The sequence below is a fragment of the Stenotrophomonas sp. GD03654 genome, from assembly GCF_029845105.1.
Taxonomy (GTDB): domain Bacteria; phylum Pseudomonadota; class Gammaproteobacteria; order Xanthomonadales; family Xanthomonadaceae; genus Stenotrophomonas; species Stenotrophomonas africana.
The window spans coordinates 1-42,775 of the sequence record NZ_JAOCLC010000045.1 but is presented as its reverse complement, the minus strand read 5'-3'; the positions used below and the strand labels follow the sequence as shown (position 1 = coordinate 42,775).

Genomic DNA, 42,775 nt, shown 5'->3' with positions numbered 1-42,775 from the left:
CATAGATCCGTCCAAGGAAATCCAGCGGCATCGCAAATAACATATATTTGCCATTTATTTTCAATGGCTTACAAGTGACGTCATCCAGCACCGTCCAGCAACACCCATCACCACCCAACGCGAAATGGCATACCAGATGGCATACTGGATGGCATACCAGATGGCATACCAGACACCCATGGCACTGCTTACCGACATCAAAGCCAGAAGCACCACTCCCGGGAGCACAGCACTGCCACACGGCGGAGTCCCCGGCCTAAGCCTGCATCCTTCACGCACAAAGAAGGGGCAAGGTAAGTGGGTCCTACGCTACGTGAGCCCTACCACTGGCAAACGCCGCAATGCAGGCCTCGGCAGCTACCCGCATGTGAGCATCGCCCTTGCCGGCAAGCTGGCTCGCGAAATGCGCGAAGAGATTGCACTTGGGCAAGATCCCCTGGCGACCAAGGCGCCCGCAGTTGCTGCACCCGTGATGCCAACCTTCCAAGAGGCGGCAGAACAGGTACATGCCGAACTCAAGCCAGGGTGGAAGAATGCCAAGCACGCCCAGCAGTGGATCAACACGCTTACCGAGTACGCCTTCCCCAAGATCGGCTCCCTACCGATGGATCAACTTCAGCCTCGTCATATGGCCGATGTCTTGCGCCCGATCTGGCTGGAAAAAGCAGAGACCGCTTCCAGGGTAAAGCAGCGTTTGCATGCCGTGATGGCCTGGGGCTGGGCACACGGGTTCAACCAAGCCAACCCCGTGGATGTAGTCACCCATCTGCTACCGGTACAACCCAGCAAGACGGTCAGACAAGAGCATCAACCGGCCATGCCTTGGGCCGACATCCCGGCGTTTGTCAAAACCAGACTGGCGGATACAAACGAGCTAGATGTCACCAAACGTGCGCTGCTGTTTTTGATCTTGACCGCTGCGCGCTCTGGCGAAGTCAGGGGAATGACTTGGGATGAGTTCAATTTGCGCAACAAAGTCTGGATCATTCCTGCCGATCGCATGAAAGCCAGCCAGACCCATCGTGTCCCACTCTCTGAACAAGCCATCACTTTGCTGCAGGTACAGGCAGGGAAGCACGATCATCTGGTCTTCCCATCGATCCAGTCCCGAACAGTCCTCTCGGACATGACCCTAACTGCGCTATTGCGCCGCCTGAAGGCCCACAGCGATAGCGACAAGCGGACAGCCACCGCGCACGGCTTCCGGTCAAGCTTTCGCGACTGGTGCAGCGAGGAAGGCTATGCTCGGGATCTTGCTGAACGCGCGCTGGCCCACACTGTCCAAAACAAGGTCGAAGCTGCCTATCACCGCACCGATCTGCTGGAGCAACGACGCCCCATGATGCAGGCATGGGCTGATTTCATCCTCCCCAGACCTGCTCCGGACTGCTCCAGTCAGCCCATAGACCGACACGAATAGTGTTCAAGACATCCGGCCTCGACTCAATCTCTGGATCTCCCACGACAAGTTGAACAGGGCTCTACCCCCATCTCACTAGGATGGGGTGGACAGACGGGCAGATGGGAAGTAGTAATATTACTAACACAACTCCCATCGCGCCACAGCTCACGGCTTTGGCCATCGACGCCCATGAAAACCTTGCCTGTGACAGTCTGGCCTGTCCGGGACGCCTCATCGTCCCTACCTCTACCCGTTCTCGGTAGCACTGCCGCCTGCGGCTTCCCCAGTCCTGCTGAAGACTTCTTCCGGGAAGAGGATCGCTTGGATCTCAATGCCAAGCTGGCACCCAACCCACCAGCAACGTTCCTGGTACAGGCCGACTGCGGCGGCGCTGCACCTTCGAACGGCAGGTAACGGAGCTGCAAGTACGGGACGCACTGATCAACCGCTCCAGCCAATTGGGCGGACCGAAGATGCAACAAAGCCTCACGTCGATGCAAAACAGGCATTGAACCGCCCCGACTTTCTTGGAGGCCATTTGGTTTGAGTCAGGCCGCTTTGGCCTGACCGGCTTGCTGCCGATAGTAAGCCGCTTCGGCTTCCGCTGGCGGGATGTTCCCGATCGGCCCCAGCAGTCATTGGTGGTTGTACCAGTACACCCAGTCCAGCGTGGGGCCAGCTCCACCTGATCGCGATTGCGCCACGAATGCCGATGGATCACCTCGGCCTTGTACAGCCCATTGGTCGTCTCGGCCAGCGTGCTGCCATAGCTATCGTGCACGCTGCCCGCCGACAGTTCGACCCCGGCCTCGGCTAGTGTAGCGACCCATCGGTTCCTGCTCAGGTCATGCTACTAACAACCAAGCAGTTGGACAGCGCCGCCAAACGAAGTGGTCACAGCAGCCAGCCAGTTGGACTCTTGGCATGGCACCGATGTCCGCTTTCGGCCAGAAGCGGTCATTCTGAAAAGGCCACTCGACTACTACGATGGCCAAGCACCCGTCCTAGATCATGGGGATCGTTCACGTGTCCCAGCGGGGTATAGGAATAGGATGAACGGAAGGTCTCGTAGAAGAGGACCACGGTCTTCGAGCCATAGAGCATCAGATCGCCGTTCCGGATCGTGCCGGGATGGCTTGCATCGGTGGGCAATGCTTGCGGCAAGTCGACGTGTTTCTCGTTGCCGTTGAGCTCGGCCATCTCAAATGTCAAGGGGAGCCGGGCCGCGAATGCCCGCGCGGCATCGGTATCCGCCAACGTGATAGAGAAGCGATGTTCGCCGATGGTCATCCACATGCGGGCTCTCTCCTGTGTGGCAGGTACTTCGATGACCTCTTGAACATTCCCGACAGGTTCCTTTCGCTCACTGGCATTGCAGCCTCCCAGTATCAACAGGCCGAGCACCAGCAGGCTCGCTTGCCGCAACAGCCGCAATGTGGAACGAGCATCGTTAAACGCGAGGGGCCGCCTATTAACCATTGCTCAAGCGGCCCGTCCGGCCGACGCGCGCGACGTCAGCAACGTCAGGAAGGCACCGAGCAGAAGAACCACTGCGCTCGCCACGAACGTGCTTCGGTAGCCGCTGCCGTCGAACAACATCCCGCCCACGGTGGAGCCCAATGCGATCGCCAACTGGATCACGGCGACCATCAGGCCGCCACCGGCTTCGGCATCCTCCTCCGGCATCGCATCCGCGATCCAGCTCCACCAGCCGACGGGTGCCGCAGTGGCCAGAAGTCCCCACAACGCGAAGAGAACTGCAACTGGCCACATCCAAGCACCCAAGGGGATCAACGCGAGCGCGATTGCCGCCATCAGAACAGGAATGACGATCAGGATGCGATACAGGCCCCCCTTGAGGAAGGTGCCAATCATCGCCGTACCGATGAAGCCGGCGATCCCGATCGCGAGCAGGATCAGGGACAGCGTGGACACATCCACGCGAGTCACCGTTTCCAGGAAGGGCCGCACATACGTGAACAGCGTGAACTGCCCCATGAAGAACGCACCGCAGGCGGCCATCCCAAGCACCACGGTGCGACGCTTGAACAGACGGAATACATTGCCGGAGCCGTCGGCGCGCTCGGCGGCCATGGACGGCAAGCTGATCCACTGCCAGATGAAGGCGACGGCAGCCACCGGGATCAGGCAGAAGAAGGCGCCGCGCCAGCCGACCACCGAACCCAAGTGACTGCCCAGCGGCGCCGCGATCACGGTCGCCAACGCGTTGCCGCCATTGAAGACTGCCAACGCGCGCGGCACCTGCGCGGTCGGCACCAGACGTATCGCGGTGGCGGCCGACATCGACCAGAAACCGCCGATCACCACGCCGATCAGTGCGCGTCCCGCCAGGTAGACGACATAGTTCGGCGCCAGCGCGACCACCGCACCGGACACGGCCATCAGTCCGGTCAGCGCCAGCAGCAGGGTTTTGCGGTTCATGCTGCCGGCCAGCGTGGAAATCGACAGGCTGGTGATCACTGCGAACGCGCCGGAGATGGCGATGCCATAGCCCGCCAGCCCTTCGCTGACGTGCAGGTCGGCGGCCATCGGCGTCAGCAGGCTCACGGGCATGAACTCCGACGCGATCAGCGCGAACACGCACAGCGTCATGGCGAGCACACCGCCCCAGTGGGCGGGGCGCGCCGTGGCCTCGTATTGGCCGGTGACTGCCGGAACGTCCATCAACGTGGTCATTGCGCGGCCAGGTTCTGCCGGAAGAAGGCCGTCAGCTTGTCAAACGGAATCACGTCCACGCGGTCGTACAGGTCCGTGTGGTTCGCGTCCGGGATGATCATCAGCTCCTTCGGCTGCGCCGCGGCCGCGTAGGCGGTATCGCTGAAGTAGCGAGAGTGGGCCTTTTCGCCATGGATGAATAGGATCGGGCGCGGCGCGATCTCGTTGATGTAAGTCAGCAGCGGCATGTTCATGAACGACAGCGGGTTGGTGACGGTCCACGAGCCGTTCGAATTGACGGACCGCGGATGGAAGCCGCGCGGCGTCTTGTAGTAGTCGTGGTAGTCCACCAGAAATTGCGCTTCGCCGCCTTTCAGCTCGTTCATGGCCGGACCATGCGCGGGAGCGCCTTTCTCCGCGTCCTGCCAACGCTGCCGGCTCAGCTGCTCCAGGGTTTGCGTGCGCTGCTCGAGGGTCACGCTGTCGTTGTAGCCCTTGGACATGACGCGCGTCATGTCGTACATGGTGCTGGTCGCGACGGCCTTGACGCGCTTGTCCACGGCGGCGGCATTGAGCGCCATGCCGCCCCAGCCGCAGATGCCGAGGATGCCGATGCGCTCGCGGTCGACGTTGGCTTGCAGTCCGAGGAAATCGATGGCGGCGCTGAAATCTTCGGTATTGATGTCGGGAGAGGCGACATTGCGCGGCTCACCGCCGCTTTCGCCGGTGTAGGACGGATCGAACGCCAGGGTGACGAAACCGCGTTCGGCCATCGTTTGCGCATACAGGCCGGACGACTGTTCCTTCACCGCGCCGAAGGGGCCACCCACCGCGATCGCCGCCAGCTTGCCGCTGGCGTTCTTCGGCTGGTACAGGTCGGCCGCCAGCGTGATGCCGTAGCGGTTCTTGAACGTTACCTTCCGGTGCTCGACCCGGTCGCTCTTTGGGAACACCTTGTCCCAGTCCTGGGTCAGCGCCATCGTCTTTCCTCCTGAGGTCGGGACGTCTTGGGCGCCGGCGGCAAGGGGTGACAAGGCCAACATCAGCGCGGCGGACAGTGCGAATGCTTTCATTTGAGTCTCCTGGCGGTGGTCGGAAGACCACCATTGCCCGGCCAGTCTGGCGCCGCGTCGCTTCAGCGACTAGGTACTGATTACTGAATGCATCCATTAGCTCTGCTAATTGATGTGTGTGGCACACTGGCTTCCATGGCCAGGAGCAACCTCAACGATTTGCTTGCCTTCGTCACCGTCGCGCGCGAGGGCAGCTTCACGCGTGCTGCCGCCCAATTGGGGGTCACCCAATCGGCCGTTAGCCAGGCGATCAGCGGCCTGGAGGCGCGGATGCAGATCCGCCTGCTTACCCGCACCACGCGCAGCGTGGCACCAACGCCTGCCGGCGAGCGCCTGATGCGGGCGATTGGACATCGCTTCGACGAAATCGAGGCCGAGCTCGATGCCATTACCGAACTGCGCGAGAAACCCGCCGGGACGGTACGCATCACCTGCGGCGACCACGTGCTGCGCACCACGTTGCTGCCGAAGCTCGCGCCGCTGATGCATCAGTACCCCGACATCCACATCGAGTTCGATGTCTCCTATGGCTTACGGGACATCGTGGCGGATCGTTTCGATGCCGGCGTGCGGATGGGCGAGGAGATCGACAAGGACATGATCGCCGTGCCGATCGGGCCCAGGTTACGCATGGCGGCAGTCGCATCGCCCGCATACTGGGAAAAGCATCCTCCGCCGAAGACGCCACGGGACCTGGTCGCGCATCGCTGCATCAATATCCGGTTCCCGACGCATGGCGGGCTCTACGTGTGGGAGTTCGAGCGGGCTGGTCGGCAGCAGAACGTGCGCGTGGAAGGGCAAGTCATCTTCAACGCCAGCCACCACATCGTCGCGGCCGCGCTGGGTGGCTTGGGCATCGCCTACCTGCCCGAAGACGAGTTCGCGCCGCACCTCGAATCGGGCGAACTCGTACGGGTGCTTGCGCGGTGGTGCCCGCCATTCCCTGGATACCACCTGTATTACCCCAGTCGGAGGCAGCCATCACCTGCGTTCCGGTTGGTGGTCGATGCGCTGCGTGCCTGAGTCCGCTTTGGGTCGCATCACGCCTTCCTTCTGGGTGTAGGAGAAGCCTGACCAACCCTTCATCAGGAGTTGGGCATGGCAATTCTTCACACATATCAGCACCACGAGCCCTGGAACAAGGGCAAGCTGATCGGGCAGAAGGCACCGCTCAAGCTGAAAGACATCTGGGCTATTCGCATTCGCCTTCAGCTCGGCCACAAGGTCCGTGACCTCGCCCTCTTCAACCTGGCGATCGATTCCAAGCTACGCGCCTGCGACTTGGTGAAGCTGCGGGTATCGGATGTTTCCCATAGCGGTCAAATGGCATCCCGCGCCATCGTGATGCAGCAGAAGACCGGCCGACCCGTCCAGTTCGAGATCACCCAATCGACTCGCGAGGCCGTGCAGGCTTGGATCACCCACGCTGAGCTCAAGCAGTCGGATTTTCTATTTAGAAGCCGTATTTCGGACTCGCCCCACCTGTCGACGAGGCAGTACGCCCGCATCGTCCATCGCTGGGTAGAAGATGCTGGCCTCGAGTCGGGTTCCTACGGCACGCACACGATGCGCAGGACCAAAGCTTCGTTGATCTACCGCCGGACGCGAAACCTCAGGGCGGTTCAGCTATTGCTTGGGCATACGAAGCTAGAGAGCACCGTGCGTTACCTAGGTATAGAGGTCGATGACGCCCTGGAGATCGCCGAGCAGATGGGTTCTACCCCGAAATCACGGACTGTTTGGAAAAGGCTGAAAACTTCTGATCCTGTTTGACCCGGCGCCGTCGCATCCTGGGATTGTGGCGGCGCTCGATGTATTCGAACACATCGGACCTGGCGGCATCGAGTGTTGGATACGTTGTGCGATATATCCGCTCGCGTTTGAGCAGGCCAAAGAAGCCTTCGCAGGCGGCGTTGTCACCACAATGCCCCACCGCACTCATCGAGCAGAGCAGGCCATTGGCGGCCAGGTAATCCTGGTAATCACCGCTACGAAATTGGCTGCCGCGATCGGAGTGCAGGATCAGCGGATGCCGCTCCTGCCGTTGCCAAACCGTCATCTGTACCGCTCTGATCACCATCTGCCGGTCCTGCCGATGATGCATTGACCAGCCCACAATGCGCTGATCAAACAGATCCAGCACGACACACAGATACAGTTTGGCCTGCTGGGTCTTGATCTCGGTAATGTCAGTCACCCACTTGGTTTCCGGCTCCAGGGCGCTGAAATCACGCTCCAGCAGGTTGCGCACGCACGGCGGCGTCAGTGCCGGTTGGGCGCACTGACCACGCCGTTTCGGGCGCGGCCAGCCTTGAAGGCCTGCCAACGCCATCAGCCGGGCAACCCGGTTCCGACTGGCCGTCAGCCCTTCCTCGACCAGATCTTCCTGCATGCGGCCGGCACCCAGCGTGCCCCGGCTGTCCTGATGCAGCGCATGGATACGGCCCAGCAAGCGCTCGTTATCGCATTGACGAGGGCTGGGCAGGCGCTTGCTCCAGTCGTAGTAGCCACTGGTCGATACCCGCAGGCAGCGGCACATCAGGCGAATCGGAAACTCATCGCGGCAACGTTCGATCACCTGATACCTCAGGATGATCCCTTGGCAAAGAACGTCGCCGCTGCGCGCAAAAAATCCCGCTCCTTGGTGATCCTGGCCAACTCGCGCTTGAGCCGGGCAACCTCCTCGTCACGCGGGCTCCCGGTACCCGCAAAGGCGGCTTTCCCCAACGTCTCCGCCTCCCGCTTCCAGCGGGTCAGCAGACTGTCGCGGATGCCCAGCTCACGGGCCACCTGGGCGCAGCTGACACCGGGCCGACTGGCTTGCTCCACCGCGCCACGCTTGAACTCGGCACTGAACTTGCGACGCTTTGACATGAACACTCCTCATGGCCTCGATCGGCCTTCTTGTAAGTGTCCGTGAAAACGGGGGTGAACCCCTACGTAGAAGTCGTTGAGCGCGGTCTGCAACACGTAGGCAGGCGGTGCGTGCTGCACATGCCCGGTCCTGCCAGCCGCGTCCAGCAGCAGCCGATGCACCTGCCGCCACGGCGTGTCATAGCCGATGGTCACGCCGGTTTCCAGCCACATGCCAGCCGCCTGCGGATCACGCGAATAGTTCAGCAGCTTGCCGCTGAGCACATGCATGTTGGGCAGGCTGACCTCCACCCCGGTAAGGGTGCGGATGCGGGTGGTGAACAAACCGATCTGTATCACCTGCCCTTCCACCTCCGCCACTTTGACCAGATCGCCGACCGACATCGTCCTTGAATACAGCAGGGTGAAACCCGCCGCCGCCTGGCCGACGATGCTCGATCCGCCCAGCGAGATCATCACGCCCAGCAGCACCGTCAGGCCCTTGAACGCATCACTGCCCGAGCCGGGCAGATAGGGATAGGCCATCACCAGCGCAAACAGCCAGATGCCCGCGACGATCAGTTTGCGGCTGGGTTCGGCCAACTGGCGGTCGATGCCGAACAACTGGAAACGCCCATGCTGCACGCCGCGGAACAGGATGCCGATGATCTGGCTGGCCAGGCGTGCCAGCAGGAAAATGATCAGCGCCGTCACCAGCCCCGGGATGGCCGCCACCCCCGCCCACAACCAGGCTTTGGCCTGGGCAGCGAGCCACAACGTCATCGTCGTTGCCCACGGCTGGGTGTAGTCGAACTGATGGAATACATAGCGCAGCCATTCCTCGGCCAGCACCAGCACCGCCACCAGCAGCAAGGCGCGCGACAACCAGTCGGCCAGCGCATTGGCCCCATGCAGCATCTGCCGTACCGGCACGCTACGCAACGTCCCGGCTTTTTTACCCACCCAGGCCAGCATCGCCGCCCGCAGCTGACGTGCCAGCCAGGCCATCACCCAGGCCAAGGCGGCGGCCAGTGCGGTGGCGACAAGGCTGTGCAGCACACCGCGAAGCACCCGTCCCGGCGCACGCTCGCGCTCGGCGGCGGCGACCGCCTCGCCAAGCCGGCTGCGCACCTCCTCGCGTACCTGGGCCAGACTCTGGCCCTGCGCGGTATCCACATCGGCAGGCGTGATGAGGGTGACGACTTCCCCGCCGAGCAGCAGGATCACACCGGCGGCGGTATCGTTGAAGGTGACGCCGGGCGTTCCCGGCTCGTCGACGATGCGCTTGATGTTGAATTCGGCAACCTGCGCCCGCTGCAAGGGCGAGCGCCCCATGAACGCACTGCGGAAGGTCAGGATGTCACGGTTGTAATAGCGCACCGTCGCTGGGGCCTGCGCCTGAGCGGTGCTTTCTTCGGTCGCAGCCAGCAGCGGCGCAGGTGCAAGCAGCAGCGAGGCGCACAGCACAAGCAGCAGCCATGCCATCAAGGTGAACCCGCGTGCCAGTGGTGCTGTTTCGAGGCTGCTCCGGAACATCTTTCTGCTTCCCCGCAAGAAGAGATGACTTGCCGCTGGCGTGTTGCGTCGACCCGCTGCCAATCAGCCCCCACAGGCCGCAGGGTACGCCAGCTACGCCCGTGCTCCATCATCGCACCGCGGCAGGCGGATTGCCTGCCATCACGATCTGGCCACTATCGTCCAGGGTGCACCACACTCGCCCGCAGCAACGTAGCCCGGGTAAGCGCAGCGCACCCGGGAAGAGCGGTCCGGGCATCCGTATCCGCGCCAACCGCCCCGGGTGCGCTGCGCTTACCCGGGCTACGGCTTTGGTTAAATCTCGCGATGTGTGCTGTGGCTCGCTCCTGCGTGAGCGCCACGCCGACGGATCTGGGCGTCCCTCCCACTCCGCACCAACTGCCCCGGGTGCGCTGCGCTTACCCGGGCTACGGGCTTTCGTTCAATCTCGCGATGTGTGCTGTGGCTCACTCCTGTGCGAACGCCACGCCGACGGATCTGGGCGTCCCTCCCACTCCGCACCAACCGCCCCGGGTGCGCTGCGCTTACCCGGGCTACGGCCAACCATTGATCTGGCGATGCTTGCCGCGGCTTTCTGCTGATGGCGCCGGCCTTGATATTGGTCAGTCCCGGCGGCGACGAAGGGGCGGATACTCGCTGCGTGGACACTTTCACGACCCGCGTGCAGCTATTCAATGCGCCACACCGGCTGCTGTTCTTCATCGGTGTCTGCAATCTCGGCTTGGCGATGGCTTGGTGGGCGCTCTGGCTGGCCGGGTTGCAGCTGGGCAGCCCCCTGCCCGTGCCCGCCGTGCCGCCGGCCTGGCTGCATGGGCTGTGGATGCAGTACCTAGTGCTGCCCAGTTTCATCTTCGGCTTCCTGTTGACCGTATTCCCACGCTGGATGGGATTGCCGGCACTGCCGCGGTGGCAATACGCAGGCGTTGGTAGCGGACTGTTCGGCGCGCAGATCGCGCTGCTGACCGCCAGCAGCGGTTGGCAACCCGGGATGTGGTTGGCCCTGTTGCTGGCGGCGCTGGGATGGGCATTCGGGCTGGTCGTACTCGGCCGCCTGCTGTTGCAGGAGAAAGGCCGCACCTGGCATGCGTGGTCATGCTGGTCCGGCTTGCTGGTGGGCTGGATCGGCCTGCTCGGTTTCGCCGCCGCTGCCACAGGCGCTGATATCCGCTGGCAGGCACTGAGCGTGTCGCTTGGCACCTTCGGGCTGTTGCTGCCGATCTACGCAAGCGTCGCCCACCGCATGTTTCCGTTCTTCGCCGGCAACGTGGTGCCGGGCTACCAGGCATGGCGGCCACCACAATGGTTGGCGATCCTGTGGGGACTGTGCCTGCTGCATCTGGCCGGGGAACAGCTGCAGCAGCCACTGGCGACGCTGCTGGCCGATGCGGGCCTGCTGCTGTTGTCGCTGTACTCGCTGTGGCGTTGGTGGCCGCGCGGACCCAAGCCGCCGCTGTTGAGCGTGCTTTTTTACGGACTGGCGTGGTGGCCGCTGGCGATGCTGCTGTATCTGCTGCAGGACATCGCCGCGCTTGCCGGCCATACCGGCTGGCTGGAACGCGCGCCACTACATGCCTTGGCGATCGGCCTGTTCGGCAGCCTGTTGGTGGCCATGGTCACGCGTGTGACCCAAGGCCATTCCGGGCGTGCACTGGTGATGCCGGTGGTCGCATGGGTCGCCCTGCTCGGCCTGCAACTGGTTGCGGTGCTGCGCATCCTCGCACCGTTGCTGGACGATCCTTGGCATTGGCATGCCGTCGCCGCCGCCGGCTGGCTGCTGGTGCTTGCACCGTGGTTGCTGCGGTTGGGGTGGATCTACTGGCGCCCACGTGCGGACGGCAAGCCGGACTAATCGTTACGCGGAGAATCAGGCCTGCACGCGGCCATCAGCCAGATGCACCACCTGCTGGCCGAACATGTCCACGTCCTCCGGATCATGGCTGATCAGCAGCAGCGGGATGCCGGTCTGGTCCAGCACCGTTTCAAGCTCCTGGCGCAGATGCGCACGCAGGGCGTGGTCGAGTGCGGCGAACGGCTCATCCAGCAGCAGTGCCTGCGGCTTGGTCACCAGCGCCCGCGCCAAGGCGGTGCGCTGACGTTGGCCGCCGGAGATCTGCGACGGCAGCAGGTCACCGAGGTGATCGATGCGGAAAGCCTGCAGCCATTGTTCCACTGCATCAACGCGGCGGGCGCGCGACGGATTCAACAGACCCTGCTGCAGGCCGAAGCCGACGTTCTGCCGCACCGTAAGGTGCGGGAACAAGGCGTAGTCCTGGAACACATAGCCGATACGGCGCCGCTGCGGCGACAGATTGATACCTGCCGCCGCATCAAACAGTGCCTGCGCGTGCATGCGGATCACTCCTGCATCCGGCTGCAGCAACCCGGCAATGGCTTTCAGCGTCAGACTCTTGCCAGCGCCGGACGGGCCGAACAACACAACGTTCGGCTGTGTGCAACGCAAGGTCGCCTGCAGCTGGAACTGCTGTCCAGCCGCACTCAGTTGGCGCTGAACATCAAGCTCAAGCCACATTGCGCGCTCCTTCCTGCCGCCGCCCGACCAGTCGTGCGGCAAGCAGCAGCACGCTGATGCAGACCAGAGAGGACAGCAGCACCAAGGCGTTGGCGCGACCGTCATTGCCGGCCTGCACCGCCTCATAGATGGCAATGGACAAGGTCTGGGTGCGGCCGGGAATACTGCCGGCGACCATGATGGTGGCGCCGAACTCACCCATCGCGCGGGCGAACGCCAGCAGCAGGCCGGCAAGAATGCCGCGCCATGCCAGCGGCAAGGTCACCCGGAAGAACAGCGCCAGCTCGGACACGCCCAGGGTACGCGCGGCCTGTTCCAGCTGGCCGTCGACATCCTCGAACGCGGCACGCGCCGGCTTGAACACCAGCGGAAACGACGCCACCGCAGCAGCAATCACCGCCGCCTGCCAGGTGAACACCAGGTTGATTCCGAAGCTGCTCTCCAGCCACGCTCCCAGCGGCCCCTTGCTGCCAATCAGCACCAGCAGGTAATAGCCCAGCACCGTTGGCGGCAACACCATCGGCAAGGTGAGTATCGTGTCCAGCAACTCCCGGCCAGGAAAGCGCCGCCGCGCCAGCAAGGCGCCAAATCCAACACCGAGCACAAGGTTGATCGCGGTCGCCCAGCCGGCCACCTTCAGCGACAACCACAACGCGCTCCAGTCCAGATCCACCATCAAGGACTGCCGAAGCCGTGCCTGTGCAGGATGGCCTGGCCCTGCGCCGAGCGCACGAAGGCGATGAAGCGCTTGGCTTCGGCGGCATTGCGGCTGGTCTTGACCATCGCCAGCGGATACGCGATGCCACCAGCAACCGGCACCTGGAATGCACGCTGCACGCGCTCGCTCATCGCCTGCACGTCGGTGGCGTAGACGAAACCAGCATCCACTTCACCGCGCGCCACATAGTCCAATGACTGGCGCACGTTCTGGGTGCTGATCATCTTGGCCTGCATCGCCGGCCACAAACCGGCCTGCTGCAGCGCGCCGCGTGCATAGCGCCCGACCGGCACGCTGTCGGGGTTGCCGATGGCAACGCGCTTCACATCGGCCCTGGCCAGTGCCGCCAACGTGGTCGGCTTGTTGCTGGCCTGCGGCGGCACCACCACCCACAGGCTGTTCTGCGCGAACACGTGCTGGGTTGCCGGATCGATCAGCCCTTCTGTGCTGGCCTGTGCCATCGTGGCCTGGTCGGCCGAGGCCAGCACATCGACCGGTGCGCCACGCGCGATCTGCTGCAGCAAGGTGCCTGAGGCCGCGAAGTTCAGGTCGATCTTCGTGCCCGGGTTGGCCTTCTCATACGCGCTGGATATCTCGCGGAAGCTTTCGGTCAGGCTGGAAGCCGCCGATACCGTCAGATCAGCAGCGCCTGCCGGCAGTGCGGCAGCCAGCAACAACAACGCCCACAGCTTGTTCATGCATGCATCCTCGGTTGGGCATCATTCGCTTGCGTCATCGGTGGCCGCCATCAGCGCCAGGCGCTCCGGTTGCAGCAGGATGATCTCGCGCTGCTTCACCGCGATGACTTCTTCGTCGCTCAAGCGGCGCAGCACCCGGCTGGCGGTTTCCGGGGCCATGCGCAGGTAGTTGGCGATCTCGGTGCGGGTCATGGTCAGGTTGAAGCGGTGTGCGGAAAATCCACGCCGCGCGTAGCGGTTGGAGATATCCAGCAGGAACGCGGCCATGCGCTCCTCGGTGCGGTAGTTGGCCGCCAGCAAGGCGGCCTTGCCGATCTCGGCGCTGAGCAGGCTGAACAGCTTGGCCTGCAAGCCAGGCATGCGACTGGCCAGCATGCTGATGCGCGGAAACGAGATGCGGCACAGATGCACGGTATCCAGCGCCACCGCATTGCAGGGATAGCGCGAACCGTGGATGGCATTCAGACCGATCACTTCGCCCGGCAGCGAAAAACCCAGCACCTGTTCATTGCCCAGGCTGTCGTCGACAAAGGTCTTGACCATGCCCGCACGCACCGCGGCGATTGCATCAAAGGGCTCACCCGCGCGGAAGATGTAATCACCCGCGTGGTAGGGCCCGACGTGGTCGACCATCACGTGCAGCTCGTTCAGCGCGGTCTTGTCATAGCCCTGCGAGCTGCAGGCATCGGAGAACGCACAGGTCGTGCAGAAATGCAGCGCGTCACCGTCGCCGGCAGCGGCTGGATTGGGCGTCGCGGTTCCCAGAGGACCGCGCGGTGGGGGGGGGGGTGACGTCATTCCGTTTTCAAGCAACAGCGGCCAAGGGGCGGAAGCACGCTGCGATCATACGCCACAGCAGCTCACCTTCGTTCTGGATCAACAACATGTCGCCGTCACGACGCAGCCAGCCGCGTTCGATGAACATGGCGACGCGGCTCCAGGCGTGCTCGAAACAGGCATCGAACGGCTGCGCGTTGCGCCATTCGAAGGCGCGCATGTCCAGCGCGTGGTCGCAGGCCAGGCTCTGCACCACCTCATCGGTCATACGTTCATGCTCGGAAAGAATAAGCCCGGACGATATGCCAGGCTGGCCAACCACCAGGCAGGCGCGCCAGTTGCGCGGCTCCGGTGCGATGCGACAGATCACATCGCCGATCTGGCTGCAGGCGCCCACACCAATACCGAGCAGGTCATGGCGCTCGCGGCGGGGGACCCCGAGCAGGTCGCAATGGCGCTGGCCGTCACCGTTGCGCAGCGGCATGGGCAGGTCCGGCCGCTGGTAGTGGTCGCCACCCAACGGGCGGTAGCTGGCTGCCCGCAGCAGCCGCCACGCCTGCAGCCAGTCCGCCGGCAACGGGTATTCGGGCAGCAAGGCAGGCGATGGCAGGATGATGCGTTCGGGTGCCAGCTCCAGCACCCGCTGCAGCCGCTGCAGGAAGGACACATCGGCGTAGCACGGCACGCGCAGCTGGTAGTAACACGCAGTGAACGCGGCCTGCTGGGCCTGAGCCAGCATCGCCGGGCCATCGACGCCGGCGTGATCGATCACCGTCATCCGGGTACAACCGACCTCCCGCAATGACGCCGGTACCACATCGCTGGCTGCATCCAGACGCACTTCGACCTGCGGCCGCGCAATGGTGCACAGCTGCTCCGGCACCGCATCCAACAAGCGGCCCAGCAGGGCGGGCGGCAGGTGCTCGACGATACCCGGCTGCAGCACCATGGCTGCCACTTCGCGGTCGCTGGCCAGCATGTTGGCATGCAGGCGCAGGCATACCAGCAGCGCATCCAGCACGTTTTCGGCCGGCTCCGGGTCATGGGCCGGTGCGCAGAAACCCAGGGTCAACGCACGCGGAATCAGATGCTCGTTGCTGGCCTGCATGGCCGCACGCCAGCCGGCTTCGGCAAAGCCAGGGCTCAGCTCAGCCGGCGTCGGGAACAACACGTGCGCGGGTTGCTGCAGCAGTGCGACATGCAATGTGGCGTCATCCATCCCGGCGGTCTCTACTGACATGCCTGCATCCTCGCGCAGTGACCGCCGGGTTTCCCTGATCTGGATCAAGCCCGACGCTGTTTCTCCACCGCGCCGGCATCGATGGCTTCGGGCAGGTCGGTCTCGCGATCGAGCTGCGGGAAGTTGCGACGCTCCATCCGGCGGATGGCGAAGTGCATCCAGGTCAAGGAAATGCTGACCAGCACGAACAACAGCATGAAGCAGCTGCTCCAGATGCCGAGCGCATCATTCAGGGCGCCAAACACGATGGGCAGGATGAAGCCGCCTAGGCCGCCGATCATGCCGACCACACCACCCACCGAGCCCACGTGCTGCGGGTAGTAGACCGGGATGTGCTTGTAGACCGCGGCCTTGCCCAGCGACATGAAGAAGCCGAGAACGAATACCAGCACGGTGAACAGGGTCACGCTGATCGCCAGGTGGAAGCTGATCTCGCCGTGTATGCCCTGCACGATATAACGCGTATCCGGATAGGCCAGGATGAAGGTACAGATCGACGACACCCCCAGCGTCCAGTACATCACCCGCCGCGCACCGATTTTGTCCGACAGCCAGCCGCCCACCACCCGGAACAGGCTGGCCGGTATCGAGTAACACGCGGCCAGCACGCCGGCCGTGCCGACGTCCATGCCGTAGGCGCCAACCAGATAATGCGGCAGCCACAGTGCCAGCGCGACGAAGCCACCGAACACGAAGAAGTAATACAGCGAGAAGCGCCACACCTGCAGGTTCTTCAGCGGTGCCATCTGCTCGGCGAAGGACATCGGCTTGACGCCACTGCGACGACGATCTTCCAGCGAGGGATCTTCCTTGCTGAACAGGTAGAACAGGATGGCGGTGACCGCCAACCCGACCGCCCACAGCTTGGCCACCATCATCCAGCCCGAGGCCACCATCACCAGCGGCGCCAGCAGCTTGGTTACCGCCGAGCCGATGTTGCCGGCACCGAAGATGCCCAGCGCGGTGCCCTGCTTCTCCGGCGGGAACCACTTGGACACATAGGTGACGCCGACTGAGAAGTTGCCGCCGGCGATGCCGACGAACAGTGCGGCCAACAGGAACTGCGGGTAGGTCTGTGCATAGGTCAGCAGCCAGGTCGCGACCGCGCCGCACAGCATCACCAGGGTCATCACCTTGCGCCCGCCAAACTGATCGGACCAGATGCCGAGAAAGACGCGGATCACCGAGCCGGTCAACACCGGGGTGGCGATCAACAGGCCGAACTGGGTGTCGTTCAAACCCAGCTGCTCGCTGATCTGGATGCCTATGATGGCGAAGATCATCCACACCGCGAAACACACGGTGAAGGCGAAGGTGCTCAGCCATAGCGCACGTTGTTGTTCGCCGTTGCTGATGTTCTGTAGATTCTGGCTCATTGCCGCTCCTGGGGGATTGCGTCTTACTCAGCCTGTGCTTCGATGTCTTCCAGCCCACGCACCGGGTAACGTTCGCGCAGTTCCAGCAGGAACTGCTGCACGTCGCGCTGGCGCACCTGTAGCTCCAGGTAGTCGCTGATCTGCGGCTGCACCTGCTCGAAACTGAGCGCCGTACCGGCTTCCAGCGCATCGATGCTGACCACGTGGTAGCCCCAGCGCGATTCCACCGGGAACCCGGCCAAGCCTTGTCGCAGGCGGAATACCTGGCGATCGAATTCCGGCGTGGTCTGGCCGCGTTGCAGCCAGCCCAGATCGCCGCCTTCGCTGCTGGACGGGCATTGCGAGTGACGCGCGGCCAGATCGGCAAACAGGTGCGGCTGTTCCAGCAGTTCGGCAATCAGCTTCTCGGCCAGGGTGCGGGCTTTCAGCCGGCCGGCGATATCGTCGGCCGGTGCCGCCAGCAGGATGTGGCGTACGCGGATGCGGTCCGGTGAGCGGAAACGCTCGGGGTTCTGCGCAAAGTAACGCTGGCAGTCGTCTTCGCTGGGCACGCGGTCTACCAGCGCCTGTTCGATCAGCTGCTGGATGCGTGCTTCCTCGCTGGTCTCCTGGCCGACGCCGGGGGCGTCAGCCAGACCAAGCCGCTCGGCTTCCAGCCGCAGCAGCTCGCGTACCACCAGCGCACGCGCCGCATCGGCACGTGACTGCTCCGGGCGCATCGCCCGATGGTATTGCATCTCGCGGGCGATATCGGCCTCGCTGATCGGCGTGTCCTGCACGTACAGGCTGCACGGTGCCGGTTGGCCGAGGCTGCGCGGGCCATCGTCGGCATCGTGATGGTGGCCGGCCTCGGCCGGCACCGGTGTTTGCGAGTCGATGACGGTGATGGGGAGAATGCGTGGCAGGCTGCCCATGGCTTACTCCCGCGGACCGTAGCGCAGCGTGGCCTGGCGACGACGTACCACTTGATATGGCCGCCACAGGTAACTGATCGGCACGCTCCACACATGCACCAGGCGGGTGAAGGGTGCGATCAACACCAGCGTCAGGCCGAGGAAGATGTGCGCCTTGTAGACCCAATGCACGCCTTCGACATAATCGGCCGCGCCGGCACGGAAGGTGACGATGTGCTGTGCCCACTCGGCCAGCATCACCATCACCCCGCCGTCCAGGTGCCCGGCGGAGACCTTGATGCTGTACAGGCCAAGACAGAGCTGGGCGAACAGCAGCACCAGCACCAGCGTGTCACCGAAGCTGCCGATTGCACGCACCCGCGCATTGGTCAGCCGCCGCACCAGCAGGATGGTGATGCCGACGAAGCACAGTGCGCCGAAGAAGCCACCCACCACCATCGCCAGCAACTGCTTCTGCGAGGAGGTGATGAAGGGCTCGTACAGCGCATGCGGGGTCAACAGGCCGACGAAGTGGCCGCCGAGGATGGCGATGATGCCGATGTGGAAGCAGTTGCTGCCAAAGCGCATGCCGCGGTCGGACAGCAACTGGGTGGAGCCGGTACGCCAGCTGTACATGGCCTTGTCATAGCGCGCCCAGCTGCCGATCAACAGCACCGCCACCGCGATGTAGGGATAGAACTGGAAGGCGAACTGATTGAGGTAATTCATGGCTGGATCTCCCGCGGCTGCGCGCGTGCCGGTGAACGATGGGGTGGATCGCAATCCTGCGAAGGTGCATCGGTGCCAAAGCGCACCGCTTCCTCTTCCCACAGGCGGTCCATGGCTTCGACGGTGTCGTCGCGCACTTCTTCGCTGGCCCGCTGGCGCAGAACGGCCAGGTTGACCTTGCCCTCGCCCGCCTCGACCAGGATCTCCAGCAGCACCGCATGCGGCAGCTGCCGCTCGGCGGCGCGTGCGGCGAGCATGCCGGCGATGTGGCCGATGTGGTGCAGCCAGTCCTTTGCCTCGGCCTGCGGCCGATGCGAGAGGTATTCCAGCAGCAGCGGCAGGTAGTCCGGCAATTCGCGCGCATCCAGCTCGAAGCCGTTCTTGCGGTAGGCATCGATCAGGTCGACCATGGCCTGGCCGCGATCACGCGACTCGCCATGGATGTGTTCGAACACCAGCAGGCTCATCGAGCGGCCACGGTCGAACGTGGCCAGCCAGCGGTCCTGCGCGTCCAGCGGGTCGGTAGCAAGCAGGTCACGGACGAAGGTCTGCAACTGCCTGCGACGGGCCGGCGACAGTGCCGGATCATCGCAGGCCTCGAGCAGCTCCTCGCCATGCTGCCAGAGCTCGTCACGCGGGTAGTCCAGCAATACGCCAATCAGCTTGAGCACACTCATTTCACCACCTCATGCCGATGTTGGCGGTTGGGATGCACCGCGAAGGTGGTGGTCTTGCGCTGAGTGAACAGGTCAGCCGGGCTGTCGCCGTTGCAACCATTGCCGAAGGTGAAGCCGCAGCCACCACGTTCGCCGAACGCATCGTTGGCGTACTCACGGTGGGCGCTCGGAATGACGAAACGGTCCTCGTAGTTGGCGATGGCCAGGTAGCGGTACATCTCTTCCACCTGCGCCGGGGTCAGCCCCACCTGTTCGAGCACGCGCATGTCTTCCACGCCATCCACGTTCTTGGCGCGGCGCCAGGCACGCATCGCCATCAGCCGCTCCAGGGCACGGATCACCGGCGCTTCGTCACCAGCGGTCAGCAGGTTGGCCAGGTAACGCACCGGGATGCGTAGCGAGGCGATATCCGGCAGTTCGCCACTCATGCCGACATGGCCACGCTCCGCCGCCGACTGGATCGGCGACAACGGCGGCACGTACCAGACCATCGGCAAGGTGCGGTATTCCGGGTGCAGCGGCAGCGCCAGCTTCCAGTCGATGGCCAGCTTGTAGACCGGCGACTGCTTGGCCGATTCCAGCCAGCTGTCGGGGATGCCTTCGGCACGCGCAGCGGCGATCACCGCCGGGTCGAACGGGTCCAGGAAGATATCCAGGTGCGACTGGTACAGGTCCTTCTCCGCCGCCACCGATGCGGCCTCGGCGATACGATCCGCGTCGTACAGCATCACCCCCAGGTAGCGGATGCGGCCCACGCAGGTTTCCGAGCACACGGTGGGCTCGCCCATCTCGATGCGCGGGTAGCAGAAGATGCACTTCTCGGACTTGCCGCTCTTCCAGTTGTAATAGATCTTCTTGTACGGGCAGGCCGACACACACATGCGCCAACCACGGCACTTGTCCTGGTCGATCAGCACGATGCCGTCTTCCTCGCGCTTGTAGATCGCGCCGGACGGGCACGCCGAGACGCAGGCCGGGTTGAGACAGTGCTCGCACAGCCGCGGCAGATACATCATGAAGGTCTTTTCGAAGGCGCCGTAGATCTCCTTCTGCACCTTGTCGAAGTTGTAGTCACGCGAACGCTTGGAGAACTCCGAACCAAGGATTTCCTCCCAGTTCGGGCCCCACTCGATCTTCTCCATGCGCTGGCCGGTCAGCAGCGAGCGTGGCCGTGCGGTCGGCTGATGCTTCAGCTCGGGCGCGTCGTGCAGGTGCTGGTAATCGAAGTCGAACGGCTCGTAGTAGTCGTCGATCTGCGGCAGGTCGGGGTTGGAGAAGATCTTGGCCAGCATGCGCCAGCGGCCACCGGCGCGCGGCACCAGCTTGCCGCTGCCGTTGCGCACCCAACCGCCGTTCCACTTCTCCTGGTTCTCCCATTCTTTGGGATAACCGATACCGGGCTTGGTCTCGACGTTGTTGAACCAGGCGTACTCCACGCCTTCGCGCGAGGTCCACACGTTCTTGCAGGTGATCGAGCAGGTGTGGCAGCCGATGCACTTGTCCAGGTTCAAGACCATCGCAATCTGGGCACGTACTTTCATCACACCACCTCCCGTGCGGCGTCGGTTGCACTCGAATTTGCGTCCTCACCGTCCAGCCAATCGATCTTGTCCATCTTGCGCACGATCACGAACTCATCGCGGTTGGTACCGCAGGTACCGTAGTAATTGAAGCCCCAGGCCAGCTGCGCGTAGCCGCCGATCATGTGGGTGGGCTTGAGCACGATGCGGGTCACCGAGTTGTGGATGCCGCCACGGGTGCCGGAGATCTCCGAACCCGGCACGTTGATGATGCGTTCCTGGGCGTGGTACATCATCGCCATGCCCGGCATCACCCGCTGGCTGACCACCGCACGTGCAGCAATCGCACCGTTGACGTTGAACAGCTCGATCCAGTCGTTGTCCTCGATGCCGGCATTGCGTGCATCGTCCTCGCTCAACCAGACGATGGGGCCGCCACGCGACAAGGTCTGCATGATCAGGTTGTCGCTGTAGGTGCTGTGGATGCCCCACTTCTGGTGCGGGGTGATCCAGTTCAGCACGATCTCCTTGTTGCCGTTCTGGCGCTTGTTGAGCAGCGGCTCCACCGTGCGTGTATTGACCGGCGGACGGTAGCTCATGAAGGCCTCACCGAAGTCGATCATCCACTCGTGGTCCTGGTAGAACTGCTGGCGGCCGGTCACCGTGCGCCACGGAATCAGCTCGTGCACATTGGTGTAGCCGGCGTTGTAGCTGACGTTGTCGTCTTCCAGTCCGGACCAGATCGGCGAGGAGATGATCTTGCGCGGCTGTGCCTGGATGTCACGGAAGCGGATCGCCTCGTGCTCCTTGCCCACCGCCAGATGGGTGTGCTCGCGGCCGGTGAAGGTGCCCAGCGACTCCCAGGCCTTGACTGCGACATGGCCATTGGTTTCCGGGGCCAGGTGCAGGATCACCTCGCAGGCATCGATGGCGGTATCAATCGCCGGCCGACCCTGGCTGATGCCTTCGCCCAGCACGGTGTGGTTGAGCTTGCCAAGGAATTCCACCTCGTGCTTGGTATCCCAGCTCATGCCCTTGCCACCATTGCCGAGCTTGTCCAGCAGCGGGCCCAGCGAGGTGAACTTGCGGTAGAGGTTGGGATAGTCGCGCTCGACCACCGCCATGCTCGGCATGGTCTTGCCCGGGATGGCCTCGCACTGGCCCTTCTTCCAGTCAGTCACGCCGAACGGCATGCCCAGTTCGTTGGGCGTGTCGTGCAGGGTCGGCACCAGCACCAGGTCCTTCTCGACACCGAGCACGCCCGGTGCCATGTCGCTGAGCGTGCGTGCGACGCCCTTGAAGATTTCCCAGTCGCTGCGCGATTCCCAGGCCGGATCCACCGCCTTGGACAGGGGGTGGATGAAGGGATGCATGTCCGAGGTGTTGAGGTCGTCCTTCTCGTACCAGGTGGCGGTCGGCAGCACGATGTCCGAGTACAGCGCGGTGGTGCACATGCGGAAGTCCAGCGTCACCAGCAGGTCGAGCTTGCCTTCCGGTGCTTCGTCACGCCACTTCACGTCCTCGGGCTTGAGCGCGCCCATCTCGCCCAGGTCCTTGCCCTGCAGGCCGTGACGCGTGCCGAGCAGATGCCGCAGCATGTACTCGTGGCCCTTGCCGGAGGAACCGAGCAGGTTGGAGCGCCAGATGAACATCATCCGCGGGTGGTTCTGCGCGGCATCCGGATCGGCGAAGGCGAAGTCCAGCGAACCGTCCTTGAACTTGGACAGCGCGTAGTCGGCCGGTGCGATGCCGGCCTGTTCGGCCTCGCGCACCAGCTGCAGCGGATTGCGGTCCAGCTGCGGCGCGCTCGGCAACCAGCCCATGCGCACCGCGCGCAGGTTGAGGTCGGCCAGGCTGCCGCTGTACTTGGAGGCATCGGCCAGCGGCGACAGCAGTTCGTCCACCTGCAGCTTCTCGTAACGCCACTGCCCGGTGTTGAAGTAGAAGAACGAGGTACCGTTCATCTGCCGCGGCGGGCGGCTCCAGTCCAGGCCGAAGGCCAGCGGCTGCCAGCCGGTCTGCGGGCGCAGCTTTTCCTGGCCCACGTAATGCGCCCAGCCACCACCGGTCTGGCCCACGCAGCCACACATGACCAGCATGTTGATCAGGCCGCGGTAGTTCATGTCGTTGTGGAACCAGTGGTTCATGCCGGCGCCGACGATGATCATGCTGCGACCATGGGTCTTGTCGGCGGTGCGGGCGAACTCACGGGCAATCTCGATCACCTCGGCGCGTGACACGCCGGTGATGCGCTCCTGCCAGGCGGGCGTACCCGGCACGTTGTCATCGAAGCTCTTGGCGACATTGCCGCCGCCGAAGCCGCGATCAACGCCGTACTGCGCCAGCAGCAGGTCGTAGACCGTCGCCACCAGCGCTTCACCGCCATCAGCCAGCTGCAGGCGGCGCAGCGGGATGTTGCGCTCCAGTACGTCCTCGGCCGGTGCGGCGGTCCAGCCGTCGCTCTCGATGCCGCCGAAATACGGGAAGCTCACCGCCTCGATACCGTCGTGGATGTCGGCCAGGCTCAGGCGCAGGCGCGTGTCATGGCCATCGCTGGCCTTTTCCTCGATGTTCCACTTGCCCTTCTCGCCCCAGCGGAAGCCGACCGAGCCATTCGGCACGGTGATCTCGCCGCTGTTCTCGTCGAACGCCAGCGTCTTCCATTCCGGATTGTTGCTTTCGCCCAGCCCGCCCAGCTCACTGGCGCGCAGGAAGTGGCCTGGCACCAGGCGACCATCGGCACGGCGCTCGATGCGCACCAGCATCGGCATGTCCGAGTACTGGCGGCAGTAGTCCTGGAAGTATTGCGAGGGCGTGTCGACGTGGAACTCGCGCAGGATCACGTGGCCGAAGGCGAATGCCAGCGCGGCATCGGTGCCCTGCTTGGGATGCAGCCAATGGTCGGTGAGCTTGGCCAGCTCCGAGTAGTCGGGGCAGATCGCCACCGTCTTGGTGCCGTTGTAACGCGCCTCGGTGAAGAAGTGCGCATCCGGGGTGCGCGTCTGCGGCACGTTCGAGCCCCAGGCGATGATGTAGCGGCTGTTGTACCAGTCGGCCGATTCCGGCACGTCGGTCTGCTCGCCCCACACCTGCGGCGAGGCCGGCGGCAGATCGCAATACCAATCGTAGAAGGACAGACAGGCACCGCCGAGCAGCGACAGATAGCGCGCTCCAGCCGCGTAGGACACCATCGACATCGCCGGAATCGGCGAGAAGCCGACGATGCGGTCGGGGCCGTATTCCTTGGTGGTGTAGAGGTTGGAGGCGGCGATGATCTCGTTGGCCTCGTCCCAGTTCAGGCGCACAAAGCCACCCATGCCGCGGCGACGCTTGTACTCACGCGACTTGGCCGGGTCCTGCACGATGCTGGCCCAGGCTTCGACCGGCGACAGGGTCTTGCGGGCCTGCCGCCACATGCGCAGCAAGGTGCCGCGGATCAGCGGGTACTTGAGCCGGTTGGCGCTGTACAGGTACCAGGAATAGCTGGCGCCGCGTGGGCAGCCGCGTGGTTCGTGATTGGGCAGGTCCGGGCGGGTGCGCGGGTAGTCGGTCTGCTGGGTTTCCCAGGTGACCAGGCCGTTCTTGACGTAGATCTTCCAGCTGCAGGAGCCCGTGCAGTTCACACCGTGGGTGGAACGTACGATCTTGTCGTATTGCCAGCGGGCGCGATAACTGTTTTCCCAGTCCCGCCCTTCGCTCTTGCTGAACCCATGGCCATCGGCGAAGGGTTGTGGATCACGCTTGAAGAACTGCAAGCGATCAAGGAAATAGCTCATGGTGAATCTCCGTTCGCAAACTGCTGCATCGTGGCTAGGGGTGACATCTGGCTGCGGTGCGGGTGTAACTCAGCAGGGTGTTTCGGCGCCCCGCCGGTAGTACCACCACCAGGTCACGGCCAGGCAGGTGGCGTAGAACGCGATGAAGCCGTACAGCGCCATGTCCGGGCCGCCGGTCAAGCTGATCGAAGTGCCGTAGCTCTTCGGGATGAAGAAGCCGCCATAGGCACCGATGGCGCCGGAGAAGCCGACCACGGCTGCCGATTCGATGCTGGCCTGATGCGCAGCGGCCTTCTTGCCTTCAGCGCCTTCATTGGCCGACAGGCGCTCGTGCAGGGTGCGGAAGATCACCGGGATCATCCGGAACGTGGTGCCGTTGCCGATGCCGCTGAGCACGAACAAGGCCATGAACGAGAGCAGGAAACCGTAGAAGTTGCCGCCCTGGCCTTTATTGGGCAGGAAGTGCAGTACGCCGAACACGGCTGCGATCATCAGCGCGAATACCCAGAAGGTCAGCCGTGCGCCGCCCCAGCGGTCGGCCATGCTGCCACCCACCGAGCGCATCAGCGCACCCAGCAGCGGGCCAATGAAGGCATAGGCCAGTGGATTCACGTCCGGGAACTGGCTCTTGACCAGCATCGGGAAACCAGCAGAAAAGCCGATATAGGAGCCGAAGGTGCCGATGTACAACCAGCACATCAGCCAGTTGTGCTTGCGGCGGAAGATCACCGCCTGCTCGGAGAACGATGAGCGGGCACTGGTCAGGTCGTTCATGCCGAACCAGGCAGCCAGCGCGAAGAAGGCGATGAACGGCACCCAGATGAAGCCGGCGTTCTGCAGGAACAAGGGCGCGCCGCCGTCCACCACAGCCTGCGGAGCGCCGCCCAGGGCACCAAACACGCCTACCGTGATCACCAGCGGTACCACCGCCTGCGATACCGACACCCCTACGTTGCCCAGGCCGGCATTCAGGCCCAGTGCCATGCCCTGGCGCTGCTTGGGATAGAAGAAGGAGATATTGGACATGGAGGACGAGAAGTTCGCGCCACCGAAGCCACACAGGATGGCGATCAGCACGAATACCCAATACGGCGTGGCGGGGTTCTGCACCGCGAAGCCCAGCCACAAGGTGGGCAGCAACAGCGAGGCGGTAGACAAGGCCGTCCAACGGCGGCCACCGAAGATCGGGATCACGAAGGAGTAGAAGATGCGCAGCGTCGCGCCGGAAAGACTGGGCAAGGCCACCAGCCAGAACAACTGATCGGTACTGAAGGCAAACCCGATTTTCGGCAGGCTGATGGTCACCGCCGAAAACAGCACCCACACCGAGAACGCCAGCAGCAGCGCGGGGATGGATATGACCAGGTTGCGGGTGGCAACGCGTTTACCGGTCTGCTCCCAGTAAACCGGATCTTCCGGCCGCCAATCGGTGATGACACCGCCGGGACCGGGCCTGCTGTTTTTTACGGCATCGCGACTGGCACTCATGCAACGCTCCAAGGCTGTTTGATACGGCGCTGGTTCTGCTGTGCTGTTGCCTGCCCAGTCGCCACGGCGTCATTAAGCCCGGCGGCCCTGGGGCCGGTATTGATCTTGATCAACCAAAGGCGGCATAACGGCGCCTACCTGACAAATATCAATCTGCGGCGACGCTGACGTCGCTTGCACGGCGCTGCACGCCACGCTGGCGCACGCTGTCACGTACATCGACATCAAACTGAAGATGCAGCGGTTGCGGTTGCAGGGGGAGTTCGTAAGAGAGTCTATCACGGCACGGCAGGCGCTGCTGCAACGCCAGCACATCCTCCTGAGGCAGCGCGAACCGCAGCGCCGTGACGCTGCCATCCAGCCGCGCCTGTTCGCCTGCATGCAGCTGCAGCGCGCAGGAAAAGCTGCCCAGTGCCCCCAGGTCGGTCCGGCTGGTCACCCACTGCCCCGCCAACAACTCGGCCAGCTCGTTTTCGTCAATGCGCAGTCGTACGGACTGCGACTGGATCTGCACTTTCATGAGGCAGAGCCTCCCATTGGATGGGGGTATTGCAGTTCAGCAGACGGGCATCGCCATCGTCGGGCAGGCGCAGCTCGATGCTGCCCAGCTGTCGCTGCAGGCGGTACAACGAGCGCGGCCCGTTCACGTCCATCACCATCGACTGCAACAGGGTGCGACAGCTGCGGTCAATGTTCAACCGCATTGGCAGCGGTTGCCCGCGGAAATGCACGCAGCGAGCGTCACCTGCGTCACGCAACCGCCAAAGAAGTTGCCGGTCGAGCAGCGGCATGTCCACCGCCACCACCCAGACAGGGCCATCCGGCAGCGTCTTCACCACGCTGTAGAGCCCCCCCAACGGACCGCAGCGCGGCACCAGGTCGGGGACCGACTCGACCCCCGGCAGCACCGGGTAGCTGCCGCTGACCCGTAGCGTCTGCGCACCCGCGGCCTGCAGCAGCGCGCACATGTGCGCCAGCAGGGACCTGCCCTGCCAACGCAGCAAGGCCTTGTCCTGGCCCATGCGGCTGGACAGGCCACCGGCCAGCACGATGCCGGCCATGGCCGGCAGGTCAGTGGGCGTGATCGTGGACATGTCCGTCGTCGGCGTGCTCGGCGCTGGGTTGGCACAGGCTGCAGCCTTCGCTCCACTCGCTGTCGCCATCCTGGTAATGCTCCTGCTTCCAGATCGGCGAGCGGTGTTTGACCGCCTCGATCAGCTGCCGGCAGGCACGGAAAGCCTCGTCACGGTGGGGACTGCCGGCGGCAACAACCACCGCCACCTCACCCACCGCCAGGCGGCCCCTGGCGTGGGCCACGTACAGCTTGATGCGCGGGCCGAACTCGGCCTCCACCTCGGCCACCAGGCGCTGGAACTCGTTGAGTACCAGCGGCTCGAACATGTCATAGGTGATGCCCTGCACCGCGCGCCCTTGGTTCAGGTCGCGCACCTTGCCGATGAATACATCGATGCCGCCAAAGCCGGGGTCGGACACAAAAGCGATGCCCTCGCCCGGATCAATCGCGGCGGCGCTGCGCTCGACCACTTTCCATAGATTTTCCGCGCTCATTTCAACCTCCGCTCACCGGTGGCAGGATGGCCACACGACCGTCCGCAGGCAGCGGCTCGCTGTCGCGCAGCACGCGCTTTTCATCGGCAAATACCGAATAGTCCACCAGCCCGGCACGGAACCGGGGGAACCGTTCCAGCAGCAACTCGCGCAATGCCCGGCGCAGGTCCACGATGTGTTCACCGTTCACCCGCACGCTTAGCTCGCGACGATGATCCAGCTCGGAAAACACACCAAACAACTGCACAACGACCTCTCTCATGCTTCCTCCTGCCGGGCCAGTTGCAGCGGCTCGCGATGCCCCCAACCCTGCACGCGAGCCAATGTGCCGGCCGGGGCCAACGCATCGTCACCTTCCAGAATCGCCCAGGCGTTGGCCTGCAGCATGGTCTTGAGCCGGAACGATTCCTGCCCGGACAACACCCGCACGCTCAGCCGCCCCCCCGCATCCAGTTCCACCCGTGCCCGTGCGTGCATGCGCAGCCCCGGTGGCTTGCGCACATCGCCCTGCAACGGCAACTGCAACTGCGCCTCTTCTTCCAAACCCAGCATGCGGCGCAACACCGGCTCCACGAAGAAGCGCAACCCCACTGCCGCGGATATCGGATTGCCCGGCAGGCCGAAGTACAGGCAACCATCGGCCAGGCGGGCGAACAGCAGCGGCTTGCCCGGGCGGATGGCGACCTTGTGGAACAGCACGGTGGCACCACGGGCACGCAGGGCATCAGGGATGAAGTCATAGCGGCCCTGCGACACCGCCCCCGTACTCAGCACCACGCGCGCGCCGGCGGCCAAGGCCGCGTCCAGCGCAGCATCAAAAGCAGCCACGTCATCGCCAACGACACCGTTCCAGACCACATCAGCACCCGCGGCGTGCAGGCGGCTGACCAGGAAGGGGCGGTTGCTGTCGCGTATCTGCCCGGACTGCAACGGCTGGGCCGCATCACTGATCAGCTCCTTGCCGGTGCTGATGACCGCCACCTGCGGCCGCTGCTGCACCTGCACCCGGGCTGTCCCGAGGGCATGCAGCAAGGTCATGGCGTTCACATCCAGCGACGTGCCAGCGGCAAGCACGGTTTCGCCCAACTCCACGTCCTGGCCGCGCAGCCGCACGTGTTGCCCGGGCGTGACCATCGCCTGCAGACGCACGCGCGCAGGACGACCCTCCACGGCATCCAGCACCTCCACCTGCTCGACCGGCACCACGCTGTCCAGGCCGGCCGGCATGCGCGCACCCGTCATGATTTCCCAGGCCTGTGCTGCCTCCCCCTGTGCTGCGGCATCGCCTGCGGCCTGCCAGCCGGCAACCTGCAATACGGCACCGGCAGGCAAGGGCTGGCCGTCCGCGCACAGGGCGAAGCCGTCCATCGCAGCATTGTCGAACGGTGGCAGGTGCTGGGCACTTACCACTGGCGCAGCCAGCACCCGGTCTGCTGCCTCGGCAACCACCACCTGCTCGGTCTTTGGCGCCGGCGCCTCGGCCAACAGGATCTGCAGGGCCTGCGCGTAAGTGATCATGCGTGGCTGGCCCCGTCGATCATCGCCAATGCATGGCCCAGCACCGGCGTGAGAATGCTCATGCACTGTGCCGCGGCACGCGGGCTACCCGGCAGGGCGATGACCAGCATGCCCCCCAGTTGCACCACCTCGGCACGGCTCAGCCATGCCAACGGCGTGTGCTGCGCGCTAAGGCCACGGAGCATCTGCGCCAGCCCGGGCACGCTGCGCCCACCCAGCGACTGCAACGCCTCTGGAGTGAGATCGCGCTGTCCCAGGCCCGTGCCGCCAGTGCACAGGCAGATGCGGATGCCGCTGGCGGCGAACGCGTGCAGACGCCCGGCCAGCGGCTCGATGCCATCGGCCAGTACTTCCGTGCTGACCACTTCGCCGCCCAGTGCACGCAGCCCCTCGGCCAGCACTGGCCCGGATTCATCCACATAGTCGCCCCGGCTGGCACGATCGCTGAGCGTGATCACCACACAGCTCGCACCTTGCAGCTGTCTTGGCGGACGCGGGCGGAAGCGCTCACGCTCCTCCGCATCCATACCCTGTGGGTGCAACCACACGCCGCTCTTGCCGCCTTCCTTGAACAGCAGCCGGACACCGCCGATCTCCAATGCGGGCTCGACCGGCTTGCTGAGGTCATACAAGGTCAGCAGGGCCGCGTTGACCCCTGCCAGCGCTTCCATCTCCACCCCGGTACGCGCTTCACTGGCGCATTCGCACCACACCCGGATGGCAAGCCGCTCCGGCGCCGGCGCGCAGTAAACCCTCACCAGTTCCAGTGGCAGCGGATGGCACAGCGGCATCAACGCCGAGGCCATTTTGGCCCCCTGCAGGCCAGCAATCTCGGCCATCACCAGTGCGTCCCCCTTGGGCAGACGTCGCTCGACGATCAGGGGATAGGCAACAGGCCCGGCGACAAGCTCACCCACCGCCACCGCGCGGCGACGGGTAATGCGCTTGTCACGTACATCGGCCATATGGAATGCCGCACTCATCTGCCCACTCATTGCTTGTCTCATCCTCCAATCGAGGCCAGATGCGGGGTCAACCCGGTCTGGCCGAAATGCAGTCCATGCCCGGCTGCCTTCAGCCCAAGCTGGGTGGTGATGCGCGCCAGCAGCGCGCCCTGGTCCTCATCTGACTGCAGCAGCGGCCGCAGTGCGATGCCGAAGTCACCGAACAGGCACAACCGCAGATCGCCGCGCGCGGTAACCCGCAGGCGGTTGCAACCTTTGCAGAAATCCTTTGAGTAAGGAGCGATGATGCCGATGCTGCCGCGATGGTCGGGATGACTGAACTCACGTGCGGGGCCCGCATCGGCAGCGCGTCTGCGCTCGCTCCAGCCAGCAGCCAGCAACTGCCCGACGATCACATCGGCGCACAGATGGTGACGTTCAAAGTAATCGCGGTTGTCACCGGTGCGCATCAGTTCGATGAAACGCACGCTCACTGGCCGGTCGCGCAGGAAGGCCATCCATTGCGGCAGTTCGTCGTCATTGAGGCCGCGCAGCAGCACGGCATTGAGCTTGACCGATTGCAGGCCCAACGCCTGGGCCAGGGCGATGCCTTCCATCACCTCGGGCAGGCGGTCATGTCCGGTGATGGCATGGAAACGCTCGCGACGCAGGCTGTCCATACTCACGTTGAGCGCAGTCAGGCCCGCACGATGCCAGCCTGGCAGGCGCCTGGGCAGCAGGCAGCCGTTGGTGGTGATGGCAACCTTGCGCACGCCCGGCACCTGCGCCACGGTGGCGATGATCTGGTCCAGGTCCTTGCGCAGGCTCGGCTCGCCACCGGTCAGGCGGATCTTGTGCATGCCCAGCGTGGCAAACGCCCGTACCAGCCTTGCGATTTCATCCACCGCAAGAAAGCGCGGCCGGCCGTCGGCCTGGTAGCCGTCGGGCAGGCAATAGCTGCAACGGAAGTTGCAGGCTTCGGTCAGCGACAGACGCAGGTATGGAAAGCTGCGCCCGAAGCCATCGGTGAGTTGGCTCATGGCTGTTTCACCTCCTGACTGCACGTATCCACGCTCGCCCGGCATGCCGGGGTTCCCTCGCCTGTAGTGACTGACCGTCAGCCTACGTGGGGCTTTGAAGCGATGGAATGACTTAAATCAATCAAGGGCACCGCCATGCCTTGCGAAGCTATGGCAGCATACCCTTTACAAAACGCCCTGTCCTGTGACCCCGATCATGATGCTGAACGATTTCAATGGCCTGCTGCAGGCAGCAGGACAGCAAACCGAGCCCCAACGCCTGTTGTTTGTGTTCGTCAAAGCCGACCTGCCCGAATCACCCACCGCCGATCAGCATGCCCGCCACAGCAACGGCGAAGGTGGCACGTTGAGCCCGGTGCTGTGTGTGGACAAGGCCCCGCAGGAAATCGCGTCCTTCCAGACCCTGGCCGCCGAATCCGCCCAGACCGGGCTGGTCTGGGACCTGGTGTTTGTTGCCTCACTGGATGGCCGTGGCGGCATTGCCCCGTCCAGCGATGAAGCAACGCAACCACTGCGCCTGATGGTCAACGCGGTCAACGACGGCCAGATCAGCCGTTTTGCCGCCTTCGATCGCGATGGCACACCGGTGCAGTTCTACTGAGCCAGCAGCTGCAGCATCAGGAAGAACACCACCAGCACCGTATTCAAGCCCCAGGCCACGGTCAGGCCGCGCGCGGCAACACCGTAATTGGGATTTTGCGCGCTCGGCGCCGCCCGCCATACCGCCGGGATGATCCAGCCCGTATACAGCAGCAGCGCCGCGAACAACGCCAGCAACAACGGGGTGCGCCCCTGCGCCAACGCCCAGAGGGCGGCGGCCCATAACAGATTGCTGGGGATCACCCCCTGCAGCCAGAACACGCGCCAAAGTCGGGAGGGCGGCAGCTTGTCACCTTGGGCGTGGAGGGAACTGACAGCGGTCATGGCTGCAACTCCTAGTCAGCGAGGCATGGGTACACTTTGCGCCGCCGAGGCGGGCGGGTCAAATCCCTGCCCGGTGTCGGCGCGCGCGGACAGAGCCCAACGCCCAGGCGAGCCGCCCGAACGGCCCGCACCATACTCACCCCAGCATGTCCGGCCGGAACAACGAACGGCGGCTGATCATCCTGCCTGCCGTCATGAACACTCCATCGCCGGTGTAATGCAGCGTACGCGGATGCCTGGGCGACACTGCCACATGCGCCTTCACCACCTCGAAGACGAAGAAGTTGTAGCGCTCCACCAGCGCATCGTCGTGCAGACGGCATTCGAGGTTGGCATGACACCGCCCCAGCAGCGGCGCACGCACCCGGGATGCCCGCACCGGCGCAAGATCGAACAGCGCGTACTTGTCCACCGACACACCACTGCAGTTGCCGATGCGCACCACCGTATCCGCCAACGGGACCGTCGGCAGGTTGATCACACACTCCCCACTACGGCGGATCAGATCGAAACTGTGGGTGGCGCTGGAGATCATCAGACCGACCAGCGACGGTGAGAACTCCAGCACGGTGTGCCAGCCCAGCGTCATGATGTTCCGCTGCTGCTGCCATTGCGACGTCACCAGCACGATGGGGCCGGGCTCAAGGTACTGACGCACTTTTTCCACGGGGAAATCCTGCTTGCGTAATGGCGAACGCATCCTGGTCTCCTTGTTTCATGTGTGATCAGCGCTGGACAGCACCACGCTCCGCGCAACAGCACACCACCTGCAGGGGAAGCATTACGTGAGCGTCCCCCATGCAGCGCGTTGTCCCGGCCCCCGCCGGCACTAACACATGCAGCCATGAATCCGTGTCCGGATTGAGCAGACCTACATGGTCGCCGGCTTCTCCTAACCTGCCGGCTTGTATCCCCGTACGCAACCACTGTGCCAAGGACAGACACATGCGACCTCGGAGGTGGAGTTCCCAGGATTTAGTGGACACCTGACCGAGGGTGGCGATGCGCTGCCTCGAACTCGTCAGGACTGGCCCCGCCCAGATGGCTGTGGCGACGTGTTGGATTTTAAAACCCATCGATGTAGTCGGATATGTCCGAGGTCGCCACGTCACGATTCGCATAGATGCGCTTCTTGATCCGTTCCTTTTTCAAACTGCTGAAGAAGGACTCAGCGACCGCGTTGTCCCAGCAGTTGGCACGTCTGCTCATGCTTGGCTCGAGGTGGTTGTCTTTGCAGAAACGCCGCCATGCATCACTTCCGTACTGTGAGCCTTGATCCGAGTGGATAAGGGTTTTGCGAGGACGTCGGCTGCGCACGGCTTTCATCACGGCATCCAGAACAAGTTCTCGATGAATCGTTGGTCTGACAGCCCAACCAACAACCCTGCGTGAGAAAAGATCCAAAACAACCGCCAGGTACAGCCAACCCTGCCACGTGCGGATGTAAGTGATATCCGTCACCCATGCCTCGTTCGGGCGCGATACGCTGAACTGACGCTGGAGCAAATTAGGGATTAAGACATGAGGTTTTGGAACAGGGATGTGCCGTATGCGGTAGCCATGCAGCGCGTGCAATCCGTTCACCCGCATCAAGCGAGCAACCCGATGTTTGCTGCATGCCTCCCCGTGCTCCCTCAGGTCGAGAAACACCCTGGGGGCGCCATAAATTCCGTGGCTGGCGGCAAACGACGCACGTATCAAGCGAAGCAACCGCGCATCTTCTTGCGCTCGATCGGAAATCGGATGTTCACGCCATGCGTAGTAGCCGGCTCGAGCAACCCCAAGCAGACGACACATCATCTGGATACTGAACTCGTCCCGATGCGCATCGATAAATTTGTAGGCTTGCCGGGTCTTGCTGGTGATCTTGCCTGCAGACATGACTGTCTCCCAATGCTACCCCCAACAGAGGCTAGCTCTGTCTAGGAAATCCTGGGAACTCCAGTTCGATGAAGCGTTTTGAATAGCAGTAGAGAAAAAGAGCCCGGCGTACCGGGCCCACGGTTCTACTCCCCAGTAGAGGCCCCGGATCATGACGACCGCCCTCAATTCAGTCAAGCATTTCTGCGAAGTCCAAGCGGAGACAGGCGGGCTTACTCTGAAGGCCTAAAGCAAACTGCGCTGCAACGGGGGATATATAAGGCCCTCGCCTAGCGCTTGGGCCATTGGATTGAGGTGGTGCGGTTCAGCCGCTCGTTTGGTCTGGATATGCAGGACTTGATGACCGCGGTATACCAAGAGATCCGAAATCAATCGCCGATGGCAGCGCCACCACAACAGTTCTGCACACATCAGCGCCGTGCGCCCTTGCGCAGCTGCAGCCAAGGCTTGCTCAAGCCCGTCCGCAAACTCTGTGCTGGCCATGTGATCCGCATACCCCTGGAATGACGAATTTCTCCACCCGCCGTTCGGCGACCCCGGCAGCACTGATCGCCGCCCTCCTAATTGAGAAATCCACTCGTAGCCAACGCCGTCCCGAGGCAACTGCTCGCTCATCGCGTCGCTACCGAACCAAGGAAACTTTCGAGAGCCAGGGAACCGCCTGACGTCAACCACAGCGGTGATCTCGTGGACTCGTAGGACTTCCCGAAAATCCTCCCAAGTGCGGGTGGAATGGCCTACCGTCCACAGCCGTGGGGACTCATCGCGAGGAGCCAGCTTAGCGCTGCCGCCGGCAGGACCCGTAGCATTCATAGGGGTCCTTCACACCCCGAATGAATCGGCCACACGAGGTTTTCTGTGTCAAAGCCCTGGCACTCAGCTATCCGCAGCCACTTGCGTGCTTCCGATGGCTCCATCACCGGACTTCGATGCAGAAGCACTAGACCTTGTCGTCGCGGCTCGCCAATTAAAACCGTTCGGTAATCAACGTCAACCTTCATCACGAACACCCTGCCGGAGAGAAAAGGCAGCCGCTGGGCGCTGCTCAAGGACTCCGAGCGCTGGAGCTACAAGCAACTGTGCACCATGCACTGGCTGCAGCGCAGCGGCCTGAAGACGGCGCGTGCCTGGCACTTGAAACAGGCACTGCGACGCCTGTACGCAGCGGGGCTGTCGCCGGAAGAAGCCGACCACCAGCTGGACCGTTGGATCAGCTGGGCACGCCGCAGCCGCCTGCCGCCGTTCAAGCGTCTTGGCGCGACCCTGCGCGAGCACAAGGCCGGGATCATCGAGCACTTCCGGAGTGGCCTCACCAACGCCAGCGTGGAGACGATGAACGCCCAGATCCAGGCGGCCAAGGCGCGGGCGAAGGGCTATGCCACCCACGAGAACCTGATCGCGATCGCCTACCTGTTGTGCGCCAAGCTCAAGCACTTGCCGCGCAATCCATGGTTGGCGCCGGCGGCGGCATGATCAGGTCAGTTCCACAGGGATCGCGACAGAGCCTGTTCTTCGCGCCAGGGCACGAACCCGCGCAAGGCCACGAGTACCAATTCAACCTCGACAGCGACGAAGGCCGGCAGACGCTGGCAGCAATGCTGGCCTTCCTGCAGGCCCACGTGCCGTCGCCACTGGCCTCGCCCACGGGGGCATCAAGCAGCGGGTAGCCATCGCCTCGCCCACCCGCCTGCATGAGGGTGCGCCGGCCTGGACCCCGGACGCCGCCACACTCAGACCAGCTTCGCCTCCCGCAGGAGATCCTCCAGATAGGTGCCCCGGGTCTTGGCGATGGCCGCACTGCTGGCGATGCGCGCAAGCCAAGGCAGCTTCACCTCGTCCAGCGGCTTGCGATCGTTGAGGTAGTACAGCGCGCTGAGCAGCACGCGCACGTCGAACATCGACGCAAAGACCTCGGGCACGCCGCGATCCACCCCCAGCAACGTGTACACAGCTTCCATCGCCGTACGCACCGAGTATTCGGTGGTGAACACCGTGTCGTGCTCGGTCTCGGCGAAATTGCCGATGAACGCCAGGTTCTGCGAGCCCTCCGGCACCACCAGCGGCCGGTCGCCGGCCGCGCGCGGCATGAAATAGGACGTGATGTAGGGCATGTTGCACGGCACGGTGCTGGCCGCGTTGTGCGCCAGCTCATCGATCTGGTCCACCGGCACGCCGATGTGGTACAGCCATTCGGCACACAGTTCCGCGCCGGTGCACTCGCGGATCGTCTTCGGCACGTAGTCGCCGGGCTTGTCGGAAAACAGCCCATACAGCCAGACCACCAGTTCCTTCTGCGGATCCTGTTCGGCGAAGTGGGGCTGCCGGCTCATGCTGAAACCGTACAGCCAGCTTGAATCCTGGATGCTGCAGGGGCCACCGGTGACGATCACGCCCGATCGCGGGTCGCGGCCCGTGATCCGTTCGAGATACGGCACGATGCGATCGTCGGTCAGCGTGACCGTCGCGGAGACCGTCCAGTTCGCCTCCGGAATGTTCTCGCAGAACTTCTCCGGACGGCCGAAGGCGGGGTCACGCTCGGCCATTCGCTTCCACAGCGACCATGCGCCGCCGCGGTCGGTCACGATGGACGCCGGCGTATCGTTGTCACCGAACGTGGAGCTTTCGGTGATCGAACCGTTGGTGACCAGCACCAGGTCCTTCGGACCCACGGCGATCTTCTCGGCGACGCCGTCGCTGGTGAGCCGGATCGCGGTCGCGAACTTGCCATTGCCGCTCGCGGTGACCAGCACGTCGTCGACCTGCGTGTTGTAGCGGAAGGTGACGCCCTGTCCTTCCAGATAGGCCACCAGCGGACGGATCAGCGACTCGTACTGGTTGTAGTGGGTGAAGCGCAGCGAAGTCAGGTCCGACAGGGTCGAAATGTGATGGACGAAACGCAGGATGTAGCGCCGCATCTCCACCGCGCTGGCCCATGGCTCGAACGCGAACATGGTGGCCCAGTACAGCCAGAAGTTCGAAGCGAAGAATTCCTCGCCGAACACTTCGTCGATGCGCTTGTCGTCCAGCTCGCTTTCGCGGGTCAGCGCCAGCGCGATCAGTTCCTCCACCGCTCCTGGAGTGAGCGTGAGGTCGGGCATCCGTTCGATCGGCTCGCCGCGGTTGTGGATCGCGCGGCAGGGGTTGCGGGATGGGTCGGTCTTGTGCAGCCAGTACATCTCGTCGAGTACCGAGGCATCGGGCGTATCGAGCGAGGGGATCGAGCGGAACAGGTCCCACAGTGTCTCGAAGTGCGCTTCCATCTCGCGACCGCCGCGGATGATGAATCCCTTGTGCCGGTCGAGGATCCCGTCCATGCTGCCGCCGGGCAGCGCAAGCTCCTCGAAGATCGTGATCGCACTGCCGGGCATCCGCGCGTCGCGGATCAGGAACACCGCACCCGCCAGCGAGGCCAGGCCGGAACCGACGAAGTAGGCACGGCGGCCCTCCACGCCTTCGGGCTTGGGGGGGCGCGAGAACGCCTCGAAGTTTCCACTGCTCCTGTACATGTCGATCTCCATGGTTGAGGGGTCGATCGCGGCCCCAGCCAGCGATCAGGGAGAACATTCGCAAAGCATCTGATAAGAATGGATGAAGAATCGAACCGACAGACGCGCCGCGCGAATGACGGGTTCGCAGTGCAGGGGCGATCGTGGTGGCGAGGGGGCGCGTCGTGGCCACCGCCCTGTCGCCCGGCAACGGGGCACACCGCGGGTTCCCGGCCGGCAGCGATCCGGTCATACAGAGCTGGCCCCGTCTGTTTGAACAGCCAAGCCGTATCCGATAAGTGGATCGCCTGCCGGTCAAGCTGCCTTCGGCAAAGGCAGCGGTTGTATGTACTCTCTTTGTACCAGAGTGTCAGGCCCGGTGAGAAAGCAGAGCGGGCCATGGCCGTGCTAGACCAGATCAACGCGAAATTCGGCAGAGGCACCGCAGGAATGGGCACCGTCGGCTAGCGGGTTGGTGCCACCAGACCTGGCGAGCAGTCCAAAGTATCTATCAACGCTCAATGGCGGCCCATATTGCATTCGCTGTCTCCCAGCTATACAACGAAGTGGAGCGACCTTCTGCCGGCGTGCTGACAAATACCGGCGAAACAGCAACCATTAAACACTAAATACAACCAAAAGGATGGCGGTTGAAAATGTCAGGCAGCAACATCGAACCAGGGAAGTGCAAGCCGCGCTTCGACTTTGAAAGACATAAAAAATCAAGCCAATCAGAGACCGGAAGCATCAAAGAGCTTTTGGAAGAGCTAAACCGCACGCCCCCACATAAGCCAAAAGGCAGCCAAAAATCCAACCCAGCCATATACAGAGAGGAAATAACTAAAGAGAATTTAGAGGGGGCGATCAATTTCATCAAATCAAACTTTAATATAGAAATATCATCGATAAATTCAAAACTACCAATCACCACCATCAAAACAATCAAGCTACTCTATCTCAGCAACAGATCATTTAAGGGACAACTTTTCGAAAGAATCTCCCTCCCAGGGTCATCCCAAGCCACTTTTGAACACTGGATAGAACGTAATACACCAAGGAACGAAAAGACCATTCGAGCGGCATCTCAACTCATGTCTACACTTGAGCTTGAGATAAACGATGAAAGACTTAAACACATCCACATCAACAAATCAACACCATCAAAACTAATTGAAATATATGCAAAAAAAATAATGGAATTCATCGCCCCGATCTACGAAATATTCAAAGACGACGGGGAATACAGAGACTGGTATATAACAACCACAATAAGATTTGCATCAAGTGAAATAGAGTCATATAGGCCATCACCACTTCCAGCCAACACAGAAGCCGGCCCCATACACGAAAGGTTATACATCTATTTACTAACACTTCCCTTTCTGCACTTCGTTGGCGAGTACCAGCGGATTGTCGAATCAGAAAACGAAGAGCTGAGCAAATACCAGATAGAGCCACTCTTCACTCAAGCCCTCTCCTCACCGTCGGAGGGCGATGCCCTATTGCGTCCTGTCACATCACTCGCAGCTATTCACTCCTTCCTGCAAACCAATGCAAATGAGCTGGCACGCTTGGTTCACCAAGCCACTGGTTATGAGTTGAGATCCAGCGAGATCACAAACATAGCCGACGAAACGCAGAAGGTTCTGCATGCCTATGTCTTCCACGAATGGCACAGAACAGATCATGACGTCGTCAACATTTCAATGGCCGACTGCGTTGCAGCCCTTTTAGCCATAACGATACAAAAGAAGATCAAAACGAAGTACACGCCCTACTGGAAAGGACAGAGCTCAAGCGAGAAAACTGTATTTCGCCTACTGAGTCACCTGGACACCTCAAGAGACATCGAAGAGCTATATGAAGAGGACTACATCCCGCAAGGCGCGATGCTCACCCTCTATCATCGATATTGCATCGCCTACGCATTACTTTTCGGCCGCAGCAACCGAATGGAAGCGTTTATGAGATTCCAGATCGTATATCTGAAGCACATGACCATAGCTCACTCTCATTTCGATCTTGAAGCAGGCAACGAATACGAGACAAATATCAACATGTTTTGCGAATACCTTATTCAATACATCGAAGATCAAGCCACTTCGCGCGCAATGTAATTTTTAACTTACATCACCCTTATAAATATGTAGAAACTCACTTACATCCTTCGAAGCAACAACACGAATAATGAAAGGAATCCAAGGGAATAGGAATCAAATAGAACTGACGATAGATTACAGGCAGGGTGTGGTACGCGCACTTACCCTTTCTATCTAATCACAACACTCTTCGATCATGAGTATCTACCGGTAGCCGACAAGAATCACTCTTGTCGGCTTTTTTATTCTCCTTAGAGAAAGGGTGATACAGCAATGGCAAGCTTCCATTACAGCATCAAAAGTGGAAAGAAAGGCAGCGCACGCAGGCACGCCAACTATATCGATCGTAAAGGATCTCATAGTGACAAGAAGGACCTTATCCAAACAGGACATGGGAACATGCCCGAATGGGCAGGAGATGATCCGAAACGGTTCTGGAGCGTTGCTGACAAGCATGAGCGTGCCAACGGAGCAGTGTACCGAGAACACGAAATCACTCTTCCGAGTGAGCTCAGTACTGAACAGCAGGTCGAACTTGCCGACCGGCTTGCAAAGAATCTCGCAGGGATCAAACCCTACCAGTACGCGCTCCATGCACCTGAAGGAAAACTCGGTGGGGATCCCAACCCGCACATCCATCTGATGTGCTCGGACAGACTGCCTGATGGCATCCCCCGTACACCTGAACAGACCTTCGCCCGCTACAACGCCAAGAATCCTTCCGCAGGCGGATGCCGCAAGGATAGTGGCGGAAAGAGCCCAATGGAGTTGAAGCAGCAGGTGACTGCACAGCGAAAACTTGTAGCGGACACCCAGAATCAGTTCCTTGAAGAAAACGGTTATTCAACCCGCGTAGACCACCGCAGCTTGCGTGATCAAGGCATTGCCAGGCCCCCAGAGCGCCACCTCGGCCAACGCTTCGTCAAGGAGATGGCAGATGCAGAGAAGTCGCAGTATGCACAATGTCGTAAAGCCGTGAAGGCAGCTTCATCAGTTGAAAATCTGGGAGAGGTAAGTGCCTAACCCAGCGATTCTGCGACAAAGTCGCAGAATCGCAATGGCACCTACTGACCACAGCAGAAAAGCCCCGGCATATCGCCGGGGCCCCCTTGGCATCAAGACCGCTTACAGTGCCCTCCGGTCAAAGTAGTGATTCATCAAGCGCAGATACATCCTCTTGTCCCGGTACCCACTGCAGACCTGAATTGCTCCCTGACCTTCAAGAATCGAGATAGCTGCATTCAGCCTTGCTCGGTCACGTACAGGTCCATAGCGCAAAACCTGGTTCTTGGGAACGTACGTATCCGAATAAATCCCTTTCCACCACTTGGCATACAGATACCGATCCAAAGCTTGAGCATCGACCTGATCCTGCGATACCACGAACGCTGGTGAGAACAGATGCTTGTACTCATCAACATGCCACCGAACGATGTCGAAGGCACGATTGATCGTATCGAGGGTGATGTCACCTCCCTCTCCACTGAAGTACTGCATCGATGCAGCGAGTCGTGCCACGATCTCCATGATCTTTGCCGCGAAGTCATTGATATCACTCAAGTACTCCCCGTCGCGCAGCAAAGACTCAGTTTCTGATGCCAACTCTACCCAGCGTGCCCTGGCATCGATGGAGAAGGACACCACTTCACGAGCAATGGCGCCCGAGGCTGACCGCTCCTTGTACTTGAACAACAGCTCCGCGATTCGCTCATGGAATGCCGGCAAATGCTCCCACACCGGTTCTACGTCCTCGATTCGCCGGTAGCCCATCATGGAGCGAGGCCACGCAACCAAATAGCGTGCCCAGTGTCCACTCCCCTTTGCAACAGAGCCTCGCCTATTGAGGAACTGCTTGAACGGTTCGTACTGGGTCATGATGCTCACAGAAACGCGCGGATTCATCGCAATCAGATGCTCGTTCTCCGCACGATCCAACGGCATCATTCCTGGCGAATCCCAGAGACGATTGAGCAGGCCCACATTCGCCATTGCCTCGCTCTTGAACAGCATATGACCTTCGTCAGTCGTGATGGCGATGGACTCACCATCACCCTGAACGGCCTCCATGATGGCCTTGGCCGTGATGTCCTGCCTCAGGAAGCAACGCAGGCGGGGCTGCAGAGGTTTCTTTTCTGAAAACTCCTTCAGCTGTGCCTCGAGTGCTTCGACAGACTTGCCAGCAGCAACTGCTTTACTGATCGCGCTCCTCAGCCCCTTCATCTTGGCCGTCCAGAGTCCATAGTCGATCTCATAAGCCTCAGTCTGCTGCTTGAACGCAGCCATCTCCTTCGTGTCTGCATCGCGGAAAGGCGCCTGCAGTAGCTCGAACACCGTGGACTTGCGCTCACCAGACTCAGCCACAAGCATCAAGTTCTGGGTTACAGGCTTGATCTGTCCGGTCGGCAACTTGACATCAATCAGACCTTGGCACGCCATCGAAATGGCATTGATAAGACCCATGCCAACCATGGCGTCGGGAACTTGAACGTTGCGAAGGAGCTCAAGGCCTGCCTCACGAGCAACATGGTGAAAGGTTTCCAGGGGATATTTGGGGGCATAACGCTGCCAATTGGTTGTCATCATGCATCCTCCTCTGTCGAGCCTACCGCGGTCTGTTCTTCAACCTCAACCAACAGATGGCCACAGCTCTGGCACCGAGCAGCATCGCCCTCCGCATGGCGACGAAAACGCTCCTCCTTGAGCAGCTTGCGGAACTGAATCAGGTTCAGATCATGCTTGTACGCAGCATTGAACTGCTCTACCAAGATCTTCTTGCTCATCTTCTTTGCGATGTGCTGTTCCAGGATCGGATAGGCCTGCCTGAAGTCCTGCTCCAGCTTGCCCTTCCCCTTGGTCGACTGTTCACTCAAAGCGTGCGTGAGCGCGTCAAGCGGCGAAGAGTGGACTGCAAAATTAGCCATCATCACTTCTCCTCCTTCGCACGACGGAACTTCACTGCACGGCCTTCTACCCATGCCATTGCCTCATGCGTCCAGTAGAACTTCGGGGACAGTTCGCTGTCATAGAGCGGAATGCCCTTCGGGAAGTCCGGATCGGTCTTCATCAGCTCGTATGCCTTGCTCCTGCTGACGCGGAGCAGCTTGATCAGCTCCTTCAGACGCAGCGTCGGACTATCCGGCCAACCTGCTTTCCCAGCACTGTTGTTCTCTTCGGCCAAAGTCATGCTTTTGTCTACGCCCTGGCGCAGACTGGACGTCATGTGCTTCATTTGTTGATTCCTTCGTTGTGTTGAACGTTTCAGGAAGGAATCCGGCCGGTTTCCTATCGAAGGTGATTGGCCTCCGACGTGATCAGTGTCGATATGCTGCTGTTGGGGGTACAGGGAAAAAAAA

General features: G+C 62.2%; 40 protein-coding genes and 2 pseudogenes. 9 read left to right on the top strand and 33 right to left on the bottom strand.

The features are described from left to right. The first annotated feature begins 124 nt into the window (after positions 1–124). Positions 125–1,420 carry a site-specific integrase gene (locus N5J73_RS16210; protein WP_306463829.1) on the top strand — a complete coding sequence of 432 codons (1,296 nt, stop codon included), beginning with the start codon at positions 125–127 and terminating at the stop codon, positions 1,418–1,420. A 530-nt stretch (positions 1,421–1,950) separates the two neighbouring features. Here the strand turns inward: N5J73_RS16210 and N5J73_RS16205 are convergent. From N5J73_RS16205 to N5J73_RS16190, 4 genes and pseudogenes are all read right to left on the bottom strand, one after another. Further along, positions 1,951–2,219: pseudogene (locus tag N5J73_RS16205) on the bottom strand (integrase core domain-containing protein); the annotation flags it as partial. 140 nt (positions 2,220–2,359) lie between these two features. After that, the gene (locus tag N5J73_RS16200; protein WP_004146590.1) at positions 2,360–2,698 is read right to left on the bottom strand and encodes a cyclophilin-like fold protein; all 339 of its coding nucleotides are present in this window, start codon (positions 2,696–2,698) and stop codon (positions 2,360–2,362) included. A 186-nt stretch (positions 2,699–2,884) separates the two neighbouring features. Next, positions 2,885–4,099, bottom strand: a complete 1,215-nt coding sequence (locus tag N5J73_RS16195) for an MFS transporter (protein WP_004146589.1) — start codon at positions 4,097–4,099, stop codon at positions 2,885–2,887. Then, a complete protein-coding gene (locus tag N5J73_RS16190; protein WP_004146588.1) occupies positions 4,096–5,151 on the bottom strand; it encodes an alpha/beta hydrolase in 1,056 nt (351 codons plus the stop codon). The genes N5J73_RS16195 and N5J73_RS16190 overlap by 4 nt, the downstream gene beginning before the upstream one ends. Before the next feature lie 135 nt (positions 5,152–5,286). Between N5J73_RS16190 and N5J73_RS16185 the strand changes: the two genes are divergently transcribed. Both N5J73_RS16185 and N5J73_RS16180 read left to right on the top strand, forming a co-directional pair. Continuing rightward, a complete protein-coding gene (locus tag N5J73_RS16185) occupies positions 5,287–6,174 on the top strand; it encodes a LysR family transcriptional regulator (protein ID WP_032969003.1) in 888 nt (295 codons plus the stop codon). A 75-nt stretch (positions 6,175–6,249) separates the two neighbouring features. Continuing rightward, entirely contained in the window at positions 6,250–6,924 is a 675-nt protein-coding gene (locus N5J73_RS16180) for a tyrosine-type recombinase/integrase (RefSeq protein WP_004146585.1), read from the top strand. Here N5J73_RS16180 and N5J73_RS16175 read toward each other — a convergent pair. Together N5J73_RS16175 and N5J73_RS16170 are read right to left on the bottom strand one after the other, a co-directional pair. Beyond that, positions 6,869–8,025, bottom strand: a protein-coding gene (locus N5J73_RS16175; protein WP_087986235.1) for an IS3 family transposase whose coding sequence is annotated in 2 segments (ribosomal slippage) — positions 6,869–7,785 and positions 7,785–8,025 — 1,158 coding nt in all. Because the reading frame shifts where the segments join, the coding sequence is not laid out codon by codon here. The genes N5J73_RS16180 and N5J73_RS16175 overlap by 56 nt on opposite strands. 9 nt (positions 8,026–8,034) lie before the next feature. Further along, positions 8,035–9,489, bottom strand: coding sequence for a mechanosensitive ion channel domain-containing protein (locus N5J73_RS16170; protein ID WP_158230173.1), 1,455 nt, complete (start codon positions 9,487–9,489; stop codon positions 8,035–8,037). Positions 9,490–10,180: 691 nt separating this feature from the next. Between N5J73_RS16170 and N5J73_RS16165 the strand changes: the two genes are divergently transcribed. Next, a complete protein-coding gene (locus N5J73_RS16165) occupies positions 10,181–11,389 on the top strand; it encodes an NnrS family protein (protein WP_032968996.1) in 1,209 nt (402 codons plus the stop codon). 15 nt (positions 11,390–11,404) lie between these two features. Here the strand turns inward: N5J73_RS16165 and N5J73_RS16160 are convergent, their stop codons facing one another. The 19 genes from N5J73_RS16160 to moaA form a co-directional block, all read right to left on the bottom strand. Further along, entirely contained in the window at positions 11,405–12,070 is a 666-nt protein-coding gene (locus tag N5J73_RS16160) for an ATP-binding cassette domain-containing protein (protein ID WP_004146558.1), read from the bottom strand. Continuing rightward, positions 12,060–12,743: a molybdate ABC transporter permease subunit gene (gene modB / locus N5J73_RS16155; RefSeq protein WP_032968995.1), complete on the bottom strand. Its 684-nt coding sequence runs from the start codon at positions 12,741–12,743 to the stop codon at positions 12,060–12,062. Before modB ends, N5J73_RS16160 begins: the two co-directional genes overlap by 11 nt. 2 nt (positions 12,744–12,745) lie before the next feature. After that, positions 12,746–13,486, bottom strand: coding sequence for a molybdate ABC transporter substrate-binding protein (gene modA / locus N5J73_RS16150; protein ID WP_049450922.1), 741 nt, complete (start codon positions 13,484–13,486; stop codon positions 12,746–12,748). Between the two features lie 21 nt (positions 13,487–13,507). After that, positions 13,508–14,284 carry a helix-turn-helix domain-containing protein gene (locus tag N5J73_RS16145; RefSeq protein ID WP_099482037.1) on the bottom strand — a complete coding sequence of 259 codons (777 nt, stop codon included), beginning with the start codon at positions 14,282–14,284 and terminating at the stop codon, positions 13,508–13,510. Between the two features lie 7 nt (positions 14,285–14,291). Then, positions 14,292–15,503: a coproporphyrinogen III oxidase gene (locus tag N5J73_RS16140; RefSeq protein WP_049450920.1), complete on the bottom strand. Its 1,212-nt coding sequence runs from the start codon at positions 15,501–15,503 to the stop codon at positions 14,292–14,294. A gap of 44 nt (positions 15,504–15,547) precedes the next feature. After that, complete coding sequence (locus N5J73_RS16135) at positions 15,548–16,879, bottom strand: nitrate/nitrite transporter (protein WP_004146542.1); 1,332 nt, start codon at positions 16,877–16,879, stop codon at positions 15,548–15,550. 23 nt (positions 16,880–16,902) lie between these two features. Beyond that, positions 16,903–17,793: a peptidylprolyl isomerase gene (locus N5J73_RS16130; protein ID WP_004146541.1), complete on the bottom strand. Its 891-nt coding sequence runs from the start codon at positions 17,791–17,793 to the stop codon at positions 16,903–16,905. Positions 17,794–17,796: 3 nt separating this feature from the next. After that, positions 17,797–18,501: a respiratory nitrate reductase subunit gamma gene (gene narI, locus N5J73_RS16125; RefSeq protein WP_004146540.1), complete on the bottom strand. Its 705-nt coding sequence runs from the start codon at positions 18,499–18,501 to the stop codon at positions 17,797–17,799. Beyond that, on the bottom strand, positions 18,498–19,178 hold the full coding sequence (gene narJ, locus N5J73_RS16120) for a nitrate reductase molybdenum cofactor assembly chaperone (RefSeq protein WP_004146539.1): 681 nt from the start codon (positions 19,176–19,178) through the stop codon (positions 18,498–18,500). Before narJ ends, narI begins: the two co-directional genes overlap by 4 nt. After that, a complete protein-coding gene (narH, locus tag N5J73_RS16115; protein WP_049450918.1) occupies positions 19,175–20,719 on the bottom strand; it encodes a nitrate reductase subunit beta in 1,545 nt (514 codons plus the stop codon). Before narH ends, narJ begins: the two co-directional genes overlap by 4 nt. Then, positions 20,719–24,474 carry a nitrate reductase subunit alpha gene (locus N5J73_RS16110; protein WP_049450915.1) on the bottom strand — a complete coding sequence of 1,252 codons (3,756 nt, stop codon included), beginning with the start codon at positions 24,472–24,474 and terminating at the stop codon, positions 20,719–20,721. The genes narH and N5J73_RS16110 overlap by 1 nt, the downstream gene beginning before the upstream one ends. A 69-nt stretch (positions 24,475–24,543) precedes the next feature. Then, positions 24,544–25,962 carry a NarK family nitrate/nitrite MFS transporter gene (locus N5J73_RS16105; RefSeq protein ID WP_004146505.1) on the bottom strand — a complete coding sequence of 473 codons (1,419 nt, stop codon included), beginning with the start codon at positions 25,960–25,962 and terminating at the stop codon, positions 24,544–24,546. A gap of 148 nt (positions 25,963–26,110) precedes the next feature. Continuing rightward, positions 26,111–26,482, bottom strand: coding sequence for a hypothetical protein (locus N5J73_RS16100; RefSeq protein WP_004146504.1), 372 nt, complete (start codon positions 26,480–26,482; stop codon positions 26,111–26,113). Continuing rightward, positions 26,439–27,056, bottom strand: a complete 618-nt coding sequence (locus N5J73_RS16095) for a molybdenum cofactor guanylyltransferase (RefSeq protein WP_049450912.1) — start codon at positions 27,054–27,056, stop codon at positions 26,439–26,441. Before N5J73_RS16095 ends, N5J73_RS16100 begins: the two co-directional genes overlap by 44 nt. After that, on the bottom strand, positions 27,034–27,531 hold the full coding sequence (locus N5J73_RS16090) for a molybdenum cofactor biosynthesis protein MoaE (RefSeq protein ID WP_004146494.1): 498 nt from the start codon (positions 27,529–27,531) through the stop codon (positions 27,034–27,036). Before N5J73_RS16090 ends, N5J73_RS16095 begins: the two co-directional genes overlap by 23 nt. A 1-nt stretch (position 27,532) precedes the next feature. After that, on the bottom strand, positions 27,533–27,793 hold the full coding sequence (locus N5J73_RS16085) for a molybdopterin converting factor subunit 1 (protein WP_004146493.1): 261 nt from the start codon (positions 27,791–27,793) through the stop codon (positions 27,533–27,535). Further along, the gene (gene glp / locus N5J73_RS16080) at positions 27,790–29,049 is read right to left on the bottom strand and encodes a gephyrin-like molybdotransferase Glp (RefSeq protein ID WP_004146491.1); all 1,260 of its coding nucleotides are present in this window, start codon (positions 29,047–29,049) and stop codon (positions 27,790–27,792) included. The genes N5J73_RS16085 and glp overlap by 4 nt, the downstream gene beginning before the upstream one ends. Beyond that, positions 29,046–30,044 (bottom strand): bifunctional molybdenum cofactor biosynthesis protein MoaC/MoaB, encoded by a 999-nt coding sequence (moaCB, locus tag N5J73_RS16075; protein ID WP_004146489.1) that lies wholly within the window; start codon positions 30,042–30,044, stop codon positions 29,046–29,048. The genes glp and moaCB overlap by 4 nt, the downstream gene beginning before the upstream one ends. An 8-nt stretch (positions 30,045–30,052) precedes the next feature. After that, complete coding sequence (gene moaA, locus N5J73_RS16070) at positions 30,053–31,033, bottom strand: GTP 3',8-cyclase MoaA (RefSeq protein WP_032968965.1); 981 nt, start codon at positions 31,031–31,033, stop codon at positions 30,053–30,055. A gap of 196 nt (positions 31,034–31,229) precedes the next feature. Here moaA and N5J73_RS16065 point away from each other — a divergent pair, with 196 nt between their 5' ends. Beyond that, complete coding sequence (locus N5J73_RS16065) at positions 31,230–31,634, top strand: hypothetical protein (protein WP_004146485.1); 405 nt, start codon at positions 31,230–31,232, stop codon at positions 31,632–31,634. Here N5J73_RS16065 and N5J73_RS16060 read toward each other — a convergent pair. From N5J73_RS16060 to N5J73_RS16045, 4 genes and pseudogenes are all read right to left on the bottom strand, one after another. Next, positions 31,628–31,957, bottom strand: coding sequence for a hypothetical protein (locus tag N5J73_RS16060; protein ID WP_004146483.1), 330 nt, complete (start codon positions 31,955–31,957; stop codon positions 31,628–31,630). The two genes, N5J73_RS16065 and N5J73_RS16060, sit on opposite strands and share 7 nt — an antisense overlap. Before the next feature lie 136 nt (positions 31,958–32,093). Beyond that, on the bottom strand, positions 32,094–32,657 hold the full coding sequence (locus tag N5J73_RS16055) for a flavin reductase family protein (protein WP_004146482.1): 564 nt from the start codon (positions 32,655–32,657) through the stop codon (positions 32,094–32,096). Between the two features lie 275 nt (positions 32,658–32,932). Continuing rightward, a pseudogene (locus tag N5J73_RS16050) lies at positions 32,933–33,838 on the bottom strand (IS3 family transposase). A gap of 225 nt (positions 33,839–34,063) precedes the next feature. Next, a complete protein-coding gene (locus N5J73_RS16045; RefSeq protein WP_004146479.1) occupies positions 34,064–34,651 on the bottom strand; it encodes a DUF488 domain-containing protein in 588 nt (195 codons plus the stop codon). Positions 34,652–34,837: 186 nt separating this feature from the next. Here N5J73_RS16045 and N5J73_RS16040 point away from each other — a divergent pair, with 186 nt between their 5' ends. Both N5J73_RS16040 and N5J73_RS16035 read left to right on the top strand, forming a co-directional pair. After that, the gene (locus tag N5J73_RS16040; protein WP_080103005.1) at positions 34,838–35,311 is read left to right on the top strand and encodes a transposase; all 474 of its coding nucleotides are present in this window, start codon (positions 34,838–34,840) and stop codon (positions 35,309–35,311) included. Further along, a complete protein-coding gene (locus N5J73_RS16035; protein ID WP_141650939.1) occupies positions 35,308–35,505 on the top strand; it encodes a hypothetical protein in 198 nt (65 codons plus the stop codon). Before N5J73_RS16040 ends, N5J73_RS16035 begins: the two co-directional genes overlap by 4 nt. Positions 35,506–35,568: 63 nt before the next feature. On the opposite strand, the gene N5J73_RS16030 is transcribed toward N5J73_RS16035, so the two are convergent. Continuing rightward, a complete protein-coding gene (locus tag N5J73_RS16030) occupies positions 35,569–37,344 on the bottom strand; it encodes an oleate hydratase (protein WP_004146476.1) in 1,776 nt (591 codons plus the stop codon). 635 nt (positions 37,345–37,979) lie between these two features. Between N5J73_RS16030 and N5J73_RS16025 the strand changes: the two genes are divergently transcribed. Continuing rightward, entirely contained in the window at positions 37,980–39,440 is a 1,461-nt protein-coding gene (locus N5J73_RS16025; RefSeq protein WP_164197950.1) for a hypothetical protein, read from the top strand. Positions 39,441–39,695: 255 nt separating this feature from the next. Further along, positions 39,696–40,445: a MobA/MobL family protein gene (locus N5J73_RS16020; RefSeq protein ID WP_004146441.1), complete on the top strand. Its 750-nt coding sequence runs from the start codon at positions 39,696–39,698 to the stop codon at positions 40,443–40,445. 102 nt (positions 40,446–40,547) lie between these two features. Here N5J73_RS16020 and N5J73_RS16015 read toward each other — a convergent pair whose 3' ends face one another. From N5J73_RS16015 to N5J73_RS16005, 3 genes are all read right to left on the bottom strand, one after another. Then, complete coding sequence (locus N5J73_RS16015; protein WP_004146440.1) at positions 40,548–42,005, bottom strand: YfjI family protein; 1,458 nt, start codon at positions 42,003–42,005, stop codon at positions 40,548–40,550. Further along, positions 42,002–42,343, bottom strand: a complete 342-nt coding sequence (locus tag N5J73_RS16010) for a hypothetical protein (protein ID WP_156785744.1) — start codon at positions 42,341–42,343, stop codon at positions 42,002–42,004. The genes N5J73_RS16015 and N5J73_RS16010 overlap by 4 nt, the downstream gene beginning before the upstream one ends. Before the next feature lie 2 nt (positions 42,344–42,345). Then, positions 42,346–42,775: AlpA family phage regulatory protein (locus N5J73_RS16005; protein WP_279941197.1), on the bottom strand; the 430-nt coding region annotated here is incomplete at its 5' end.

What these genes read in the sequence shown, in the direction of transcription:
- N5J73_RS16210 (WP_306463829.1), top strand. Translation starts at nt 125, where the DNA reads ATGGCATACCAGATGGCATACTGGATGGCATACCAGATGGCATACCAG.
- N5J73_RS16200 (WP_004146590.1), bottom strand. Translation starts at nt 2,698, where the DNA reads ATGTGGATGACCATCGGCGAACATCGCTTCTCTATCACGTTGGCGGAT.
- N5J73_RS16195 (WP_004146589.1), bottom strand. Translation starts at nt 4,099, where the DNA reads ATGACCACGTTGATGGACGTTCCGGCAGTCACCGGCCAATACGAGGCC.
- N5J73_RS16190 (WP_004146588.1), bottom strand. Translation starts at nt 5,151, where the DNA reads ATGAAAGCATTCGCACTGTCCGCCGCGCTGATGTTGGCCTTGTCACCC.
- N5J73_RS16185 (WP_032969003.1), top strand. Translation starts at nt 5,287, where the DNA reads ATGGCCAGGAGCAACCTCAACGATTTGCTTGCCTTCGTCACCGTCGCG.
- N5J73_RS16180 (WP_004146585.1), top strand. Translation starts at nt 6,250, where the DNA reads ATGGCAATTCTTCACACATATCAGCACCACGAGCCCTGGAACAAGGGC.
- N5J73_RS16170 (WP_158230173.1), bottom strand. Translation starts at nt 9,489, where the DNA reads ATGGCATGGCTGCTGCTTGTGCTGTGCGCCTCGCTGCTGCTTGCACCT.
- N5J73_RS16160 (WP_004146558.1), bottom strand. Translation starts at nt 12,070, where the DNA reads ATGTGGCTTGAGCTTGATGTTCAGCGCCAACTGAGTGCGGCTGGACAG.
- modA (WP_049450922.1), bottom strand. Translation starts at nt 13,486, where the DNA reads ATGAACAAGCTGTGGGCGTTGTTGTTGCTGGCTGCCGCACTGCCGGCA.
- N5J73_RS16145 (WP_099482037.1), bottom strand. Translation starts at nt 14,284, where the DNA reads ATGACGTCACCCCCCCCCCCACCGCGCGGTCCTCTGGGAACCGCGACG.
- N5J73_RS16140 (WP_049450920.1), bottom strand. Translation starts at nt 15,503, where the DNA reads ATGTCAGTAGAGACCGCCGGGATGGATGACGCCACATTGCATGTCGCA.
- N5J73_RS16135 (WP_004146542.1), bottom strand. Translation starts at nt 16,879, where the DNA reads ATGAGCCAGAATCTACAGAACATCAGCAACGGCGAACAACAACGTGCG.
- N5J73_RS16130 (WP_004146541.1), bottom strand. Translation starts at nt 17,793, where the DNA reads ATGGGCAGCCTGCCACGCATTCTCCCCATCACCGTCATCGACTCGCAA.
- narI (WP_004146540.1), bottom strand. Translation starts at nt 18,501, where the DNA reads ATGAATTACCTCAATCAGTTCGCCTTCCAGTTCTATCCCTACATCGCG.
- narJ (WP_004146539.1), bottom strand. Translation starts at nt 19,178, where the DNA reads ATGAGTGTGCTCAAGCTGATTGGCGTATTGCTGGACTACCCGCGTGAC.
- narH (WP_049450918.1), bottom strand. Translation starts at nt 20,719, where the DNA reads ATGAAAGTACGTGCCCAGATTGCGATGGTCTTGAACCTGGACAAGTGC.
- N5J73_RS16110 (WP_049450915.1), bottom strand. Translation starts at nt 24,474, where the DNA reads ATGAGCTATTTCCTTGATCGCTTGCAGTTCTTCAAGCGTGATCCACAA.
- N5J73_RS16105 (WP_004146505.1), bottom strand. Translation starts at nt 25,962, where the DNA reads ATGAGTGCCAGTCGCGATGCCGTAAAAAACAGCAGGCCCGGTCCCGGC.
- N5J73_RS16100 (WP_004146504.1), bottom strand. Translation starts at nt 26,482, where the DNA reads ATGAAAGTGCAGATCCAGTCGCAGTCCGTACGACTGCGCATTGACGAA.
- N5J73_RS16095 (WP_049450912.1), bottom strand. Translation starts at nt 27,056, where the DNA reads ATGTCCACGATCACGCCCACTGACCTGCCGGCCATGGCCGGCATCGTG.
- N5J73_RS16090 (WP_004146494.1), bottom strand. Translation starts at nt 27,531, where the DNA reads ATGAGCGCGGAAAATCTATGGAAAGTGGTCGAGCGCAGCGCCGCCGCG.
- N5J73_RS16085 (WP_004146493.1), bottom strand. Translation starts at nt 27,793, where the DNA reads ATGAGAGAGGTCGTTGTGCAGTTGTTTGGTGTGTTTTCCGAGCTGGAT.
- glp (WP_004146491.1), bottom strand. Translation starts at nt 29,049, where the DNA reads ATGATCACTTACGCGCAGGCCCTGCAGATCCTGTTGGCCGAGGCGCCG.
- moaCB (WP_004146489.1), bottom strand. Translation starts at nt 30,044, where the DNA reads ATGAGTGGGCAGATGAGTGCGGCATTCCATATGGCCGATGTACGTGAC.
- moaA (WP_032968965.1), bottom strand. Translation starts at nt 31,033, where the DNA reads ATGAGCCAACTCACCGATGGCTTCGGGCGCAGCTTTCCATACCTGCGT.
- N5J73_RS16065 (WP_004146485.1), top strand. Translation starts at nt 31,230, where the DNA reads ATGATGCTGAACGATTTCAATGGCCTGCTGCAGGCAGCAGGACAGCAA.
- N5J73_RS16060 (WP_004146483.1), bottom strand. Translation starts at nt 31,957, where the DNA reads ATGACCGCTGTCAGTTCCCTCCACGCCCAAGGTGACAAGCTGCCGCCC.
- N5J73_RS16055 (WP_004146482.1), bottom strand. Translation starts at nt 32,657, where the DNA reads ATGCGTTCGCCATTACGCAAGCAGGATTTCCCCGTGGAAAAAGTGCGT.
- N5J73_RS16045 (WP_004146479.1), bottom strand. Translation starts at nt 34,651, where the DNA reads ATGAATGCTACGGGTCCTGCCGGCGGCAGCGCTAAGCTGGCTCCTCGC.
- N5J73_RS16035 (WP_141650939.1), top strand. Translation starts at nt 35,308, where the DNA reads ATGATCAGGTCAGTTCCACAGGGATCGCGACAGAGCCTGTTCTTCGCG.
- N5J73_RS16030 (WP_004146476.1), bottom strand. Translation starts at nt 37,344, where the DNA reads ATGTACAGGAGCAGTGGAAACTTCGAGGCGTTCTCGCGCCCCCCCAAG.
- N5J73_RS16025 (WP_164197950.1), top strand. Translation starts at nt 37,980, where the DNA reads ATGTCAGGCAGCAACATCGAACCAGGGAAGTGCAAGCCGCGCTTCGAC.
- N5J73_RS16020 (WP_004146441.1), top strand. Translation starts at nt 39,696, where the DNA reads ATGGCAAGCTTCCATTACAGCATCAAAAGTGGAAAGAAAGGCAGCGCA.
- N5J73_RS16015 (WP_004146440.1), bottom strand. Translation starts at nt 42,005, where the DNA reads ATGATGACAACCAATTGGCAGCGTTATGCCCCCAAATATCCCCTGGAA.
- N5J73_RS16010 (WP_156785744.1), bottom strand. Translation starts at nt 42,343, where the DNA reads ATGGCTAATTTTGCAGTCCACTCTTCGCCGCTTGACGCGCTCACGCAC.